Raw genomic sequence first — 53,261 nt, 5'->3', positions numbered from 1 at the left:
GAGCGACGAGCGCGATCAGATCACCGCCTACAGCGAGACGATCAGCCAGCCGGGCGTCGACACGCGACTTCCCGCGTGGTGTGAGACAACCCTGTCGCCGGTGGCGGTTGCCAAGGCCGCGGCGGCTGATTTAGCGGCAGCGACTGCTGAATCGAACACGATGTCGCCGGAGTCGGCCGAGACGGTCGACGATCTCCACTGAGTATCCATCCACACGCCGATAGACCGATACGTTCGGCCGTCCCAGACTGTCGTATATGTCGACCACACACGACGAGGTGGCGGGCGTCGTCGACCTCTTTGGCGCGCTTACTCGCTCAGAACTGACACGGGCTTTGGACGAACTTGCTTTTAAACAGGGCGAGGCGGTCAACGAAGCGGCTCTGGAGTCGGCAATCGAGACAGCAACCGACGCCTACGCGCTCGTGGAGTATGAGCCGGCGACCACTGGTGAGGATTCGACCACCGAGACGCTACTGACAGTCGGCCCAACGGCGTTTCCCACACTCCCGTCGAACGCGGAAGATCTACCGCACATACTCGACTACGAGCGGCGGTCGGTCGACCGACAGCGGCTTGCTACCCAAGTTAGGGAGCGACTAACTGCCGAAGCTGAGGCCGCAGTCGACGCTGATGACACTGATCGAGCCGGCGAGCTGATGGATGTGAGCTACGATATCGAGGTGTGGGCGACCGTCGAGGCAGGAGAAGTTCGGTCGACGCTGGAACCGCTTCTCCCGCAAGATTAAGAGGATACCGCCCAAGGGAGACGTATGGACCTGACGGGCGTTCGTCGGTATACGCCAGCGGTGCTGGCCGACCCGGACCGTGAGGCGGCGGTGTTGGCACCCATTATCCAGCAGGACGACCATTGCGAGATCCTCTTTACCAAACGCTCCGAACACCTCGGGGAGCATCCGGGCCAGATGAGTTTCCCCGGCGGTGGCCGCGAACCGGAAGACCGTGATCTGGAAGCCACCGCACTCCGTGAGGCCAACGAGGAGATCGACCTCAACCCCACCGAGACCGAAATCATCGGTGCCATCGACGACATCGAGACCGTCACCCGGTATATCGTCCGCCCGTTCGTCGGTCTCGTCCCCGACCGCGAGTATACGCCCGACGAGTACGAGGTCGCCGAGATCGTCCGGCTTTCGGTCGACGATCTCACCGATCTTGACAACTACGAATCGGAACACCGTGACCACCCCGAGTATGGGCCGATCCGCATCCACTTTTTCCACGTCGACGGCTACACCGTCTGGGGGGCGACCGGCCGCATGCTAGCACAATTGTTGGAACTCACGACCGACTGGGAGATTCCACCCGAGGTCGACCGAGAGGTCGAACCGGACGCCGAACTCCCGATTTAAAATCGACCACCGTGCCGAGCAACGGCGAGATTACGCCGAGTTCGAGTCGTCGTCGTTGCCGTCTGCAATATCGATCTGCGTCGAGTCGTCGTCGTGATCCTCGTCACCGGTTTCCGGCCGCTCGGGCGAGTCGGGCGACTCGACGTCGTTTTCGTCGGTGACGGTGACCGTTTTGGCCGCCTCGGATTTCGGCACGCGGACCTGCAGGGTTCCCGACCGGGTGAGGGTTGCAGTTGGATTGGCATTCTCGGCGGTCACACTGGCGTCCTCGGGGAACCTCGCGGTGCCCGACAACGTTAGCCCGCGACCGGGGAACCGCATCTCGAATCCTTCGTAGAACTCCCGGAAGCGGTCGATCCGGACTTCGAGTTCGTTGTCCATAAACCGGACCTGAATGTCGTCTTTGGTCGCGCCGGGAGCGTCGAAGACGACGAGATACTCCTCGTCGGTCTCCAACAGATCGTAGGCCAGCGGTTTCCGCTCCTGTACCTGTCCGATGCCTCGCCCAACGCGTTCGAGGACCGTGTTGATCGCCTCTCGACCGTAGGTTTTGAGCCTCGTCATAGTTCGATCTCCTCGAGCTGTGTGTGGTCAGTGCAGTAGGGACAGACTAAATCATCTACCTCGTGGTCATCCGGAACGTCGTACGTATAGTGGACTTCGAACATATCGAGTTCGCAGTCCGCGTTCTCACAGATGACTTCCACAGTAGCTGGCATACTCGAAACATGGGTCGCCACCGGCATAAATGGCGTGGAGCGCGGAAATTCAGCCGATACTCGGACCGTATCAGACCGCACAGTTTTAGCGCGTCGACGCCGAAGCCCGTGGTATGACTCATCCGTCGGATCTCTCGGTCACCATCGTCGACGGCTACGTCGACGAGCCGGCGCATTTCGGCGTCCCGCCGTACATTTCGACGTATCCGCGGTTCACTGCTGGCGCACTCGTCGACGCCGGCGTCCCCCAATCCAATATCACCTACCACACGATTGACGAACTCCGCGAGGACAAACAGAAGTGGCAGGCCGTCTCTCAAGCCGATCTCTTCATCTACGTTGGCGGCATGACTGTCCCCGGAAGCTACGTCGGCGGTACCCCCGCGGAACCTGACGAGGTCAAGGAGATGGCCTGGGTTTCCGAAGGAACCTCCGTCCTTGGCGGCCCGGTCCGGTTCGGCGTCGGCGACGAAAACGCCGGGGCGACCGAAACCGAACGCAAGGATCTCGACTACGATTTCGTTGCCAAAGGCGATATCGAGGCCGCCGTCTACGATCTGGTCGACTCCGGGATGGAAGGGTTCACCAACCGAATGCGGGACAACGATGAACTCAGTCGCTGGGCCCCCGGCGGCGCGTTCATCGTCGAACAACACCCCAACCATCCTGACTATCTGATCTGCGAGATGGAGACCTCCCGGGGCTGTGCCTATCGCTGTTCGTTCTGTACTGAACCGCTGTATGGGAATCCGGCGTTCCGCACCGCCGATGCAGTTGTCGACGAAGTCGACGAACTCTCGAACTACGGGGTCAAGCATTTCCGGCTCGGTCGACAAGCAGATATCCTCGCCTTCGGCGGCGATGGCGAGGCCCCCAACCCCGACGCACTGCGTCGACTGTACGGCGGCATTCGGGAGGTCGCACCCGACCTCGAAACGCTCCACTTGGACAATATGAATCCGATCACGATCACCGAGTGGCCCGAAGCCAGCCGGGAGTGTATCCGGATCATCGCCGAACACAATACGCCCGGCGACACCGCCGCCTTCGGGCTCGAATCGGCCGATCCACTCGTTCAGGAAGAGAACAACCTCAATGTCACTGCCGAGGAGTGTTTTGAAGCCGTAAAAATCGTTAACGAGGAGGCTGGCTGGCGACCCGGCGAGGAGCCAGCCGATGCACCCACCCACGGCTCAGACGCGACCAACCGTCTCCCCAAACTGCTACCGGGGATCAACCTCCTCCACGGTTTAAAAGCTGAACGCAGGGAAACATACGATCACAACCGCGAATTCCTCCAGCGCGTCTACGATGAGGGGCTGATGCTCCGGCGAATCAACATCCGGCAGGTGATGGCGTTCGATGGCACGGATATGTCCGAAACCGGTGCCGAAATCGCCCAAGACCACAAGGAGCTGTTCCAGTCCTACAAAAAGGAGATCCGCGAGGAGATCGACCAGCCGATGTTGGAGCGGGTGACGCCAAAGGGAACCGTGCTGCCGGACGTTCATCTCGAATACCACCAAGACGGTCGGACCTTCGGTCGACAGCTTGGAACCTATCCCCTACTCGTCGGGATTCCGGGCGAACACCCCCTTGAGACGACCATCGACGCCGTGGTTGTCGACCACGGCTACCGTTCGGTCACGGCCGTGCCCTACCCACTGGATGTCAACAGTGCAAGCATGACCGAACTCGAAGCCCTCCCCGGCATCGGTCGACAGCGAGCCGGCGACATCATCGTTGACCGGCCCTACGAGACGGCGGCCGACGCAGGCGACACAATCGATCTGACGAAGTACATTACCGCCAAACCGCCACAGCAGGCCGACTAAGCGGACTACCCTCTCCCACCATGACACAGCAACTCACCGCAGCGGTCACCCGAATTTCGGTCCCCACAGAGACAGTCGCCACAACCAACCAAACGAACGTGTATCTCGTCGACGGCGAGGAGTCGCTCCTCCTCGACCCCGCTGGGCGTCACGAGGAGATCAACGCCGCCATCGCCGACTGCCAGCCCGGTCACATTGTAGCCACCCACTGCCACACCGATCACGTCGCTGGACTGACCGCCTACGCCTTTGAGACGAACGCGACCGTCTGGTCACCGGTAGGCCACGAAAACCGATTCGCCCAGTCGACCGGGATCTACCCCGCCCGCACGTTCCGGGATGGCCACCGCGTCGGTCCCGTGAGGGTCATCGAAACGCCCGGCCACGCCACCGACCACACAGCCTTCGAGGTCGACCTCGCGGACGGTCGAACCGCGATTTTCACCGGTGATCTGGTCGTCGCCGAAGGGAGCATCGTCGTTGGCGGGCTGGACGCGGATATGGCCGACTATCTGGACTCCCTCCGACGAGTCAAGAAACGCGAGCCCGACGTGTTGTACCCCGGCCACGGTCCGGTGATCGATGAGCCCGAGAAGGCCATCGACCGACTCATCGCCCACCGCGAGGACCGAGAGAAGGCGATTCTCGACGCGATGGGCGACAATGCCGAGGAGGTCGACGAAATCGTCGACAGAGCCTACGAGAAGGATATTTTGGCGGTGTACGACCTCGCGCGCAAGACGGTGATCGCCCATATTCGGAAACTCGACGACGATGGCGTAGTGCGGTGGGACCCCGAAACCGAACAGGCAACCCTGCTTAGTAACTGAGACACACATGAACTCACTCGAAACCGAACTCGACCGTGCCCGCGACCTCGACGAGACGGCTCTCGCCGATGCCATCGAAACCATCGGCTTCGAGTGTACTCGCTGTGGGGCCTGCTGTAAGGGGTACGATCCCGGCGACGGCACCGACTCGGATAGCGACAGCGAGACGGAGGCAGTCGACCGTGAACCCCACACAGCGACCGTGTTTCCCGACGAAGTCCGGGAGCTACAGGACGCAGGCGACTACGACTGGCGGGATGTCGCCCGGCCGATGCCGTACGGACTCAGCGAGGGTGCGGATGGCCTCACCGGCGAAACCTTCGAATGGGCGCTCCAGACGGACTCTTGTGGCGACTGTACCTTTTATACCGAAAGCGACGACGGCACCGGAAGCTGTGGCGTCCACGAGGACCGGCCCCTGATCTGTCAGACCTATCCGTTCAGTGTCGCCCTCGGCGGGACGAGCCAGCCGATGGGTGAGGCCGTCGACAGCGTTGCGCTGGAAGGACAACGGGAAGCCGGTGAAACCGGCGACGAGGAGGGAATGGTTCGGGCCCACGAGTGCGAAGGGCTCGGCCGCGATATGTCCAGAGCCGAGGCCGAGGAGCTGGCGGGCGCGCTCAAAAAGCGAGCAATTCGAGAGTTGGAGGAGGCAATCGGTGTCAGGGACAACTACGAACCGACAGAGTCGGATGGGATCGTGGTGCACGACTCGGAGGGTGCAAAAACGGTAGATGGTCGACCAGTTGATCAGTAGCCACCGCCTACTGGCCATCCTGTCACTTTATTATGGTCCATGAGAACACTGGCATAGAGGTATATTATGGAAATCTCAGATAAACTCCTCTGTCTGTTCAGCGCCGAAATTACGGAAGAAGACGACCGCTACGTTGTCGAAGTCCCGAAACGGGAGATCGACACCGGCTCTGTCGAGGCGGGTGACACCTATCGCGTCGCGCTTATCTCTCGGAACGCTTCGGAGTCGACCGAAATCGACGAGCCGACGACCACGAGTCGACCCTCTGGCGAGCCACAGCCACCCGTCGAAGCGGGCGAACTGCGCTACGTCGAAATCGAGGACATCGGCAAGCAAGGCGACGGTATCGCTCGTGTCGAGCGCGGCTACGTGATCATCGTTCCCGGTGCGGATGTCGGCGAGCGCGTCAAGATCGAAGTCTCCGAGGTCAAATCCAACTTCGCGGTTGGCGAAATCATCGAAGAAGATCTGTAGGCGTCGACTACCCTGCGATCTCTTTTCTTTTAAATTAGTAGTGGGCCGATAAGGACGCCCATCAGATGGACTCGGCGTGCGTCGAACCGCGGCGGGACGAGGCCAATAACCGTCGACACCCCAAAGACGAGCACCCCAAACCAGCCAGTAAACGCGAACGCGAGCACCCCGAGAAACGCCAGTACGACCAGCGAAACACTCGTATAGTCCATCTGTCCTACTGTCTGTAGATACTGATCACCAACCGCAACCACCAGCAGCGTCCCGCAGGCCGCTCCCACGACGACTGCCGCGAGGAGCACTGGGATGTCGAGCGGGACGTTGGTTTCGTCGACCGCAACCATCACCCCCGTTCGCGGCGTGCCAAGCGCAACCAAGGCAAACAGCGCAAAGACCGTGTTGGCCGTATTTGCACCGCTGGTCGCCACAATGAAGCCACGGTCAGGGTCCCGGTTGGGAACCGCAGGCAACGCCAAAACCGAGGCAATCGCCGCCGAGATGCCGGGGAGGTAGCCAACGATTGCGCCAGCGATTGATCCGGCTCCCGCAGTCAGCCCGAGATCACGTCGACCCATCGTGAGTTTCGCGTCGGCCTGCGGTGGAACACCGCCACCGCCCATCGCATCCAGCAGGATCGGTGCACCGAACAACCCGGTCAACAGGGGTGTGAGCATACTCCCCGCGGCCAGTGGCGCGTTGGGCGTGACATTGAGTGTCACCCAACCCAGTGCAGCGGCGAGGGCGAACGACAGTAGGCCGCCAACCATGGCTTCGGGCGTCGACTCGGTAACGACGAGCAGGCAGACGACTGCGCTGAGTACGATCCAGAGATTGGCTCGTATAACGGGATAGCTGTGGGTCATCGCCCACGTGATCGGGACCGCCAGCGGTAGCGCAATCACGACTGCAAGCCCACTGCCAACCGCCGACAGCCGGAGTGCCTCGCGCCCCCGTCCTTCAAGAACGAGTCGGTGACCAGGGAGTGCGGAGATTGCCATAGCCGCGTCCGGGACCCCGAGTGTCAGCATTGGGACGATATCGAGGAAGGTGTGGACCACCCCAGCAGTGAGCATTGCGACGCCAATCAAGAGTGGGTCTCCCGGAATCGAGGCGGCGGTCGCCGCGAGCAGTAGTGCGAAGTTGTTGGCGTGGAGGCCGGGAATCAGCCCGCTTGCGGTGCCAAGGGTGATGCCACCCCCTGCAAACAGACAAAACGAGAGGACACCGAGATCCATTGGCGGTGCTGGCCACGTCTTCTGATTTAAATATCGGGTGGTGCTGTCGCTCGCCGTGTAGTACGCAAAAAATAACGGATCTGTGTTGGCGCGTTTAGCCGAAGAGGTTACCGAGGCCCTCGCCGTCGGCTTCCTCGTCTTCGTCGTCGTCGGCTGCGTCGGCTTCGTCGTCGGCTGCGTCAGCCTCGTCGTCGGCCTCGTCAGCGTCTGCCTCATCGTCGGCTGCGCCTGCGTCAGCTGCTGCGCCGCCGGCCGAGCCGCCTGCGGGCACGGCTGCGGCCGTCTCGATGGCTTCTTCGATGTCGACGTCCTCGAGTGCGGCGACGAGCGCCTTGACTCGGGATTCCTCGACGTCGACGCCTGCGCCTTCGAGGACTGCGGTGATGTTGTCTTCGTTGAGCTCTGCGCCGGTCTCGTTCAGGATGAGTGCTGCGTAAACGTATTCCATTGTTGTAGGTTCCTTGGGTTGTTAGAAGAGCGTTCCGAGGGCATCGTCGTCCTCGTCGTCGGAGTCTGCCTCGGCCTCTTCGGTGTCGTCTGCTGCTGGCTGTGCGTCGTCTGTGTCCGCGTCTGCGTCTGCCTCGTCGGTTTCGTCGGCCTCGGCTGCTTCGTCAGCCTCGGCTTCCTCGGCCGCTTCGGCTTCGATGTCGCGGAGTTCTTCAGGAAGCGCTTCCGGGTCGTCGATCTGAGCGACAAGCGCCTGGACTTGGCCATCGGCCTTGCCGACGAGTTCGCCCAGCACGTCCGGGCTCTCGACGGCACCGGAGAGGGCCACCGATTTGGCGTTGCCGGTCGCCTTCGCGATGAGCGATGGCGCGGTCTGGGTCGTCGGGTAGGTCGCGTTGACCGAGAGGTTCCGGGCCGCGGATGCGGCGGCCTGAATGTCTGCGCGGTAGTCGTCGACATCGATTGCGAGTTCGTCCGGCGAGAACAGCACGCCTTCGGAATAGACCCGCTTGAGATCGAGGCCGACTTCTTTCGGCTCGATGCCCATCTCGCCGAGCACGCCAGCGAGCTGCTGGTCGACTTCCTCGCCTTCGTCGAGGACGGTGCTGTCGGAGAGCACCTGAATCGAGCCCTCTTGAATCCGGGCGTCGGCTCCAGCCTGCTGGAGTTCGCCAACGAATGGACCGGGGTCGACGCCGGTGTCACCCTCGGGGATGACGATGTCGTTGGGCGCGACCTCGCCCGCACTGATCGGCGCGGGCGTTTTCGAGGCTTCGAGCTGTTTAAAGAGTCCAAAGGGGTTGTCGTTCGTGCCGATCAGGGCGACCTGTCCGGCGACGAAGTCGGTAAGCTGCTCGACGCCCTCGTTTGCCTCTTCGAGTGCGCGAACGACGAGCGTGTTACGGCTCATCCGGACGGCGGCACTGCCGTGGAGATCCCGGCGCATGGCCTGGAGCTGTCGGCTCGGAATGCCTTCGACGCCGACGATGCCGACCGATTGGTAGCTCGTGATGAAGTCGACGAGTTCGTCGACTTCGTCCTGTTTCCACTGTGGGATCGTCTCGGTCTTGCGGACGGATTCGCTCTGGCTCATTAGGCGTTCACCTCGACGGCGGGGCCCATCGTCGTCTTGACGTAGATCGAGTCAAGATTGAGGGGACCCTTTTCGAGGTTCGCTTCGAGTCGCCGGATGATCACGTCGATGTTGGATGCAATGTCCTCTTCGGGCATGTCATCGGCACCAACGCGAGTGTGGAACGTCCGGCGGTCCCGGGAACGAACCTGCACGGTGTTTTTCATCCGGTTGACAGTCTCGACGACGTCGTCGTCGTCGGGCTGTAGTGGTGTCGGCATCTTACCGCGCGGACCGAGAACGGTCCCGAGGTAACGGCCGATGTCCTGCATCAGGTCAGCCTCGGCGACGAAGAAGTCGGTCTCGTCGGCGAGGTCCTTTGCGGCGTCAGAGTCGTCGCCGAGGTCTTCGAGATCGTCTCCCGAAAGTACCTCGTCGGCAACGTCTTCTGCCTGCAGGGCGGTTTCACCTTCGGCAAACACAATAATCTGTGTTTCCTGGCCGGTTCCGGACGGGAGCACGATGCTCTCGTCGACACGTTTCGCTGGGTCGTTTAAGTCTAGATCACGCAGGTTTACCGCGAGGTCGACGGTCTCTCGGAAATTCCGAGGTGGCGACTCGTCGAGCGCGCGAGAAACTGCTTGTACTATCGTATCGTCTGCCATTATTCACCTCCGTAGTACGCAGGATATGCTCCTACGGGTTAGTGACACAGGCTACGCCTGTCTCATCGGAAGGTGGCGAATCAGCGTTAAAAAGCCGTCGAACCCGATTCGACCGCCTGTGGGTGTTTCACACGACCTCACGGCCGTTTGTGACTGTCTGTCTGGTCGGCAGTAGGCCGGCGATTGCCCGTGGGTAGAGCGGTACATACAGTGTTTTAACCCTGCGACAGCAGGATATATGAAATGAGTCTGAAGGTCGACATTCGCAAACTGGAGCTTTTCAATAAAATCTGTCGACAGGGATCGATCCAAGTCGCCGACAGCCTGAGTCAGATGTCGGGGATGGACGCCGAAATCGAGATGGCGAAGATCAACTTCCTCCATATCGACGACGTAAAAAAACACATCGGCAACCGGAACGCTGTCGGGATCAGTATCGAACTGACCGAGTCGCCATACGGCAACGTGCTGTTTCTTCTCGATCCGAGCGACAGCAAGCAGCTCGCGCAGTCGATGATTCCGGGCGATATGGGCGGTGACGACTCCAGTGGGTTCAGCAGTATGGAGAAGTCGGCGATCCAAGAGATCGGTAACATCATGACCTCCAGCTACATCGACGGCTGGGCGAACGTCCTCAACACGACTGTCAACATGACGACGCCGACCTTTACCTATGGGTCGACCGCGGAGATCATCGACAAGATGGGCGGCTGGCCCGACGAGGAGATGGTGTTCGTTCTGGATTCGGAGATCACGACCCACGATACCAACCTCGATCTGACAGTCTACACCTTCCCACAGCTTGACTCGCTGGTCGAACTCGTCCAAGGCATCGACGTCGACACGAAGATATAGACCGCAGTCTCAGAGGGCTTCAGTCGGAGCCACAGGCGAAGCTACAGGGATTCTGTACTGACCGAAAAACGACCGAAAACCGAGTTAGGCCGAGGCGTCGACGAGCACGTCGTCGTAGTCGCCGGCGTCGACACGCTTTTTGAACGTTCGGGCGTCCTCGCCGTCGATGGTGACGCCAAGGGTCATACAGGTGCCGCTGACCTCTTTGGCGGCGTTTTTCACGTCGTACGAGAGCAGGTCGGTCGACTTCTGCTCGGCGACCTTTTTGACCTGTTCGACGGTCATGTCGGCGACGAAGTTCTCGTGGGGTTCACCGCTGCCCGAGGAGAATCCGGCCTCGTCTTTGATCAGTTCCGATGTCGGTGGGACACCGACTTCGATGGTGAACGAACCGTCGTCATCGTATTCGATGGTAACGGGGACCTCCATGCCGTCGAAGGCATCGGTCTCGTCGTTGATCTGCTGTACGACTGCTTGGACGTCGACCGGCGTCGGGCCGAGTTCCGGACCGAGCGGTGGGCCAGGGTTGGCCTGCCCGCCAGGGACGAGTACTTCGATAGTTCCAGCCATATGCAGACAGAACCGTTGTCGGCTTTTAACGGTTGTTCTTTGGCAGTCTCCACGCGAAAGTGTGACACGCGTGGTTAGTGCTGCGTTTTAGAACTCGACTGCAAATGAATCATTCCAACTACTGGATTGCTTCGACTGTTGACCATATTCAAAACACAACGAGACTTCAGCAAGATTAATCAATTTATTAACACGATACAATACTGTAGATACACATATGATATATTTAGGAGCCTTAGTCGTGAGTGGGCTGCTCGTGGCCCCACTTATCTCCGGGATGATTTATTTTGACACTGCTCGACGGAGCCTGTCTGGGTCTATTCGTCTCCTACTGGTAGCTCTCTTCGGCATCAGTAGCTTCTGTGGGTTTCTCGTTCCGTATGTATTTAATAAGCAGATCTCGTATTTCTATCACTATGTTATCCAACCGAGACCAATTGCCGTTACGCCATCTAAATCGATACTCATCAGTATCACAATTGGCGTCCTAACCAGCGTACTTCTCGTCGGTGTCTATCTCGGTAGTATCCGGTTTATGCCATCCGAGACGGAGTAACCCGCTCACAGATGAGGGCCCGTCGACTGATGTAATTGGGTACGACTAGCAAATAAGTCTACGAACGTCGACTCAGAATTCGACCGCAAACGAGTCGACCTCGCCCGCGGCCTCGGCAATCCCTCCAAGTAGTGCTGCCACACCGTCGAGGTCCTCGGTGTCGATCACCTCGACCGGCGTATGCATATACCGGTTCGGAATCCCGATATTGAGCGAGGGAATCCCACCGCGACTCGTGTAGAAGGCATCCGCATCGGTGCCGGTCCGAGTGCCAGTCGCCTGCAGTTGGATGTCGACATCCGCGTCTTTCGCGGCCTGCCGAGCGAGGTCGACCACGCGTGGATGGTTCGCGCTCCCGCGTGAGACAACTGGCCCTGCGCCGAGTTCGACTGGGCCTTTGTGTTTGCCTTTCACGTCTGGGTTGTCGGTCGCGTGGGTGACGTCGACCGCGATGGCAGCGTCGGGATCGAGGTCGAAGCCGACCATCTGTGCGCCCTTGATACCGACTTCCTCTTGGACGGTGCTGACCGCATAGATGGTCGCGTCGACATCATGTTCGACTGCGTGCCGGAGTCCTTGGGCCGCGCTCCAGGTCCCCACGCGGTTGTCCATTCCGCGGGCAGAGAGGCGTGTCCCGTTGAGTTCGAACAGTTCTGTCGAGAACGTGATCGGGTCGCCGACCTCAACGAGTTCTTCGGCTTTCTCCTTATCTGTCGCGCCGATGTCGACGAACTGCTCGGCGATGTCGTTGTACTCCTCCTTGCCGACGTCGCGGAGGTGGATCGCCGTCTGGCCGATGACGCCTTGGACTGGCTCGTCGTCGGTGTGAATCGTGACGTGTTGGCCCTGCGAGACGGTGCGGTCGGAGCCGCCGATGCGGCCGATTCGGAGGAAACCGTTGTCGTCGATATCCCGAACGATGAAGCCGATCTCATCGCCGTGGCCGCCGAAGGCGATCTCGGGACCGTCGCCGGAGCCCTCGTGGACCGCGACCGCGTTGCCGTAGTCGTCGGTCATCACTTCGTCAGCAAACTCCGATACGTAGTCGATCCAAACGCGCTGGCCGCTGGCCTCGTAGCCCGAGGGGCTGGCCGTCGACAGCAGCGATTCGAGAAACTCGCGTTGTCCGTTGTTCATATCTGTGGCAAACGACACCACACCTATCAACCTAGCGTTTCGTGTGAGTGTCGACCGAGTGCAATGGATGAGGCGTGTGACCAGTCGACGCCACAACCGATTTAGGGCGCTTTGGCGTATGGTGTTGTATGGGTAACATTACGCTACTCGAACTCCACGTCCCGGAGGGCGACATCCAGCTCGGTCCCAAATCGCTCCGCAGTTCCAAAAGCGACTCCGAGGAGGAACCGGTATCGGAGCCCACCGACGAATCAGGCAGTGGCCGGTCGCTCCTCTCGCTACTGTTGCTCGTCGTGTTCCTTGCAGCCGTGGGTGTGATGGCAACGAAACTCCTCGGCGAGGACGCCGACGAGGAGATTGCTGGCTTCGACTAGCGCGACGTCACTACCGGTCCGCACAAGGACTTTACTCACGCACAACCACCATAGCGCATGGATCTCTTTCGCAGCGCCCAAGCGGTTGCGGGCTCACAGGGTGACGGGATCGTAGACTGGACCGCCGTCGCTGCGGCCGCCAAAGCCGCAACGCCGAGCGGTGACCTTGATCTCTCTACTGAGGAGCAACAGGGCTACCGAACCGATGTCCGCGAGGCCCGCGACCGGCTCCGGTCGGTCGGCGAAGTCGAGTTTGACCTGCCCGAAACCATCGAAATCCAGAACCGTCACCACTGGATCGACGCCAACATCGCCACCTTCCGCCGTGTCGTCGAACCCTTAGAAGAGCAGTCGACGATGTTCCCCGGCGTTTCCCGTGCGGTGAACACCGGCACGATGGCTGTCACTCTCGGTTTTCTCGGCCGCAACGTCATGGGCCAGTACGACCCGCTGTTGCTCGCCGACACTGACAGCCACTCGCTGTACTTTGTGCGGCCAAACATTCAGCGTGTCGCCGAGCAGTTAGCCGTCGACTACCCGCGATTCCGCCGCTGGATCGCCTTTCATGAGGTTGCCCACGCCGCCGAGTTCGGTGCAGCCCCGTGGCTCCCGGGCTATCTCGAAGACCGCATGCAGGCTGTGGTCACCGACCTCACGGAGGGATCGCTCAACCGTGAGGCCTACAAAGAACTCAACACTGCGATGACCGCCGTCGAGGGGTACGCCGAACTCCTGATGGATCAGGCCTTCGACGAGGAGTACGTCGACCTTCGCGCGAAACTCGATGCCCGACGGAAAGGTGGTGGCCCGTTCGTCCAACTGATGCGTCGACTACTCGGCTTGGGGATGAAACGCCAACAGTACGAACGCGGTGCGGAGTTCTTTGAGGCGGTGGCCGACGCCCGTGACATCGCGGCCGCAAGTGCGGTCTGGGAGAAACCAGAGAACCTCCCGACCGACGAGGAACTCGACAGTCCCGGTCGGTGGCTCCATCGCGTCGAAAAGTAGTCAGCGGAGCGATTCCCGAAACTCGCGGAGATTGTGGAGAACGAACCACAGCAGGACGACACCCACACCAATACCAACGGCGAAAGCGGCTGCGACCTGTGGCAGTGTCGGATCGATACGGAGCGACATGAGAGCGGTCGACCCTGCCACAAGCAGGACGAAGCCGATTTTAAGTCGCCTATTTGCGACAGTCTTTTCGTCTTCAGTGATGCTCGAACCGACCATTAGCCATCCCAACTGAAGAGGTCGTCCTCCGCATGCTGCAGTTCCTCGTTGGGAGTCGAAACGTGGAGACTGACGAACTGCCACTCCTCGCTTTCCTCACGTCGTTTGAGCAGCCCCGTCCACCGCGTCTCGAAGCGATAGTCAGTGTCCATCTGAATATCCGTCCACTCCATCGATACCTGATCACCGAACCACGCGATGTCGTCGTCGACTGTGACTGACAGATCGTGACTCTCGATGCTCCACGAATCGGTGGTCGCAGTCTGTTCGGAGAGCCCGTCGGCGACATCGGCGTAGCCGACCAGCCGTTCGCTGAGCCCGACTTTGATAATATCGGGTGACTCCGTGAAAAACGACGACAGCGTCTCGCCGTTCCTGAGTGCGTCGTAGTAGGCCGTTACCGTTTCGGCTGCGTCCCGTCTCATAGTTGGCCGTCGACCGCAGGGGGCTTCAAATCAATGTTCTTCAATAAACACTCCATACTTCGGCACTACATGATAGTAGGCCGTGACTACTTGGTCACGTTCCAATAGGAGACCGACGCCAGTTTGTCTCCGAGCGGCGTCTTGCCGAGAGCGGTGTCAACCTGCCGGAACGGGCGGGCGACCTGTTGGGGGAGTTGGCGGTAGAAGCCATACGGGAGGACGAAATCGTGGGCTTCCGTCTCGAGTTTGAGCTCCGAATCTGCAAGCAGGCTCTCGACATCCCGCCGGGAGTAGAGCCGCGACCCCATCGGCAGTAGCCAGTTGTAGATCACGCGCGTGCTACCGAGATTGAACGTGTCGAAAAACACCTGTCCTTTCGAGACACGGCGGAGTTCACGCAGGAAGGTGACGGGGCGATCTGCGAGATGGAAAAACCGCATTGCGAACACTGAATCGAAATGGTCGTCGGGAAACGGGAGCCGAGAGGCATCGCCGCGCATGAACTCGACGTGGTCGTCGACACCCACTTGCTTGGCTTTCTCTCGCCCCTGAGCGAGCATCGCAGGCGAAATATCGAGCCCGATGATGTCGGCTCCTTGCTGGGCCATCATCACCGTAAACCGGCCGGTGCCGCAGGCGACTTCGAGAATCCGTTTGTCGTCGACGGGACCCAGCGCAGAGAGGACCGCCTCCTTCTCTCGCCGATCAATGAACGCCCCACCTTCCGAAAACCGCTTGTCGTCATACTCCTCGGCGACATCGTCGGCCTGATACCACTCTTTGCCTTTCACAGTTGGCGAAACTGCACACTCAAGCACTAAAACCGTACTGGATACGGTCGTCCTGCACACACCGGCCCCCAGCCTCACAGAAATAGCTGTCAAGGCCAATAAATTTCCGAAACAGAACTAGTATCCCCTTATACAATCCATATTGATTTGCGAGATATGTAGCCAACCTTTACCATCCGTCCGTTTGTTTCGGGTTATCATGAGCACTAGTCCAGTTGAGGCCAGCAATCATGTGGAACTGTCAGAAACGGAGTTCCGCGACCGACTCCGTGAGCTCCCGCCGAGCGCGAAGCTCGTCGCCAAAGTTCTTGAAACCGACCAGCCACTCTCGCAGGGTCAACTCGCCGACGAATCGTTGCTTCCAGACCGAACGGTGCGGTACGCACTCAACCGACTGGAGGAGTCGGAGCTAGTCGGCTCCCGCTACAGTTTCAAAGATGCACGCAAACAGGTCTACTATCTGAACACCTAACGAAACAGTACCACATATTTCACTGTCTTTTCTGTAGAAATTAGAGAACAGCCATTTTATATATTCTCTCTCGAAACGTGTACTATGCAGCTTTCGGTCGTTGTACCGACTCTCAACGGACGAGATCAGCTATTGTCTTGTCTCGATAGGCTGACAGCCGAGGCTCCCGACGCCGAGATTATCGTCGTCAACGGGCCATCGGCCGACGGGACGACGGGGATGGTACGCGACCGAGACGACGTCGACGTATTAGTCGAAGTCTCTGCCCGAACAGTCAACGTCGCCCGCAACGCGGGCATCGAGGTCGCCACCGGCGATGTGATTGCCTTTATTAGTTACGACCTACGGATCGAAGACAGTTGGCGAGAGGCGTTGGTCGATGGGCTCACGGAGGCCTCTGTTGTGACGGGACCGACCCACCGGACAGTGCCGGGAGGAATGACGACCGAGTCGGCCGAACAGCGAGAAATTGCCCAACGGGATGTGACCTACTTTTCAGGCGGGAACGTGGCCTTTGAGGCCGACGTACTGAGGGATTTGGATGGGTTCGATGAGTATCTCGAAACCGGTGGCTCGCGTGATGCTGCCCACAGACTCGCAGGAATGACTGTCGACGTCGCGTGGCAGCCCGAAATGAGTGTCCGGTGTGAGTACGAGGCCGACGGCGGCCGGACACAGCGCGACTGGGGCTGGAAGTATCGGGCATTATCCTACCGATTAGTCAAAAACTACGGTGTCCGTCCAACGGTGCTGCGGCGGACGATCTCACACGCACTGAGCGATGCCGCCACCACCGCTCGGGATGTGATCGGCGGTGACGCCCAGCCGACTGCGTGGTTCGGGACGGGACGAGACGTTGTTTCGGGTATTACAACCGGGACCTCGGATGGGCTTGTCGCTCGATCCCGGGACCGAGATTCCTCACGCAACCCACACGGAATTTCGAAACGTGCCGATAGGGCAGTTGCACGATACGACTGGCGATAGTTGTCGACTGCGATGTAGTAGTCACCGACTACTGGGGAGCAAAGCCGGGAATCACACGCATTGGATTTTTATTGAACACGCGGTTCATCGCGTCTTCGGAGACATCGAGTGTGAGAATCTCCATAATTGCGACGTTCGGGTGGACTACCGGTGTGCCGCTACCGAACAGAATACGGTCGGGATACTCAAGCAGGCCACGTTCGAGTAGCTCCCGGGAGCGCACTGCCCACGTATCCAGATACAGCCGGTCGTAGGAGTCCAACAGGGCGAGCGAGTCGACCATCCGATTGCGGTCCATTGGGTAGCCGCCGAACCCTGAGAGAATCACCGGGAATCCTTCCCCCAATAGTGCCCGTTCGGCCGCCGATGGGGGGAACTCTTCTCGACAGTCGACAACCACCGGCAGGTCGACTACCGCCAGTTCGGCGACCACTTCCTCGTCGGGGAGTCCATCGAGGGCAGGATCGAGGACGAAGCCGTGAAACCGGTTGTCGTAGGCGTACTGCTCGATATCTCCCGGGCGGGTGTGGTAGTTGGCGCGGGTGGCTCGCATGTTTCGCACTGTCGCGACTGGTCCCCCAGTCGCGTCAAGCGCGCCGTTGAGTCGGGCAAAGGCGAGAAACGGCCGGTCGACGCTGAGCCGAGCAACGGCGTTGTTCGCCCGGAGGTAGCCCTTGGCCTCGGTGTGGGGGCTGGGTGAGATCGCTGCCCGGACGATGCCCGCCTGATGGCACTCCCGCTCCAACTCGTCGGGGCCGGTATCCCGACCGTAGGTCGTCACGGCCATCTCGTTGTGGTCGAGATGCGCATGGCAGTCGACCACACGAAACCCGTGTTCCAACTCCAACATTGTGTAGTCGTGGAACCGCGTCACATATAGTTGTTTCAGCACAGTAGACTGTCACCGTTGCTCGAATATCGACAAAACGGTGTCGACCGGCTTTCCCTCTGGTGGTTTCTGTATTCATGGATGAAAAAGCTTATATAGAACTGCAAACCATCTGATAGTGAGGTATTCATAATGTCATCACGAGGTCAACAACCACTGTTCATCCTCTCGGAAAACAACGAACGGACGAAGGGACAGGCCGCCCAAGACTCGAATATTCGCGCTGGTAAGGCTGTCGCCAACGCGGTACGGACGACACTGGGCCCGAAAGGAATGGACAAGATGCTCGTCGGCTCCTCGGGTGATGTCACGATCACCAACGATGGAGCAACCATCCTCAACACGATGGATATCGAGCATCCAGCCGCACAGATGATCGTCGAAGTCTCCCAGACCCAAGAGGTAGAGGTCGGCGACGGCACGACGACCGCCGCCGTCCTCGCCGGTGAACTCCTCTCGGAGGCCGAGGAACTCCTCGATTCGGATCTCCACCCAACGGTCATCGTCGAAGGCTATCATGAGGCCGCTCGCCTCGCCCAAGAGGCCATCGACGAGGGCGTTCTCGACATTGATCTCGACGACGACATCCTCGAAGCAGTCGCCGAATCCAGCATGACCGGCAAAGGAACCGGCGACGTCAACGCCGACGTGCTTGCTCGCCACGTCGTCGGCGCCGTCCGACAGGTCGCGGGCGACCGGATCGAACGCGAGGATATCCGTATCCACACCCAGACCGGCGCGGCCACCAGCGCCACCGAACTCGTCGACGGCGTCGTCCTCAGCGAGGAGCCGGCCAACGCCAACATGCCCCGAAGCGTCGAGAACGGCTCGGTCGCGATCCTCGAAGCCGAACTCGATGTCCGGACAAGCGAGGCTAACGCCGAGTACAATATTTCGAGCGTCGACCAACTCAACGACGCCGTCGAAGCCGAAGACAGCGAACTCCGGCGCTACGCTGAGACGCTGACCGAGGCTGGCGTCGACGTGCTGTTCTGCACGAAGGATATCGACGACCGCGTTGCCGGTTATCTGGCCGACGCCGGAATCCTGGCCTTCGAGAACGTCTCTTCCGAGAAATCGACGGCACTCGCCAAGGCGACCGGTGCAAAACATCTCGGCACGCTATCCGATCTCGAAGCGTCCGACCTCGGCAGCGTCGACTCGGTGTCTATCGAGAGCTACGGCGACGAGGAGGCGGCGTTCGTCGAGGGTGGCACTGACTCGAACTACGTCACGCTGTTCGTCCGCGGCAGCACCGACCACGTGATCGACGAACTCGAACGCGCGCTCAACGATGCCATCGACGTCGTCATCGCCGCCCTCGACAAGGGTGGCGTCGTTGCCGGCGCAGGCGGCACCGAGGTCGCCATCTCGGCGTACGTCCGGGACCATGCCGCAAGCGTCGAGGGCCGCAAACAGCTCGCCATCGAGGCGTTTGCGACCGCCGTCGACGCCCTGCCGCGCACGCTTGCGGAAAACACCGGGATGGACGCCATCGACGCGCTCGTGGATCTCCGCGGTCGTCACGACTCCGAGGGGATCGCTGGCATCGTCTCGACCGGTCGCAGTGGTGAGATCGGTGACCCGGTCGAGGCCGGTATCATCGACCCCGCTGCAGTCAAACGCGAGGCCGTCAAATCGGCAACCGAGGCCGCGACGATGATCCTCCGCATCGACGACGTGATTACGTTGGAGTAGTCGACGGCTAACTGCAGTCAATCGGCTTTTTCTCGTCGGGAGCCTGTCACGTCGACCGCGTTCTCACGATCTGCAAACGCCATTTAAGTAGTCACTGACTAATCAGCCGACGCTATCGGTCTGTACAGACGCTAACACGCGCCAGTCAAGATAGTAGATACTTAGTACGTCGACGCCGACGAATGATTGAAGACAGTAAGCGTTACCGAGGGAAACACTACATATGCCGAAAGAATACGACTTAGTCATCGTCGGCGGGGGAATAAGCGGTGCATCGTTGCTCTATACGGTCGCCACGTTCACGGATATCGAACGGGTCGCCCTAATCGAGAAGGAAGACGAAATTGCGGCGGTCAACTCCCATCACACGAATAACTCTCAGACGCTCCATTTCGGGGATATTGAGACCAACTACACGCTCGATAAAGCCGAGAAGGTCAAAGAGGGCGCGGAGATGGTTGCGGGCTATCTCGAAGCCAAAGATCCAGACCGCGAGATGCACTCAAAGCGGAGCAAGATGGTGCTGGCGGTCGGTGACGAGGAGGTCGACAAGCTCGAATCCCGGCAGTACGACGAAGGGTTCGGCGAGCTGTTCCCCAAACTCGAAGCCATCGGCCGCGATGAGATCGAAGCAATCGAGCCGAAGGTCGTCGAGGGCCGCGATCCGAGCAAGGATCTCATGGCGCTCCAGACACCCGACGGCTACGTCGTCGACTACGGCGAACTCGCCAAAGCGTTCGTCGATCAGGTCCGCGAACACGCGAACGTCGACGTCTACACCGGTACCAAGGTCAAGCGCGTCAACGAAACCGACGATGAGTACCTCATCGAGACCGACGACGAAGGCTGGTTTGGGGCCGACACGACAGTTGTCGCCGCTGGCTCTCACAGCCTCCAGATCGCCAAGAAAATGGGCTACGGCGAGGACCTCTCGCTGTTGCCGGTCGCGGGGAGCTTCTTTATTGCCAACGAAGGTCTGTTGAACGGCAAGGTCTACACCCTCCAGATGAAGAAGTTGCCGTTCGCGGCAGTCCACGGCGACGCCGAGGTCCACGACAAGAACGTGACACGGTTCGGCCCAACGGCGAAAGTCGTCCCAGCACTCGAACGCGGCGAGCTGTCGACGGTTGCGGACTTCTTCGATGTGTTCCAGCTCAATCTCGATTCGCTGTTGAGCTACGGCAACATCATGGCCGACCGAATTCTGCTGCCGTTCGTCCTCGAAAACCTGGTCTACGATCTGCCGGTCGTCGGCCGAAAGTCATTCCTACCACACGTCCAGAAGGTCGTCCCGACCGTCGAGGAGGGCGACATCTCGCGGGCCAAAGGGTTCGGCGGCGTCCGGCCACAGATCGTCAACACGTCGACCAAATCCCTCGACATGGGTGAGGCCAAGATCACCGGCGAGGACATCATTTTCAACATCACGCCCTCGCCCGGTGCCTCTACCTGTCTGAAAAACGCGATGCGAGACACAAAACAGGTCATCGAGTTCCTCGACGAAGAACACGAGTTCGACGAGGACGGCTTCCGCCGGGCAACCATCGACAATTTCCCACGCGAGGTCGACCGAGAGAAAGCCGCAGCCGACGACTAAGCGTACACCAGCCCAATCTGGGCGATGATAAACACACCGAGACCTATGAGTCCGATGCCGAGAAGTATTTTGCTGAGATTTGGGCCGCGTTGGACCTCCGGTTCGAGAAACGAGTGGTCGGGGTTCGCCGGATCGTAGTAAACTATCGCCGACCCACCGGGTTCGTACTCCTGAATGACGGTTTCGGCGGCCGATTCGCTATGGAAGAGCTTCGTAACCTGACTCTCACCGGGGTAGACAGTGGTGCCACGGAGCCGCTGGGTTGGCGTCTGGTACTCGTAGTCGACGGTTGGGACGTAGGTGGTCGAACTGCCGCCATCGAGCACCGGTTCCACACTGACCGACTCAATCGTACCGCTGGCCTGCTCCGAGCGCCTGATCGCCCTACTCTGGTGCCAGTAGGTTCGCACCCCGTTGGCGAGGACAAAGAGTCCCAACAGGGCGAGAATCCCACCCGTTGCGATGGGGACAGCGGTGGGAATCGTCTGGAGCATCTGTACACTCGTTGAGGCCGAAGCCTCAAATATGAATCCCACTTGATGGATTGGGGCTGAGTTACGTGTCGACGGCGTCGAGCCGCTCGGAGAGGCTCGCCCGAATTGCGCCGGTATCGCCGCCGATCCGAACGATCTGGTACCCCTCGTCGACGGCTTCGCGTGCAGCAGCGGGATCGTTCTGAATCCGGCCAATGGGAACCTCCGCGTCCAGACAGGCCTCACGGGTACGGTCGATGGCGGCCTGCAGTTTGTCGGGGTTTTTGTCGAGTGGCTCGCCGCCGGACATCGACATCGAGAGATCCGCCGGGCCGACAAAGGCAAAGCCGAGTTCAGGCACCGAGAGAATTTCCTCGATGTTGTCGACGGCCCGCTCGTTTTCGATCATCGTGCCGACAAGCACCTCGCTGTCCTCGCCACCGATGTGGCTGTCGACGTAGCCTTCCCACTCGCTGGTGCGGCCGACGCCGACCCCGCGGTCGCCGACATCGCCATCATAGCCGAAGAAGGCAGCCTCGACTGCCGGGCGGAGGTCGTCGGCCGTCTCGATTCGCGGGATGAGGATCGTCCTGACACCGGCATCGAGGACCTTTCTGACGAGCGCCGGTTCGGGCTTCGGAATCCGAACGAGGAGTTCGATGTCGCCGGCCTCCGCCGCGCGGGTAAGCTCCTCGAAGACGGTGCTATCGTAGGGACTGGGGCCACCGTGTTCGAAATCCAGCCAGACGAAATCCAGCCCGATGTTGCCGAGTGTCTCGATGACTGTCGGCGAGAAGGTCGCACAGGCCGCCCCGAAGACGGTTTCGTCGTTTTCGATGGCTCGGCGGAAGCTGTTTTGGGTCCTCATTGGCTTTGCTCCCGACCGAGGGCCTCGCGGTTGACTGTCGACTCCGGCAGATCACCCTCGTAGACGGTTCGAACGTTGGTCGACGCGCTGCGACTCATGCGTTCCAGCGAGTCGTAGGTGACTCCGGCGATGTGTGGAGTCATCAACACCTCGTCGTGGTCGTAGATCGGATGGTTGGCGCCGGGTGGCTCCTCTTCGAAGTTGTCGACTCCGGCACCGGCGATCACGTCGTTGTTGAGTGCCTCAAGCAGAGCGTCTTTGTCGACGACCCCGCCGCGTGAGGTGTTGATGAGGATGCCGTCTTCGCCAAGGGCCTCGAACTGGTCGGTCGAGACGGCGTGGTAGGTACCGTCGACCAGCGGGACGTGCAGACTCACGGCGTCGGACTCCGCGAAGAGAGTGGTGAGGTCGTCGACGCGGCCGATCCCCTCCGGAAGCTGATCTGCTGGGTGGCCCGGATCGTAAATAATGACGTTGAGGCCGATTCCCTGTGCAATTGTTGCTGTTTCGTGGGCAATCGAGCCAAAGCCCATCAGTCCGAGCGTGCTGTCTTGGAGTTCATAACCGACGAACGCCGAGCGGTCCCAGCCGCCGTCCCGGACGTGCCGGTCGGCAGCCCCGAGGTTGCGCCGGACGCCGAACTGGAGGGCGATTGCGTGTTCGGCCACCGACCGTGAGTTGACGCCCGGTGTGTTGCAGACCACGACACCGTTCTCAGAGGCAGCCTCCATGTCGACGTTGTCCAGCCCGCTGCCGTGTTTGGCGATCACCTTCAGGTTCTCGCCGCGCTCGATCACTTCGCGGTCGAGTTTGGCGACACTGACGATGACAGCGTCGTATTTGGCGATATCGTCGAGGGCGTCGTCGACGCTGTCGTACTCGTCCATCCCGGTACAGGTTGCGAAGTCACTGATCGACTCTGGTCCTGCTGGATCGATCTGCGGGGGGAGCAGTATTTGCCACTGGTCGGACATAGAACTCTATTTGCGATGCCCCTCCAAAAGTATGTAACCCCAAATCGACTGTTCGGCACCCTGTTTAGTATCCGAAAGAGCCGTGAACTCGACCGAACCAATGAGTCGACTGTTCGATAATACGTACTATTGTAGCTGAAGAACAGATTTTTTATAATTAGTGAGAATATAAAACACTGGTCCAAAATATATCTATACTACTGAAATAAAATGTAGTTTAGATTGGTATAATTAGTCATTATTTATATGCTGTATAAATCCTTTAGTGCCCTGTGACTAGTTACCAAAACATCCAATGTCGACAGACCATTCTACAGTGACAGAAGGGACCGAACGCGGTATCGAAGACGGGCTGATAGCCAACGCACAGGGAGCCGTCGGCGTGGTTCACGCCACCTCGGAGTCGGTCGACGAGCGGCTCTCGTTGATCCGTGAGGCGGCAAGCACGCAGGTCGAAGATATGGAGACCGTCGCCGACGATGTTTCGGAGTTGAGTGCGACGATTCAGGAAGTTGCGGCCAGTGCCGACGAGGTAAGCGAGACGACAGATCGGGCGGCGACGGCCGCAACTGACGGCCGGGAGGCGACCAGCGAGGCAACCGAGGCGATGACCACGGCCTCGACGGCGACCCAGCAGGTCGCCGAGCAGGTCGACACCTTAGAGGAACATATCGACCGGATCGACGAAATCGTCGACGTGATCGACGAAATCGCGGACAAAACGAACCTCTTGGCGCTCAATGCGTCTATCGAGGCTGCTCGCGCCGGCGAGGAGGGGGCGGGCTTTGCAGTGGTCGCCGACGAGGTGAAATCGCTGGCCGAAGAGTCACAGGCACGCACCGAGGAGATAGAGGGCTCAGTCAGCGAGATCCAGGCAGTGACCGAGGAGGTGACCGGTGCGCTCGACTCCGCGGTCGAGGCGGTCGAAACCGGGGCCGAGGAGGTCGAAACCGCCGAGGCGCAGTTGGATATCGTCGACGAGGAGATGGCGTCGGCAGCCGCTGGCGTCGACGAGGTAAGCGAGGCTGTCTCGGAGGGGGCAGAAGCGAGCACTCGCGTGGCGAACGTGACGCGGAACACCTCGGAGGCCGCAGGCGAGATCGAACGCTCGGTGGGTGAGATTCACGAGGAACGCGCCCAGACGACCGACCTGCTCGGTGAGATCGACGAGGCGCTGTCGACCGCAAGACAGCACCGAGACCAGCGCCTTGAGACGGCCGAAACGGTCCCAACGGGCATCGATGCGTTCGATACCGACGGGGGCCTCCCGGCTGGCTCCCGAGACGTGCTCCTGACTGAGCCGGACTCACAGCGAGCCCAAACCACCGTCGACGAGGCCGTCGCGGGGTTCTGCGCGGCAGCTATCGACGCCGGGTGGGCGGTCTCGCTGTCGCCGACAGCCACTCTTGACCGGTCGACGCTCCAAACAGTTCTCCAGCGGGAGGCGGGGATCACACTCACCGACGCGCTCGCGGGCAATCGGCTGTTCGTATTGGATCTGTACGGCTCGTGGCGACCCGAAGAGAACGTGATCGACGTCACGACAACGGGGCTCTCACGGGCCAACGGACAGGTCGACGCCAAGCGCGACCGCCCCTGTGTGGTGATCGGCAACATCGCGGGCGAACTCGATCTGATGGGCGAACAGGCCGTTCGCGAAAACACCTACGACAACGACGGCGAGACGCTGAGCGACGACGATCTCGTGGTGAACGTCGTCGACGAAACGGCCGTCCCACACCAACTCCAGTCGTTCTACGTCGGTGCGGCTGACAACAGCTGTCGACTGAGTTCACGATAGAGACGGGCCCGACAGCCGATTGGAGACGCTCGTCGACTGCGTTCCCAACTGCTGAGAGTCGACGACGTATATAAACGATCACTCACCAAACCACGATATATGACGATACTCGTTCCGTTTGACGGCTCAGAGCTCGCTCGAACCGCGCTGAAACGCGCCGAGACGTTCGCTGACAGCCGCGACGAGGAGCTCGTCGTGCTGACCGTGGTTCCGGACGACAAATCGTTCGCTGTCGAGCGCGGATGGATCGAATCGGGAGCAACCTACGATATCGACAGGGTGTGTCAACAGTTCGAACGGACAGTCACGTCGATTGTGGAAGATGCGACGTTTCGATGTGAAATACCCACAGACTCCGATGTGTTGACCGCAACGGCGACAGACGACATCACACGAACGATTCGACAGGTCGCTGGGGAACTCGATGTCTCGGTGATCTTCATCGGCACCGAGAACGCGGGTCGGATTTCGACGCCCGTCACGAGCGTTGGAAGTCCGCTTTCGAAGGACCCACAGTACGATGTTCATATCGTTCGACACACAGAGCCGTAGCTCGACGGCGGAGATATCCGACTAATAAGACGTTGGGTGGCCGTTCACTCAAGTCGCATCGCCGCATCCCGATCCACGAGTGGGTCGGCATTGGCGGTCGGCAGGGTAACGACATCCTCCGACCGGAGGGTGTACTCCCGGCCGTCGACGCCGAAGATCTCGCCCACATCTTTCGTGATACGAAGCGTCGTTCGGTCGCTGTCGTCGCCCGCACTACCCATCGCGTCGGTGGTGTCAGCCCCCGATTCGGTCGCTTCCGCAGTCGTTCCGGCGACCGCTTTCGGCGCTTCGGCTGCCGCCTCGCTGGCTGTCGATGTCGCTGACTGGTTGGCCGTGTCGGTGGCAGTCCCGCCATCGGTCGACGTTCCGAGCACGACATCCGTCTCCGACTCTGCCTCGGGTGCCGGAACCTCATCGGCCGACGTCTCAGTCGACTCTATTGGCGGAGCGTGATCCGCCGCAGGTTCCGACTCGGCTGGTGGTTCCGGCTGAGCCGTCGATTCGATTGGTGGCTCGGCGTCAGTCGACGGTTCGGTGTCTTCGGTCGACCCCATCGCGTCGGCGAGCATGCTGTCGGACGGCTCGGTGGCCCCCGGTTCAGTCGCCTCCGACTCGGCGGCCCGCTCCGTTGGCGGAGTCGGCGCTGTCGGCTGCGAGTCGGTTGGCGTGTTGGTCTGGCTGGTCTCAGCCGACTCGCCGTTGCCGGACAGTACGTCGAGCACGGTCTGTTTGTTCTGGCTGATGCGGGCGACCAGATCATCGAACAGCTCCCGTTCCTCGGTGGTCATCCCCTCGTCGTCGACCGGCATGTCCGCCGCCGCAAAACTGGCGAGTTTGACGACCTTGCCGACCCGACGTTCGTAGACCGCCTCTGCGACCTCCTTGGCGGTGTCGAGTTCGTCCGAGAGCTGGCGGACCTCGTTGTCCGAAAAGGGATCGTCGACCTGTTCGGCGCGTCGGTCCCGGCTTGCTTTCAAATCTTGAATGTAGGCCGCGACGTCTCCGTAGAAGGAATCCCGCAGCTGCTGGAGGCTGTCCTTGCGGCGTTCCTTCGATTGGACCGTGCGAAGCTCGTCGAGTTTCATGTGGATACCTTTTCGGCCTCGCCGCGCGCCATGAGAAAGACGCCGACGTACTCAGTTACTGTGTGTGTACCCGGCTCCAACTTAGTTATATCGCCCGCGAGATCAACCCGCCGTGGCTCGTCGGTCTCGATTGTGATCTCTTGGCCACCGAACGCCTCGGGCACCGCGTCGACCAGTGGATCGAACTCATCCAGATCCTCGCGGTCGATGGGCTGGACGACGAGGCCGCTGCCGCCGTGGAGCGTTTTCGGCAGCCGGATTAGTCGGTGTGTGTCGGTCGTCACCGGCTCGTCGATGGGTGCGGTCTGGTTCTCGACGACGCGCTCGACGAGTGTATCTTTCAGCAGTCGAATACCGGGACCGCCTGCCTCCATATTGCCTTCGGCAATCGCATCGGGATTGGCTTTCAACGCTCCCAAAATCGTCTCTGCTCGTCCGTCACCGATTCCGTCTATCTCGGTGAGTCGGTCGACTGCGTCGTCGTCGTCCATCTCCCGGAGTTCCTCGGCGATGTCGACCATCTCGCGGTGGACTCTGCGTCCCCACCCACCCTCGGTCTGTAACATGCGCTGGTTTGTGGCCCCCGGAGAGACGATTCGGATGAGGCCGTCAGTGTCCAGCTCGTTGGCTCGAATGTAGTCGACAATCTCTCGGCGGGCGTCGCTATCGAGATCCTGAATCTCCGGATCGCGGACGTGAACGTGGTAGCCGCGGCCGCCGGAGAAGACGACGCTCACGTCGTCGAAGCCGAAATCGTCCTCGACGAACGTCAGGAGCCGATAGAGGGCGTCCTTGCAGGCCGACAGCATCTCGGCGTAGGTCGACTCGTCGGGATCAATACTTGGGAGGTGATCGGCATCCAGATCGAAAACGAGATCCGCGCCCTGCCATCCTTTTTTCGACATCGTGCCCGCACTGGGGTCGGTGTAGCGGGCGGCCGAAAAGTAAGCGTGGCGGGGGGATTCGCGGGCGAGAAAGTCGTCGACGTCGCCGAGATCGAGCTGCGACTGGTGGCGAACCATCGTGGTCCCTGTGCCGGGCGTCCACGGGATGTGGCCCCACTCGCGCTCGTTGGCGGCCGGTGGCAGTTCGACGCTCGACTGTCGGTAGTAGTCGCCGAACCGGCCGCGAAGATACTCTCGGGTACGTTCGTCCATTACGGTCGACTGTCGGTTTTGCCGGAGCGACTAAAGTCGTTATCGTTCGGGTGTCCGAAGAGTCCAGATGTCGACACCAGCGTTTGAGGTCGCAGATGCTACCGACTGGCAACCAACTGCCGGTAGCCGAAAACCGCCCGTGGGAAAGCCGAATGAACACTTAGGGAGTCGGTTGTGGACGGTCGACTGTGGTACCATGACCGTCACAACCCTCCACGACAAATTCGTCTACGAACTGCAGCAGGCGTACTACATCGAGACCGAACTGGTCGACGCACTCGGAAAAATGGTCGAGTCCACGAGCGACGAGGAGATCAGCGAGGGGTTCGAGACACACCAGCGTGAGACCGGGGATCACGCCCGGCGGCTCAAAACCGTGTTCAACGCCATCGGCGAGGAGCCGGAGATCCGGCAGTGCCACATGCTGGACGGACTGATCGAAGACCGCGAGGAGTTCCTCGACAACGCAGCCGACGACGCGGATCTGGTCGACCTCTACAACGTCGGCGCAGGGATGAAGGTCGAACGGTTGGAGGTCACTACCTACGAGGGGCTCCTGACCCACGCCGACAGACTCGATCTCGGCAACGATGTTACCGATCCACTCGACGACACGCTCGACGAGGAGAAGGCCACGCTCCGGGAACTCAAAGGCGTTGCCGAGGGATCGAAGATTCAGCAGCTTGCCGGTCGACTGATGGGCTAAGACGGGCCGATAGCCCGCGGTCACGCGGCGGGAGCCACTCAACTCGGGGACCCACTGCCATCGATCAACTTGTTTTCCGTTTATTATGATGTACGCATCCTTTTACTCACTCGCCCGGAAGGGACGGATATCTAGACGATGGAATATCAATGGCTCATAGATCGTGTCGACGATCTCATCGTCAACCACTCGAAGACGGTCGTTGTCGTCTTCCTGCTCGTGACTGTCGTGTTTGTTGGCGGCCTCGGCAGCATCTCCTCCGAGAGCGGCCAACAGCAGTTCATCGAGGATCTCCCCTCGTTTCAGGCTATCGAGGACATCAACGAGAACTTCGGCGACAGTTTCTCCGAGGAGACCACGAGTACAACGCTGATCCAAGAGTCGACCAACGTGTTGTCGAGGGGCGCGCTGATCGACATGTTGGAGACGCGCAATCGGATCGTCGAGACGGGGTCGTTGCGCGTCAGCGATACGTCGACGACTGCCGAGACTATCGCCACGACACTCGACGCCAATGCGACGACGCCCGACGAGCAGTTGCGGGCGGTCGAACGAGCGACGCCGAGCGAGATCGACGCCGCGGTGCGTGAGGCCGACGAGACGAATCCCGGCTTCAGCTCGCAATTGAGCGATGATTTCAATCGCCAGTCGGCCTCGGCCACCGCAACGCAGGGCAGCGTGAGTCATCGAGCCGGACCCGGCGAGGGAGCCGCAACTGGTCCGGGCGGTGCCTCGGAGTTCCCACCGAACAAAGAAGACCGAATCGAGCGACTCGTTCAAGACGATAGCTCGTCGATCTGGGTCCAAGGGACGCCGCCGAACACCACCGGTATTACGACCAGCGTGGTGCTGCCGTCGGCACTCGTGTTGATTATGCTGTTTTTGACCGTTGCCTACCGGGATGTCGTCGACGTCCTGATCGGGCTGTTTGCAATCGTACTGATGTTGGTGTGGACGTTCGGTTTCATCGGGCTCGTTGGCATTCCGTTTGCGGTGCTTTTGATCGCGGTGCCGCCGATACTGATCGCTATCGGGATCGATTTCGGGATTCACTCGATCAATCGCTACCGCGAAGAGCGGGTCAAAGGGACGGGTATCTCCGAATCGATGACCATTACCACCGATCAAGTGACTGTCGCCTTCTTCATTGTCGTCGGCACCTCGGCGATTGGCTTTCTCTCAAACGTCGCCAGTTCGTTCCCCCCAACTCGTGATTTCGGAATCACTGCCGCGGCTGGCATCGTCTTTACGTTCCTCATCTTCGGGATCTTCGTGCCGGCGCTGAAGGTGACCGTCGACCGCGCCCGCGAAAAGTACCCAATTCCGACGTTTTCGGAGGCCCCACTCGGCTCGGACGACTCGGTGCTGGGTCGACTACTGTCGGTCGGCGTCACCGTCTCGAAACGCGGGCCACTAGTTTTCCTCCTGCTCGTGTTGGTTATTACGGCTGGAAGCGGCGTGTATGCGACTGGCGTCGACACCGGGTTCAGTCCCGACGACTTCAACCCGGATGCCGAGACACCGGAGTATCTCCAGTATCTCCCCGAATCGATCCGGCCTCCGGCAGAGTTCGAGTACGTCCGACTCAACGACTATCTCGACGAGAACTTCGAGCAGGACGGCCAGGTCCAGATGTATATCGAGGGGAACATGGAGCGGGATACGGCCCTCGAAGAGCTACACCGGGGAGCCGCTGACCCACCGTCGACATTCCGGTCGGATCGACGCCAAGCCGACTCCCAGAGCATCGTGACGCTCATCGAGTCCCGGGCCGAACGGGACCCCGAGTTCCGGGCGCTCGTCGACCGCAACGACAGAGACGACAACGGGATTCCCGACAGCAATCTCCCCCGAATCTACGATGAACTCGGTGAGAATGCTGACGGGTTCCTCACTGAGGGACGTGGGAGTACTCGCGTGCTGTACACTGTCGACGGGGATGCCGAAGACGAGGTCGTCACTCAGGACGCCTACAGTCTCTCCGGAGAGTTCCGGGACAGCGCCCAGCCGACCGGGAGCGTGATCATCTTCGACGAGGCGATCTCGCTCGTGTTCCAGTCGGTGATCGTGAGTCTCGTCTTGACGCTCATCGGAGCGGCGCTGTTCCTCGTGGCGGCCTACTGGGTCATCGAAGGCTCGCCCTCGCTGGGGATCGTCAACATGATTCCAATCGTGGTGACGGTGGTCGCACTGGTCGCCTCCATGCGAGTGGTCGGACTCAAGTTCAACGCGATCAACGGCACGATCTTGGCGATTGCGGTCGGCATTGGGATCGACTACTCGGTCCACGTCGTCCACCGGTTTGCCGACGAGTACCACAACACGGAGCTGTATCCCGCACTCCGGAAGACCGTTGTCGGAACCGGTGGCGCGCTAACAGGCAGTATGCTGACGACCGTCTTCGGCATCGGCGTGCTCGTGTTGGCGCTCAACCCGGCTCTCGGCGCGTTCGGGGCCCTGATCTCGCTGAGCGTGCTGTACGCCTATCTCGCCTCACTCGTGGTGTTGCCGAGCGTGATCGTCGTCTGGGCGCGTCTCCGCGGCGACACCGACGCGGATATTCCGATTATCGGGACCATCGAGACGGCGATTCGCAACCGAGGGTCGACAGTCCCGTCCCGAGGCAACGAGTAACACCCAGAGCGTAAGACTAACCATCCACCGTTGGTATCACTCTGTATGGATTGGCCACACGATCCCGATGGCGAACAGGGGAGCGAGGGCAGACGCCAGTACGGCCATGCGATCATCGCAAAGAAGGTCGACGAAGAGGGCGACTTCCCGCTCGACCGCGATTCGTTCGTCGCGGAGTACGGCGACGACCCGATCCGGATCGATTCCGAAACGGTCGTCCCGCTCGAAGAGATCTTCGATCACGTCGAAGAGTCCTCCTTCGAGACCATCGTCGACATGCACCAAGCGGTCGGCAAAGGGATGCGCCGTGGTGGCCTGTGGTTCTACGAGGGTGCTGACAAGTTCAGCCGGACGCGCTGAGTGCTGTTCTAACCGTGGGTATACGACAGACCGGAACTTAACCGTTCTGCAGGTGGCTTTTAGCTGACTGAGGCAAACAGAGATGTATGCGCAATGGTATCACCGTTCGTGACGTGATGAATCGGGAGTTCGTTGGCGTCAGTGAGTCGGATCGACTCGACGAGGCCGCCGAACTGATGACGGCCGAGACAGCCGAGGCTGTTGTCGTGCTTCGCGGCCCAGAGCCGATTGGGAGTGTCTCGACGGCGACGGCGTTGGCGGCAATGTTGGAGGGCGACCCCCACGAGCAGTCGGTCGGAGAGGTCATGGAGCCACCGGTGTCGACGGTCGCTCCCGACACCGCGCTGTCGGATGCTACCCAACAGTTGGTCAGCCGGTCGACGACACACCTCTTGGTGGTTGATGATGACGAGGTGGTTGGGCTGCTGACCGAACATGACGTGTTGGCTGCCACCGAGACTGTCGAAGCCTCGGCTGTCGCTACGTCCACGACCGCAGGCGACACCGGCGAGGCTACAGAGACCATCGAGTCGGAGGCCGCCACTGAGCAGTCGGTTCAGGGGATCTGTGAGGGTTGTGGCTCGCTGACGCCGGAGCTCGCAACGATGAACGGACAGCTGGTCTGTCCAGCCTGCCGGGCCTACTGATGGAGGTCGTTCGGCCAACGATCTCAGACGTCGAGACTCTCGTCGACTGCTGGGTGGAGCTGGCGGCCGACCAACGGCAGCACGGCTCGCGGCTCCTGACCGAACCCAACCGCGAGGCAGTGACCGATGTTGTCGCCCGCCACGTCGTCACCGAGGGGGTGTTGATTGCTCGTGAGGAAAACGAGAACGCGGAGACCGACGCGGAAAAAGGGATTCTAGGGTTCGTGATGTACCACGTCGAAGACGGCCACTACCAGCAGGATCAGTCGACCGGCGTCATCGTCAACCTCTATGTCCGCCCCGCGGCGAGAGGCAACAGTATCGGGACCGATCTGCTTGATGCCGCGGAGACGGAACTCGCCGAAGCGGGCGCTGATACGGTCTCCTTGGAGGTATTGGCAGCCAACAGTGACGCCCGGCGATTCTACAGTCGACACGGCTACGAGAGCCATCGCATCGAACTCGCAAAGCGGATCGAAAACGATACACACTCAAAGGGGGACCCATAATCGACAGATGCGCTAGGAGAGCATGGGGGGTTCATGCACTCGACTTGTAATCGAGACTTCCGGGGTTCAAATCCCTGTCCTAGCTTCCGAGACTATCTTTCCGATTTCTAACGGCCCTGAGAGACACCACTGTGTCTGCAAACGTGATACGGACACTGTTTTCAGTATAACACTCTTGTTAGCGTTTAAATATGTATTATTAGAACTGATATTCAGAAGATAAGTTTTAATTAAAATGATTGTTTCAGGAGGAACAACGTTTGCAGGAGTGTATCCTGCAGGCAGTACTCACACAATGTTTGAACATAGTGACAGAGGTCAGGTCGGTATTGGAACACTCATCGTCTTCATTGCGATGGTGCTTGTGGCAGCGATTGCAGCAGGCGTACTGATTAACACAGCCGGACTGCTCCAGACGCAGGCGGAGGCAACCGGTGAAGAGTCCTCACAGCAAGTGAGCGACCGCATTCAGATCCAGAGTGCAACAGGTGCCGTAGTCTACAATGCAGACGGCAAGGAGAACTACAACCTCACAGAGATCAATCTCACAGTGACGAAGGCGCCGGGTGCTGACGATATCCAACTCGAAAACGTGACCTACGAGTTCGTCACCAGTGATAGCGTTATCACCGGTGTGTTGGAAGAGGGCAAAATTTCCAACATTACGGCCCAGACGAACGATAACGTGATTACTGATCGGAGTGATCGGTACAAACTCACGTTCGATGCCAGTAGTGATCTCAATGGGAACCTCCAAGGTGGCGAGCAGGTTACGGTAACGCTGACGACTGCTCCGGGAGCCTCAACGGTGACGGAACTTCGCGTTCCTGACTCACTTATTGGAAAGTCGGCTGTCAAACTGTAGACGACGAATCCGCGACAACCCTTTTTTGCCTGTCGACGACTCGATAGCCGATAGTTTGTCCCGAGCGCCACCAGTGACCCGAACAGCGAGCTACGTCGAGTCCGGCGTCGACTGCGTCGCTTGGACGTGTCGACGGCGAATCACGCCGACATTGTTCGCGACGTTTTCGGTGAGTTCCTGAAACGCCTCGGCAGTGTCGCCCTCGTCGAGGACGACCGGTTCGCCACCGTCGCCGCCGGCTCGAACCGCGGGATCGAGTGGGATCGAGCCGAGGAACGGGAGGTTCTCCTCGTCGGCGAGTGACTGGCCGCCACCGCTGCCGAAGATGTCGTGTCGACCGCCGCAGTCGGGACACCGGAACTCCGACATGTTCTCGGCAATGCCGAGGACTGGCGTCTCGTGTTGGCCAAACATCCGCAAGCCTTTGATCGCATCGTCGAGGGCGACCTGCTGTGGCGTCGTGACGATCACTGCACCGGTCAGGGGGAGCGTCTGGAGGATGGTAAGCTGTGTGTCGCCGGTGCCCGGCGGCAGGTCAAGGACGAGATAGTCGAGTTCGCCCCACTCGACGTCGTCGACGAGTTGGGTGAGGATCTTGTGGACCATCGGACCGCGCCAGATGACGGGGTCGTCCTCACCAACCAGAAAGTCCATGCTCATCAGTTTCATACCGTAGCGCTCCGGCGGAATGAGTTGCTTATCCTCGGTGGCCTCGGGTCCCTCGTCGCTTTTGACCATCCGGGGAACGTTCGGGCCATAGATATCGGCGTCGAACAGGCCGACGCGAGCGCCGAGTTGTGAGAGGCCAGCCGCGAGATTGACTGCGACCGTCGACTTGCCGACGCCACCCTTGCCGGAGGCGACCGCGATGATGTTTTTGACGTTGGGCATGACCTCGTCGTCGGAGCCGAGGGAAGCGGGGAGTCCGGCACTGATCGAGAGGTCGACATCCGGAGCCTCCGCGGCGAAGACCTCGCGGACGTCGTTGGCGATCTGGGATTCGTGTGGTGCGTAGGGGGCCCCGAGAGCGAGTGAGACTTTGACGTGGTCGTCAGCTGTGTCGACCGCGTTGACGAGGCCGAGCGAGACGATATCGTCACCCAGATCCGGATCCTCGACCGTCGACAGCAGTTCGAAAACGGCATCCTCGTTCATACCTGTCACTCGGCGCGAGCGCTGAATAAGGATTTGGTCCGCGCACGCTGACAGCTTACTGGCCGTCGATCAGTGTCCCTGGATTCTCTCCCTGAAGAAACGCCACGACAGCGTTGGGACCGAAGATCTGGGCAGGCGCACCGAGGTCGAGCAGTTCCCGAACTTTCGCCGCCATCCCGCCGCTGACGTCGGTCGACTCGCTGCCACCGAGCACCGACTCGACATCGCTGAAGCTGCTGATCGTCTCGATAACCGTGTCGTCCGCATCGAGCACACCCGGCACCGTCGAACAGAGGCCAACACGACTCGCGCCGAGCGACTCGGCGAGACTGGTGACGATTTCGTCGCCGCTGAGTACCGTCACGCCCTCGCCTGCATGGGCGATCACGTCGCCATGGAGCACCGGCACGAATCCCTCGTCCAGTAGGCCCTCGGTGGCCGTCGCTGGTAGTGAGAGTGTCCCGCCCTCGTCGCGGGCCGCAACCGAAAGGGGATGGACCGGCAGTGCAGCCACCTCGCGCTGTTGGAGCCGGTCGACCACCACCCCGTTGAGTCGCTTCATCGCACTGTGAATCGCGTTCGCTGCGGCCGCATCCGCAGTTCCCTCGGTCGTCGACACGCCATGCTCGGCGGCGTGAACGTGACCGAAGCTGCCGCCACCGTGGACGACGACGAGGCGAGCGCCGTCGTTCCTAAATGCCGCCGCGACTGCGTCGAGAACGCTATTTAAAGCCTCGTCGTCGACCGTCTCGGGGCTGTCTTTATTAGTGATGACGCTGCCGCCGAGTTTGAGCACGACCAGTTCATCGGGTTCGGTCGGTTCGTCGACCATCTATTCGTCCTCGACGCGGACGCCTTCGGTTGCGAGTTCGGCCCGGAAGCTGTCCTCACAGCCCGGCGTGTACCGGAGGCTGGTCTGTGTTTCGGCGGTGCGGTCGAGGGCGACGATACAGCCACCACCGCCCGCGCCGGTGAGTTTTGCTCCTTCGGCTCCTGCCTCTCTGGCGGCCCACACCATCGTATCCAGCGACCGCGAGGAGACCCCAAGCGCCGACAGCAGGCCGTGGTTGATGTTGATCAAATCCCCGAGTTCGGAAATGAGTTCGTCGCTCGGCTCGCTGTTAGGGTCGGCTTCGGCAAGCAACGATTCGCCGGTCGACACGATATCGCCGATTGCTTCGACCGTGTCGGCGGCGAATTCGTAGGTATCCCGCAGTTCGCGCACGCTGGCCACCAGTTTCCCGGTGTCGCCAGCACCGCCGTCGAAGCCGACCACAAAGGGGAGCGTGGGCGTCGACAGTTTGGTACAGTCGTCGCCAGCGACTCGGACCGCACCGCCCATTGTCGAACAGAAGGTGTCTGCGCGTGAGGCCTGACCATCCTGAACCTCGTACTCCGCGTTATAAGCGCGGTCGGCGAGTTCCCGGAGGTCGAGCGGCTCGCCGAGGACCCGTGTTGCGGCGTCGATCCCGGCGACGACGACTGCCGCCGAGGAGCCCAGCCCAGCGCCCAGTGGAATCTCGCTTTCGACCGTAATATCGAATCCCGCATCGGGTGCGTCGGCAGCCTCGCGGGCCTGCTGGACGGCGGCATCGATATATCCCATCGCGGCATCGAGCAGTGGTTGGGGGACGTCGACGTCCGGCCGGTGGTCGGTGGTTCCGGCGTACTCGACGACGAACCCATTCAGCGAGAGATCCGCCGCCTCCACCCGAACGTGGTCGTCTTCACGGAGTTCGGCGGTGACTGTCGCCCGTTTCTCGATGGCACACGGCACCGCTGGCTCGCCGTAGACGACCGCGTGTTCGCCGAACAGGTAGACCTTCCCCGGCGCACTGACGGTCGTCATACCGCAGCCCCCGCCGCGATTCGGTTGTGTTGTGGGAACGACTGCATGATGTATAAATACGTTACTATAGCGAGGGTTTTTATATGTCTCTATAGTTAGCCATAGATGCAAGAGACCACTCTCGTGTGGAGTGGTTGCTGCGATTGAGGTGCGGCATTCGTCCTCCTCAAAGGGAATTGGGAATGGACGTTCGATCCGCCATTGGTGCGGGTCGTTGTTTTTATACGGGGATCACTCGGTGAGCCGCTGGACTGTCTGTGAGATGTCCTCGATGGTCGCGGCCTGCTGTTCGTTGGCGGAGGCGATCTCCTCGGCCTCGTCGGCGACGGTGTCGGCTCGGTCGACGAGTTCATCGAGCATACTGGCGACCTCCTCGGAGCTGGCGGCCTGTTGGTCGGTGGCATCCGACACCTCTCTGATCCCGTGGGCGGTCTCCTCGACCGCGTTGGTGATATCGTCCAGCAGCTCCATCGCCTCGTCGACGCGCTCGACGCCGCGTTCGATCTGTTCGGTTGTTGCATCGAGACTGTCGACGGTTTGTTCGGTGTCGCTCTCGATGGCCGCAACGAGATCCTCGATCTCTTGGGCGCGTTCTTGGGAATCGCTGGCCAGCGATTTCACCTCGTCGGCAACAACAGCGAACCCCGAGCCAGCTTCGCCCGCGCGAGCGGCCTCGATGGAGGCATTCAGTGCGAGAATGTTGGTTTGCTCGGCGATATCGTTGATTACCTCGACGACGGAGTTGATCTCACCCACGCGATCTTGGAGTTCGTCGACGTCGGTCGAGACGTCGTCGACAGCATCGCCGACGTCGTCCATGACGTCCATCGCGTCGTGGGCGGCGGCTTGGCCGTCTTCGGCCAGCGTCTGGGCGCGCTGGCTGTTGTTTTCGACTTCGGTGGCACTGGAGGCGATCTCCTCGACGGTCGCGCTCATGTTCGAGACCTCGCTGGCAATCGATTCGACCCGCCCGGACTGCTCGTCGGCGAGCGTCGAGATCTCTTGAGAGGAGTCGGCAACACCATCCGAAGAGCGCTGAAGCTCCGTCATCGGGGCTTCAAGATCGTCTTCGACCTCGGCGGCCAACTGCTCGCGTTGTTCGACCTCGGCGGCCAGCTTCTGGCTGTAGGAGTGGATGTAGGTGTCGGCGACGACCTGCATATCGAGATTGATGATCCGAAGTACGGCGGTGATATCCTTCCGAAGTTCGCTGAGTTCGTCTTCGACAATCGTGTCGACCGAATCGGCGAGTGTATCGCTCTGGGCGTCGCTGTCGGTCAGCTTCGACTGCAGTCGGTCGGTGAGGTGGTCGCTGGCACGCTCGGTCAGAAGCGGCAAAATCAGGTCGTAGTAGACGCCGTACTGGCCGATGTACTGCTTCATCGGCATTTCGAGGATGTCGTGAAGTTTGCCGATCCGCGCGCGGTCTGCGAAGTACTCGGGGCCGTACTCGCCCTCGGCAAGTGTCGCAAAGTAGGCTTCTTGGGTCTGTTTCAGCGCGTCGACGGCCTTCGGCGAACGACTGATCACCTCGACAGTCTGGTCGTACTGGGTAAGGTTCTCGTAGAACAGCTCGCCGATTTCCTCGGCATTTTGCTCAAACAGCGGTCGGAGGCTGTTGAGTCGATCGACATCATGCTGGTCGAAGTTGATGAACTCCTTTCGCCACTCGATTTCCTCCCGGTCGAGCTCGTTCTCTCTCATCAGTGAGTCGACGTCGACCTGATCGTTGAGCCCTCCACGCCCTAACATTGCCGCGTACTCAGTCATACGTCCACAGAGCCGGAGTCCGTATTTATACCTGTTGCAGAGATCCTCAGTTTTGATAGCGTGAGACGAACATATTCGGTCTTTTTATATAGTCACAGGGGTCGTTGCTCGACGCCGCCGTCCGGCTGCCGGATAAGCGCCGAAATCGCCTCCGGTGTTTCGACGAACACCGTTTCGCCGCCCCGGGAGTCGAGAGTCTCTCGAATCACGTTCTGACAGTGTACCGCTCCGTTCGTCCGTGGTTCGTCGTGGCGAGTGTGGCCGACGACCTGCGGGGGTGCATCGGTCGACAGATGCTCGAAGTCGACCCAGATCAGTCCCGCGTCGGGCCCTTTGAGGTGGGTCGCCCCGACACCGAGTACCTCCGGATACGCCTCGATGATTCGCCCCTGCACCGCCAGATCATCGTCAGTGCCGATGGCGGCCAGCAGTTCCTCGGCGGCCGACACTAGCGACTCGTTGACTGCCGAGACGTCGTAGGACTCGTCCGAGCCAGCATGCGCGTAGGTGACGTTGTGGCCCCGGTAGGCTGCCACGACGTGGCCAGCGATGATCGCCTCACAGAGTCGACGCCGGGCTTCGTCGTCGACCTGTCCCGAAAACCAGTTGTCGAAGCTAAACTGGTCCCGCGACAGCATGAGTGCCTCGTGGTTGCCAAGTGTAACCCGGACGCGGCCGGGTGGGGCCTCTTCGATGAGTCGGGCGACGAGGGCGAGGACCTCGTCGTTGGCCGGGCCGCGGTCGACGAGGTCGCCGTTGAACACGAGGACGTAGTTCTCGTCGGCCCAGTGGAGCCGCCCATCCTCGTCAGCGACGACAACTGGCTCGGTCTCTGGGTGATCTGTGAGTGTCAACAGCGCACTACGAGCGGCATCGAGATAGCCGTGGATATCACTGATGGAGATGATTGCAGGCGGTGTTTCGTCGGCTGGCAGAGCGTCGACCTCGTCTCGGAGCGAAGGGTCCAGTTCGGTATCTGGAACGTGGAGTGGCATGTAACTACCACTGAGGCGCACAATACATAATGGGCTGCGATACCTCGGACAATCCATACAGCACGGCTTCCCGATGAAATTTCACCCATCTACTCCGCACGTCGACGACGCCCCCGCCGAGCTACTGGACTCGGGTCACCTCTGGATTCTTGAGCACGTGGCGGGCGCGCCGTTTCGATTTCGGCTCAGAGACTCCGGCATGATCCAGTTCGGTGACGCCGACCACGTCTACGACAGCCCCGATGGGCTTCCAGCTCAGTATCAGCATGCGGTTCGACACGTCCAGACGCACCTCGACCGCGAGGCGCTCCGCGCGGCGGTCGACGACGTCGAGGCAATCGTCTTTTTCGGGATTGCAACGCAGTATCAGGGCATCGACTACGAGTGGGACCGGCTGCCGTCGTTTTTAGGGTACGATATCTGGTCGGCCGAGGCCGAAGCGTTCCGGCCGCCGGATGCCGTCGACGGTATCTTCGGTCGACTCGGCTTGCAGGCAGTCAACGCCATCGAACAGGAGGTTCGTGCCCGGGATTTCAACCCCGAGGCGTATACGATGCCGCAGTCAGCGTGGTATGACGGCCCGGCCGCAGGCGTCGTCATCCGAGACAAACAGGGCCACCGTGGAAGGCTCACCAGTCCCGATACCCACGCGACCGAGTCGACGGAAGCGAACGAACCAACCGAGACGACCGCCGAAGACCTCGTCGCAACGTACGGGACAGACCAGCGGTTTCGGCGGCTCAGCAAGCGGTTGGCCGAGCAGGGTCGGCCAGTGACCGTTGAGGCCCTCGTCGAGCGCGCCGTAGAGGAGATCACTCGTGGACTCCCCGCGCGGACGTTCGGAGATCGGGGCGTCGACATGGGCACGTTTCGGTCAGCACTCGCCGCCCGGATACAAGCGTATATAAATAATAAATAATAAATAATGCAGAATACGGCGAGCAAGACTTCTGACCCCCTCAGTTGGTCGGTTTACCCCAAGAGACTTTTTATGCCCCATACCCTATAGAGCTATACTTGAATGACGGGACACGAATCTCGACCTCCCGGTGTGGACCATGAAGCCGACGTGGAGTGGTGCCACGAGACCGTTCAGGGGGTTTCTCGGACGTTTGCGCTGACTATCGACGTGTTGGACGACCCGATGTCGACACACATCTGTCTGGGCTATCTGCTTTGCCGGGTCGCCGACACCATCGAGGATGCGGGCCACATCCCGCCGGAACCACAGGCAGAGCTGCTCCGTCTGTACGACGAGGCGCTCGATCCAACGGTCGACACGGATATCGAGGCGTTCAGAGCTGCGGCTGATCAGTGGCTTCCCCCGGTCGACGAGCGGTCGGCCGATTGGACAGTCGTCGCCGAAGCCCCACGAGTGGTGTCGACGTTCGAGGAACTGCCGGACGATGTCCAAGCCGCAATCGTTCCACCAGTCCGTGAACTCGTCGACGGGATGGCGATGTTTGTCGACCGCCACGCCAGCGACGGCGGCCTCCGCATCGACAGCCGCGACGAACTCGAAGAGTACTGCTACTACGCCGCCGGCACCGTCGGCAACCTCATCACGAACCTCCTGACGCGGGGCGATATCGCGGCCGACCGTCGACAACAGCTGTACGATACGGCCGTCGAGTTCGGCCTGCTGCTGCAGTTGGTCAACATCTCGAAAGATGTCTACGACGACTACACCGAGGAGAACAACGTCTATCTTCCTGCTGAATGGCTCGACGAAGCCGGGATCGAACAGGAGAACGTTGTCGACCCCGAGAACCGCGAGGCGGCCGCCGAAGTCGTCAGTCGGACCGCAAGCCACGCCCAGTCGTTCTTGGGCGATGCCGAGGGGTATCTGAAGGCGATGCCGCTTCGGCACGGTAACACGCTGGCCGCGTGGGGCGTCCCGTTCCTGCTGGCGGTCGGCACGCTCCGGGAACTCACTGCAAACCCAGAGGATGCGCTCACCGAACGCGGCGTGAAAATCTCTCGACAGGAGGTCTTTGCGGTGATGAGTGCAATGCGAAGTGGCGGTTCAGAGTCGCTGAGCGAACTCCGGAAGACGATTTCGAAGCGACCCTACCATCTCGTCGCGAAAAACGCCGACTAGCTATCGACGACAGAAGCCCGTCGACGTGTGTCCCGTCAGATGGTTTGTTGTAGGAGAGGGTGTCATAGAAAGCGTCACACACGAAGACGCAGGATGTTGGAACTGTGTCTACGAGCGCCAGCATCCTGCAAGAGGAGACTTCTATCGACGAGTTCTTCAATGTAATGGCGACCGAGACGCTCGCGTTGTTCGAGCATCTTGAGTTCGACTTTCTCGAAGAATTCGATGTGTTCGCCCCCGCTCGCCGGGGGCGAACACGAGATCATCACCCACCAGCACTCTTCCGAGCGTTCCTGCACTGCTACTACAAGAACGTCTACGGCATCCGTCCAGTCACGCGAGAACTCCAGAACACGGTCGTCTGGCTCAGCTGTGGCTTCGATCGACCGCCGTCGAGAGACGCGGTCGATCGCTTCCTCACCGACCTCGAACACGTCGTCGACGAGGTCTTCGACCGCCTCGTCGAGCAGGCCGCCTGCCGCGGCCTGCTCGACTTGACCTACTCCATCGATTCCACCGACGTGAGGACGATGCCCGCCGACCAAGACGCGTCGAAAGGCTACGATCCAACCGCCGAAGAGTACTACCACGGCTACGGCTGTACGATCGTCTCGACCGGGCAAAAGATCCCGATTGCCGCGGAGTTCACCGAGAGCAAGCAAGCGCCAGAGGAGACGGCGATGCGCGTCACGTGTGACGCGCTCGCCGTCGAGAAACCGATCTGGATGCTTGGAGACAGCGCCTACGACACGCTCGGCTGGCACGACCACCTGCTGGCCGCAGGGGTCGTGCCAGTCGCTCCGTACAACGCACGAAACACCGACGATCCGAAAGACATCGAGTACAGGGTCGAAGCCCGCATCGACGAACACAGCGAGGACGTTCAGCTGAAGCAATCGACGCTAGACGAGACGTACAACCGCCGGAGTGGAGTCGAACGAACCAACGACGCCGTCAAGGACTGCGGCCTCGGGCACGTTCGCGCCCGAGGCCGCGTCCACGCACGAGCACAAGTGTTCCTCGCGCTGTGCCTTCGTCTCGTTATTGCGATCACCAACGACGAACGCGGAGACAATCCAGGAAGCACCGTCATCACGCTATGAGAACTATTCTATGACACCCTCGTAGGAAGTTACCGCTCGACCGCCGCCGGTGGGTAGTCGAGACGGGAACCGTCTACAACAGACCGTATCAGGCGTCGACAGGGCGACAAATCCACGCGCTTTTATCTGTGGTTCCGGAATGAGTAGCCATGAGCTTCGAGAAAGACGATCAGGCCGTGCTGCATGACAAACACAGCGATTACGACGGTGAGACGGGGACGATCACGCAGGTCATCGAGAACATGTTCGGCGATGCGACCTACACGATCAGTTTCGATGAGGGCCAAGAGACCGGTGTGCCGGATGACGATCTCGAAGCCGTCGACGGCGACGCTGACGAAGACGAAGAGTAACGCTCCCGGCGGCAAGCCGAGTGCTTTTTCCCTCCAGTCACCAAGAAGCGACCAATGCCGAGAGTGCCGTTTCATTACATCGATCTCCGGACCTTCTGTTATGCAACTGAGGACGAAAAGCGGGTCGAGGAGGCGATTCGCGCCTTCCTGCCCGAGGAGTTCGAACTCGACCGCATGGAGAACGCCGGCCACCACGGCGACCGGATCGTGGTGCTCTCGGCCCGCGTCGAGAACGCCGACGACATGCGACTGATCCTTGATCGGCTGGCCGAACTCGACGAAATCGACCGGATCATGGACGAACTCGACGAGCGCGTCGACGACAACTGCTCGTTTTTCCTCCGACTCGACAAACAGGCCGCCTTCCAAGACGAGGTCGAACTCGGCAAAGGGATCACTCTCCGGGCGAAAGTCGAAGCCTACCCTGCCAAACACGAGGCGGCGGTCGAAAACGCGCGTGAAGCCTTAGAACAGTCGCGGTCGTAGGCGAGCAGTACGCATCTCGTTACTCGTCGACCCACTTGATCGAACAGCCACGCGACGGCAGGTCGTCGTGGTCGACCGATTCACCGGCCAGCACGGACTCGATTGCCTCCCGAGCGTAGAACTCGGTTGGCTCGTCGTCTGGATTCAGTGCGTTGTCGAGTCGACCGTGGTACGCAAGCGTCCACTCGCCGTCTTCGTGGGCGAAGAGGAATGGGTCGGGTGTACAGACCGCGCCGTACTCGTGGGCGACGGTCTGGGTTTCGTCGTAGAGGTAGGCGTCGTAGTCGACGGTACCCTCGTCGACGAGGTCGACCATGCTTTCGAAGTCATCGTCGGGGTACTCGGGGTTGGCGTTGGAGTTGATACCGACGACCGCGGCGTCGTCGAACTCGTCGGCCAACTCGTTGAGATGGTCGAACTTGGCTTTGGCGTACGGACAGTGGTTGCAAGTAAAGATCAACAGCAGGGCCTCGTTGTCGACGAACGAATCGAGACTGTAGGTGTCGCCATCGGTTCCGTCGAGTTCGAACGCGGGGGCCGCGTCGCCACGGCTGAGTTCGGAGTCTGACTCTTTGAGTACCATACCGACTGTTGGCGGTCGCTGTGCAAATGGATTTGGACTGCGGAGATCGGTTTTTAGTACTGGTTCTCGTAGCGGCTCTCGTCGACCAGCGCGTCGCCACAGTGTCGACAGTAGCGGTCAGCAGTAGCGACCGGTTCGCCGCAGTGCGGACACCCTGTGTCAGTCGTGGTCGACAGCGTGCGGAGCCGGGTCGCCTGCCACGGGATCAACACGAACCCGACCAGCACCGCGATGACCGTGATCCAGCGTCCAAACGCGGTGACTGGGATGATATCACCAAAGCCAACCGTCGAGACGGCAATAACCGTGTAGTAGAACGCATCACCGAAGTTCGAGATTTCGGAGTTCGCCACCGATTCGGCGGCGTAGACGAAGCCGGTCGTAATGAAGAAAATGAGAAAAATCGTCATCGACAGCTCCAGCCTGCGGATCGTCTGGATGCGGATCGATTTCCCGAACAGTTGCTGTTCGTTGACAACCAGCCGCAAAAATCGGAAAATACGGAGCGTCGAGAACCCTCGGAGAAACTCCGCACCGAGTCCCGGAAACACGAACAGCGGGAGGACGGCGACCAGATCGATGATCGTGTAGGGGTTGGTGACTTCGGCCCATCTGTCGTCGGCGGATTCGACCCGGACGGCGTACTCCCCGAGGAAGACGACACCGAGTCCGAGTTCAAGCGCTCGGATCATCACAAGCGTGGGCGCAGGGAAGTCGTAGGTCGACAGAATATACAGGAGAATGAACGCCGTGTTGAGCACGTACAGCACCGCGTTCGTCGCGCGGCCGGCTCGCGTCTGCCGGTCACGGAGTAAGAAGCCGACTCGATTGAAGATACCGCGAACCATATTGAGATGACTGCTAGTGGGAATGCTTGCAGATACCAAGTGATGAGGATACCGATACAACAGGGATGGGTGGATCACTGTCTGCATCGTGCCTTATACTGCGCTCCGGTGGTCGGATGCAGCCATCGCATCGTCTATCTCCTGACTGGGTGTGAGCGATATTCCGGTGATCTCGAACCGCGCGCCGCCCCCGCCCTCGGCCAGCCGGATCGACCAATCGTGGGCGTCGACGATTTTTGCGACGATTGCCAATCCGAACCCGGTGCCGCCCTTCGTGGTCGTATAGCCGGAAGTGAAGATATCGGGTCGAATGGCTGCCGGGATGCCCGGGCCATCGTCTTGGATATAGATCCCCTCCGTCCCGACGAGTCCAGTACGAACCGAAACACTGGGTCCACCATGTTCAACGCTATTGCGGAAGATGTTCTCAAAGACGTGTTTGACTCGGTCTCGATCTCCCGGCTCTGTTGAAATCCTTGAAGATTTACATGTTTGTCGTGTAATTCCATGAGATGAAGACCCTCCCGAAGTCGCAGATTCTCCGTTTTACTGAGAAGGCGATCCACCTAGCACGCCGAGCAGTCTCTCGATACTCCTCGAAGTTTTCTAAACACCGCTATACACTCCCGCAGCACGTTGTTCTACTGTGTCTCAAAGTTCGGAAGAACACGACCTATCGTGGTCTGCTTGACGAACTGATCGAGATGCCACGCATTCGTCAAGCTCTTGGATTAACTGAACTACCTACGCCATCAACGCTCTGTAAGGCGTTCAATCGGCTTGATATGGCTGTATGGCGTGTTGTATTGACTCTCTCAGCGACGCTACTTCCGACGAGTGGAATCGTTGGAGTTGATGCGTCAGGGTTCGACCGCAGTCACGCCTCAAAACATTACACGAAACGGGCTGAACTCACGATTCAGCAGCTCAAAGTGACGCTGTTGGTAGATACGAAAGTGAACGCAATTCTCGATCTGCACGTGACGACGACACGAAAACACGATAGTCAGATCGCTCCATCGTTGATCAAACGCAACCCCGAGACCATCGACATTCTGCTCGGTGACAAAGGCTACGACGACCAGAAGATCAGACGACTTGCCCGTCACCACGAGGTTCGGCCACTGATTAAGCATCGTGAGTTCACATCTCTCCACAAGGCATGGAACGCACGCTTAGACGCTGATCTCTACGGACAGAGAAGTCAATCAGAGACGGTCAACTCAACGCTCAAACGAAAGTACGGTGCCTTCGTTCGCTCCCGACAATGGTGGAAACAGTTCCGTGAACTCGTTCTTAGATGTCTTGTCCACAATATCGACCGAGCCCTCTAAGATCAGTACAGAGCAAAGGTCCCACAATCGTTATCTCATCAGGCATTAACCCATTATGTATGTCAAAAGTAATTTGGACACTTGCTGTAGCATATGGTCTCGTTGGACTCGGTCTATTCTACAGTTTAGCAGTAGATTCTAGTGAGCTATTTTTAGCCATGACTACCGTCATCTATGTTCTAATGCTTCCATTAGCATATCTAGTCTATAAAAAACGGGTTGTAAGTGAGTAATCGCTCAAGAAACAGCCAATTCCCACATCTACGTAGCAGCTGTGTCACTGCTAAAAGTGTTAGTTCAATAGGATTTCAACAAAGCCGATCTCCCCACAACAGGGCGTCATCGACAACGGTCAGCTCGGCGGTCGACGAGCCGGCGATTGCCCAGCACTCGGTGGCGATATCTGCCAGCGAGAACGGTTCGGTCTCGACGACCGCCTCCCCGTGGTGGGCCAGCGCCAGCGTGTTCTCGATGATCTCACCCATCCGGTCGAGCGCGCCGGTTGCCTTCGGCAAGTACTGGCTACTGTGTTCCGTTTCGGCCAACATAATCCAGCCACTTGTCGCCGACAGCGGACTCCGAAGGTCGTGGGAGATAATGCCGATGACGTTCTCCAGTCGACGGTTCTGGTGGTCGAGTTCCCGTTTGCGATCATCCAGTTCCCGGTTGCGAGCATCGAGTTCTCGGTTGCGCTCTTGGAGCTGTTGGGTCCGGGTGATCGCTCGCGTTCGCTGGATGCCGATCAGCAGCCCACCGACTGAGCCGATCGTAAAGGCGATTGCCTGTGTGCCAATCGTCCAGTCGGCGTCGACTGCCGGATGGAGCTCACGGAGGACGAGAAAGCCGAACATCACACCGATGCCGCCGAGAAACCAGGCGACAATATGCGGATAGTGTTGCGGTTCGATATCGGATGCAGGCAGCTTGAGTCCAACGTAAAGGAACACGAGCCCGGTAAAAACGAGCAAGACGGTATCGAACACCACATCGGGACCCAGTGTGAGTGACGTGGCCGTGTCGTAAACCCGAGCCACGGCAAAAAGGACGAACAGACCGCCCAACGCGACGATGAGCCGCGGAAATCGGGACATGATTTGAGAGACGAGGTCATGGTATAGAAGACTCGTGGTGCGGCGTGTCGTGAAAAATCGGCGACTGGTAACTACGACTCGGTAGCCGATGCCTGTCGGGACTGTTTCCGAGTAGCCCACGTATCGTATAGTCGACGATACTGCTGGCGTACAGCAATTAAACCGCATACTTGTTTAAATACGTATGTATTCTATGATGTACAGATTGGTGTATGAACGAGACATCCACACAGGAGCGAGGCGGGCCGAGCCAGACGGATACGCTTATAGAAGCGATCATGACTACCAACCGACGACGACTGCTGTTTCATCTGCGGCAGAACGGCTCTGCGACGGTCGACGAACTGGTCGAGGCCGTCGAACGCGGGACCGAGGTGGAGTCGACCGATGAGGTCGACAGCCTGACGTTCCCGACACTGTATCATCTCGACATCCCGAAGTTGGAGTGTCTGGGCCTGCTGACGTTCAATCCGGTCGACGAGACCGTCGAACTCACTGCCGATCCCACGGTGTTGGGCGAGTGGCTCGACCTCGCGGTTGGAACGGATCTCGGAGTCCAACTCGATCCACCGACGGATGCCTCGGAAGCCGCGGAGAGACGGGTTCTCATCGTCGACGACGATCCGGATATTACGGATCTCATCGAAACCTACCTGCAGTCAGTACACGACGGATTGTCGGTGATGACTGCCGGGAGTGTCGATGAGGCGATCAGTGTCCTTAGCGACCAGCGCTTCGACTGTATCGTCAGCGATCTGCAGATGCCAGCCGCCAGCGGCCTGGATCTGCTTAAAACCGTTCGGAAGGCCGATTCGAAGATCCCGTTTTTATTGTTTACGGGCCATGGGAGCGAAGACGTAGCCAGCGAGGCAGTCGAACACAACGTCACCGGCTACGTGCGGAAAACCCATGATTCGACTCAGTTCGACGACCTTGCCCGACAGATCCAGTTGGCTGTCGACTCTCGGTGAAGATTCAGTTAGTCGTCGACTCTCAGTGAGTGTCGACATCAGGTGAGACTGTTCGCGTGCCGTGCTCTCTATCTTATGAAACGAGTCGAATTTATGAAACGAGTCGAATCAGCACGAACAACGAGCCGACTGAGACCAGCGTCGTCGCGAAGACGTTGAGCGAGGCGAACTCGCTGTCGCCGCCGAGTTCGTTCGCAAACACGTAGGTCGAGACCGCCGTCGGCGTCCCGAGCATGACGACCGCCGCGGTGAACGTCGATGTCCCCACACCGAGTGCGGAAAACGCGAGCCACGCGAGGGCCGGCATCACGACGAGTTTCAGGCCGACGACCGAGCCGGTCGCGCCGAGGTCGACCGAGGGGCCGTCGACATCCAGCGTGGCACCGACACAGAGCAACGCCAGCGGCAGGGCCAGCGCTGCCAGCCCATCGAGAGCCACCGTCACCGGCTGGGCTACCGGGAGGCCCAGTGAGCCGACCGCGATTCCGGCCAGCAGCGCGAGCAACACCGGGTTCGTCGCCAACTGAGCAAGCCGGTCGACCAGCCGGGTGTCGGCCCCGTTGATCGTCACGAGGATGAGAACGGTGATCGGCACCTGTACCAGTGAGCCGATCCCGAGGACGACACTGGCGATAGCAGTCACCTCCGCGTCGAACGTCGCGGCCACGAGTGGGAGGCCGAGATACCCCAAATTGGAGTGGTAGGACTGAATCATCGCCACGCTCTGTCGAGCCGGGACGTCCCGTCGACGGTTGAGCAGCCACGCAATCGCGGCCGTCACCAGAAGCACGCCGACCACGCCACCGACGAGCCTTGGAGTGATGATCGCGGCGATATCCTGATCGTAGGTCGCCGTGAAGACGAGTGCCGGCAGTGCGATGTAGTAGGTGGCCGCGTTGAGCCGCTCGGTCCGGCTCGCATTTAAGATCCCGCCGCGTCGGAGCCCGGTGCCAACGAGAAGCACCACGAGGAGTCCACAGAGGCGAATGAGAACGTCCATACTGGCGAGCAGCGCGAGGAGTTCAGAGAGGCTGGGGAGAACAACCATACTGGATTTGGGGTTGTCGACGGTTTGATTCCCTCGATAGGATGCTGCAACGAGAGACACTCACACCCAACAGAGTGTCGATTGAGACGAACACACGACACTGAGACGAATGCACGACACTGAGACGAACGCGCGACACCGAGTCGCAGTCACTCGATGGTGACGAGATACACCGCAAACACCGCAAAGCCGATGCCGGCAATTTTCCGTGCCGTCACTGGCTCGTCGAGAAGCGCCATCCCGAAAATCGAACTTGTCACGAGAAACATGCCGAAGACGGGCGTCACGACGCTCACTGGGCCGAGCGAAAGCGCCCGGTAGTAGGCCAAAATCCCAATCGCCAGACAGATGCCCGCAGCGAGCGCGTACGGAATTTTCGAGCTGCTGAGATGCGGCGTAACACGCTGATCGGTCCCGACAATCACCGCCAGCGCGCCAACGACCAGAACCGAGTTCGAAATAACCGTCGCAACGTCGCTCGGGATGGCATCTGCACCGGTCGTCGCCACCCGCATCAACAGCGGCACTAACGTGTAGGCAGCCAGCGCACCGAGGGCCCACGGGAGATAGCTCATACACACACTCTGCGGTGCGTGAAGTTATCGGTTCTGCACCAGTCGACAGCACTCCTGTGTGAGGTTGTCTCCCACGAAAGTGTCGCAAACCATATGGAGTCGGAACTGACAGAAGTGGTATGGACGCCAAACGCGAACTACTCGCAGTGTTGTCGACCGATGCCCGGGAGTCGACCGAGGATATTGCCCGACAGCTCGGGGTGGACAGCGAGACCGTCGAGGAGTTGCTCGACGAACTCGAAGCCGAGGGGACAGTCAAGGGGTATCAGGCCGTCATCGACTGGGACAACACCGACGAGCAACGCGTCTCGGCGTTCGTGGAACTCAACGTCGAACTCGACCGCGAAACGGGGTACGAAGAGATCGCCGACCGCATTGCGCGCTTCTCGGAAGTCCAGTCGCTCCGACTGGTCTCGGGCGACTACGATTTCGCCATTGAGGTCACGGGTGATTCGATGCAGGACGTCTCGAAGTTCATCTCCAACCAGATCGCGCCGATTCCGGAGATCACCCAGACGGTGACCCACTTCATCATGGAGACCTACAAGGAGGCCGGTATCGACTTCGGCGACCGTGACGGTGACGACCGACTCTCCGTGTCGCCATGACGCTCCAGCCCAACGACCGTGTCGCGAGCGTGCCCGAGTCCGGGATCCGCAAGTTCTTCGAGCTGGCCGAGGAGCGCGACGACGTGATTTCACTCGGTGTCGGTGAGCCGGATTTCTCGACACCGTGGGCCGCCCGGAGTGCGGCGATCCACTCGCTCGAAGAGGGCCGGACCTCCTACACCTCCAACCGTGGTATGGCCGACCTACGGCGGTTAATCAGTGACTACTCCCGTCGCTGGGACCACGACTACGACCCCGATACGGAGGTTCTCGTCACCACCGGCGCAAGCGAGGCCGTCGACCTTGCGCTCCGAGCGTTCATTTCGCCGGGCGACACGGTCGCTATCCACCAACCGAACTACATCTCCTACCGGCCGGGAATCCAGTTCGCTGGCGGCGAGCCACTCGGTGTGCCGACACACGCAGCAGACGACTTCGCCCTGACTCCGGAGGCGCTGGCGGCCGCCGGCGCGGATGAGGCCGATCTGCTCGTCCTCTGTTATCCCAACAATCCGACGGGAGCTGTGATGGACGACGAGGAGATCGCGGCCGTCGCAGAGTTCTGTGTCGACAACGACATCGCTGTCATTGCCGACGAGATCTATGCCGCGCTGACCTACGACGGCGACCACACTTCGATTGCGTCGATGCCGGGCATGCGGGAGCGAACGGTCGTCATCAACGGCTTCTCGAAAGCCTACGCGATGACGGGGCTGCGGTTGGGCTACATGCTGGCTCCAGCTGACGCAATCGAGTCGCTGAACCGCGTCCACCAGTATACGATGCTGTCGGCTCCGACGACCGCCCAGTACGCCGCCATTGAGGCATTGCGAAGCTGTGAGGACGCCGTCACCGAGATGGCCACCGAGTACAACCGCCGTCGACGGTTCGTCCTCTCGCGGTTCGAGGAGATGGGCCTCGACTGCTTTACCTCCCGTGGGGCGTTCTACGCCTTCCCGAAGTGTGGCGGCGACGACGAGGCCTTCGCCGAGCAACTCCTCAAAGAAGAGGGTGTGGCCGTCGTCCCCGGGAGCGTCTTCGGCGACGGTGGCGAGGGCCACCTTCGTGTCTCGTATGCGACGAGCATGCGAGAACTCAAAACGGCGATGAACCGACTCGAAACCTTCCTACAAAATCGATAGCAGCCACCGGTGACAGCTCAGATCACGGTCGTAGTCAGTGGTTACTAGTCGTAGTTAGTAGTTACTAGCCGTAGTTGGTGGTTACTGCCGGTCAGGGTACTGTTTTATTACAAAGAACATCATCAGAGGTCCAGCGAGACATTCGGTGTCGTTCGTCGACAGATTTCGGTACCGATCTGTCGCACCTCGTGGCTCGCAGGGAGTCGCCTGGAGGTTCTGATCTCCCGCTCGATCCAACTGCTCAGTGCATGCATCGCCTCCGAACCGGCCTGCTGATTGACGTCGATCAGCGCCTGTTCGTAGATGCTTCGGCGGGACTGGGCTGTCTGTCGGTCGGATTCTCGGTTGGGCTGATCAAACGCATCCCCGATGGCGCACTCGATCTCCCATAACGCATCACGTACGCCCATGATCCGATTACACAGAGTTGGTGAAAAAACGTTGTCACCAGATGTCGACCAACTCGTGTCCGTAATACGACTGGGTACAGTACAGAACAGCCGTCAGAATCGATGATTTCCAGCCAAAACAGCGTGGTCGACCGTGTTCAGAACTCGAAGCTGTCGGTGTCGTCATCGTCAGTTTCGAACTCACTATCGTCGGCATCGAAATCGAAGTCTTGGTCTTCGTCGGGTGAATCGAATGCCTCGTAGAATCCGACGAAGTCGTCGTGATCCTCGAAGGAACCCATTGTATCGTCGAGTTCTTCACGCAACTCTTTGAGTCGCTCGGAGAGCTCTTGGTACTCTTCGTTGTCTTCGAGCGAAGAACGTCCCTTTTCTGACTCCAACAGCGCCTTTTTCGATGCCAGCGAGTAGAGTTCCTGCACTCCCTCGTCGTAGGAGCTTCGGGAGAGGAGATCCTCGACAGTCTCGATGAGCGTATCCCGAGTCACTGGCTTGACGAGATAGGTGTCGAACCCCATCTCGATGATATCGAAGTCAGGCTCGACAGCCGTTACCATCGATACCGGACAGTCGATACCCTGCTCACGGGCGGCATCCAGCACTTCGTCGCCCGACAGTCCCGGCATACGCCGGTCTAGAAGCATCACCGAAATCTCGTCGTCGAGTTTTTCGAGGGCCTCCTCGCCGCCGTAGGCCGTCCGAACGCGGTAGTCAGCTTTCAGCCACGTTGCATACAAGTCTGCTAGATCGGCTTCGTCCTCGACGACGAGAACGAGTGGGCGGTCGTCGTTCATGGCTCCCTAAATCCCTCAGCGGTCACACTTATCCCGTCGTAGGCGAGGATATATGAAAATACCCCTTTGGTTCGCTGCCCTGTCGACTTGAAGAACTGCTGATGTGGAGTATACATAGAGTGTGAGATACTGTAGTATCTAATAGGAATCAATTATCGGATATAAATATTCTGGTTAGGATGGTGATAAAACCAGTAGGAACTGACTACTCGAGCGTTACTCCGGGCTGTAGTTCGGGGCCTCGTCGGTGATCATCACGTCGTGTGGGTGGCCTTCGGTCTGACCGGCCGAGGAGACGCGAACGAACTCGGCGCGCTGTTTGAAGCCGGGAAGCGTTTCGGCTCCCACGTAGCCCATCCCGGACTGCATCCCGCCGACGAGCTGGTGGAGTTCCGATGCGAGGGTTCCTTTATAAGGGGTTGCAGC

Annotated in this window: 62 protein-coding genes and 1 tRNA gene (2 of these 63 cut by a window edge); 32 read left to right on the top strand and 31 right to left on the bottom strand. The window is 60.0% G+C overall.

Annotated features, from left to right (window positions below):
* The 3 genes in view from HALTADL_RS00600 to HALTADL_RS00590 are tightly spaced (at most 55 nt apart) and all read left to right on the top strand, a layout consistent with a single transcriptional unit that may run on beyond the window.
* Positions 1 to 202: the final stretch of a glycosyltransferase family protein gene (locus HALTADL_RS00600; protein ID WP_245708382.1), read on the top strand. It extends 944 nt beyond the left edge of the window; only the last 202 of its 1,146 coding nucleotides appear in the window; its start codon lies off the left edge, out of view; it ends in the stop codon at positions 200 to 202.
* Positions 203 to 257: 55 nt separating this feature from the next.
* On the top strand, positions 258 to 749 hold the full coding sequence (locus HALTADL_RS00595) for a DUF7109 family protein (protein ID WP_089671506.1): 492 nt from the start codon (positions 258 to 260) through the stop codon (positions 747 to 749).
* Positions 750 to 773: 24 nt separating this feature from the next.
* Complete coding sequence (locus HALTADL_RS00590; RefSeq protein WP_089671505.1) at positions 774 to 1,373, top strand: NUDIX hydrolase; 600 nt, start codon at positions 774 to 776, stop codon at positions 1,371 to 1,373.
* A gap of 30 nt (positions 1,374 to 1,403) precedes the next feature.
* Here HALTADL_RS00590 and HALTADL_RS00585 read toward each other — a convergent pair whose 3' ends face one another.
* Together HALTADL_RS00585 and HALTADL_RS17510 are read right to left on the bottom strand one after the other, a co-directional pair.
* Positions 1,404 to 1,937, bottom strand: coding sequence for an Hsp20/alpha crystallin family protein (locus tag HALTADL_RS00585; protein ID WP_089671504.1), 534 nt, complete (start codon positions 1,935 to 1,937; stop codon positions 1,404 to 1,406).
* A complete protein-coding gene (locus HALTADL_RS17510) occupies positions 1,934 to 2,092 on the bottom strand; it encodes a DUF7559 family protein (protein WP_177171908.1) in 159 nt (52 codons plus the stop codon). Before HALTADL_RS17510 ends, HALTADL_RS00585 begins: the two co-directional genes overlap by 4 nt.
* Before the next feature lie 113 nt (positions 2,093 to 2,205).
* Between HALTADL_RS17510 and HALTADL_RS00575 the strand changes: the two genes are divergently transcribed.
* From HALTADL_RS00575 to HALTADL_RS00560, 4 genes are all read left to right on the top strand, one after another.
* Positions 2,206 to 3,927, top strand: coding sequence for a radical SAM protein (locus HALTADL_RS00575; RefSeq protein ID WP_089671502.1), 1,722 nt, complete (start codon positions 2,206 to 2,208; stop codon positions 3,925 to 3,927).
* A gap of 20 nt (positions 3,928 to 3,947) precedes the next feature.
* Positions 3,948 to 4,757, top strand: a complete 810-nt coding sequence (locus HALTADL_RS00570) for an MBL fold metallo-hydrolase (protein ID WP_089671501.1) — start codon at positions 3,948 to 3,950, stop codon at positions 4,755 to 4,757.
* Between the two features lie 7 nt (positions 4,758 to 4,764).
* Complete coding sequence (locus HALTADL_RS00565) at positions 4,765 to 5,514, top strand: YkgJ family cysteine cluster protein (protein WP_089671500.1); 750 nt, start codon at positions 4,765 to 4,767, stop codon at positions 5,512 to 5,514.
* Positions 5,515 to 5,580: 66 nt separating this feature from the next.
* Entirely contained in the window at positions 5,581 to 5,988 is a 408-nt protein-coding gene (locus HALTADL_RS00560; protein ID WP_089671499.1) for a TRAM domain-containing protein, read from the top strand.
* 29 nt (positions 5,989 to 6,017) lie between these two features.
* On the opposite strand, the gene HALTADL_RS00555 is transcribed toward HALTADL_RS00560, so the two are convergent.
* The 4 genes from HALTADL_RS00555 to HALTADL_RS00540 all read right to left on the bottom strand — a co-directional run bounded on the left by HALTADL_RS00555 (position 6,018) and on the right by HALTADL_RS00540 (position 9,407).
* Positions 6,018 to 7,223 carry a tripartite tricarboxylate transporter permease gene (locus tag HALTADL_RS00555; protein WP_089671498.1) on the bottom strand — a complete coding sequence of 402 codons (1,206 nt, stop codon included), beginning with the start codon at positions 7,221 to 7,223 and terminating at the stop codon, positions 6,018 to 6,020.
* Positions 7,224 to 7,317: 94 nt separating this feature from the next.
* Complete coding sequence (gene rpl12p / locus HALTADL_RS00550) at positions 7,318 to 7,671, bottom strand: 50S ribosomal protein P1 (protein WP_089671497.1); 354 nt, start codon at positions 7,669 to 7,671, stop codon at positions 7,318 to 7,320.
* 21 nt (positions 7,672 to 7,692) lie between these two features.
* The gene (locus HALTADL_RS00545) at positions 7,693 to 8,763 is read right to left on the bottom strand and encodes a 50S ribosomal protein L10 (protein ID WP_089671496.1); all 1,071 of its coding nucleotides are present in this window, start codon (positions 8,761 to 8,763) and stop codon (positions 7,693 to 7,695) included.
* Positions 8,763 to 9,407 (bottom strand): 50S ribosomal protein L1, encoded by a 645-nt coding sequence (locus HALTADL_RS00540; protein WP_089671495.1) that lies wholly within the window; start codon positions 9,405 to 9,407, stop codon positions 8,763 to 8,765. The genes HALTADL_RS00545 and HALTADL_RS00540 overlap by 1 nt, the downstream gene beginning before the upstream one ends.
* Positions 9,408 to 9,650: 243 nt before the next feature.
* Between HALTADL_RS00540 and HALTADL_RS00535 the strand changes: the two genes are divergently transcribed.
* Positions 9,651 to 10,262, top strand: coding sequence for a chemotaxis protein CheC (locus tag HALTADL_RS00535; RefSeq protein WP_089671494.1), 612 nt, complete (start codon positions 9,651 to 9,653; stop codon positions 10,260 to 10,262).
* Between the two features lie 84 nt (positions 10,263 to 10,346).
* Here HALTADL_RS00535 and HALTADL_RS00530 read toward each other — a convergent pair whose 3' ends face one another.
* Positions 10,347 to 10,832 carry a 50S ribosomal protein L11 gene (locus HALTADL_RS00530; RefSeq protein WP_089671493.1) on the bottom strand — a complete coding sequence of 162 codons (486 nt, stop codon included), beginning with the start codon at positions 10,830 to 10,832 and terminating at the stop codon, positions 10,347 to 10,349.
* A 628-nt stretch (positions 10,833 to 11,460) separates the two neighbouring features.
* Positions 11,461 to 12,525, bottom strand: coding sequence for a M42 family metallopeptidase (locus tag HALTADL_RS00520; protein WP_089671491.1), 1,065 nt, complete (start codon positions 12,523 to 12,525; stop codon positions 11,461 to 11,463).
* A 128-nt stretch (positions 12,526 to 12,653) separates the two neighbouring features.
* Between HALTADL_RS00520 and HALTADL_RS00515 the strand changes: the two genes are divergently transcribed.
* Entirely contained in the window at positions 12,654 to 12,899 is a 246-nt protein-coding gene (locus tag HALTADL_RS00515; RefSeq protein ID WP_089671490.1) for a hypothetical protein, read from the top strand.
* 57 nt (positions 12,900 to 12,956) lie between these two features.
* Positions 12,957 to 13,907, top strand: a complete 951-nt coding sequence (locus tag HALTADL_RS00510) for a zinc-dependent metalloprotease (protein WP_089671489.1) — start codon at positions 12,957 to 12,959, stop codon at positions 13,905 to 13,907.
* Here HALTADL_RS00510 and HALTADL_RS00505 read toward each other — a convergent pair whose 3' ends face one another.
* The 3 genes from HALTADL_RS00505 to HALTADL_RS00495 all read right to left on the bottom strand — a co-directional run bounded on the left by HALTADL_RS00505 (position 13,908) and on the right by HALTADL_RS00495 (position 15,348).
* Positions 13,908 to 14,132 (bottom strand): hypothetical protein, encoded by a 225-nt coding sequence (locus HALTADL_RS00505; protein WP_089671488.1) that lies wholly within the window; start codon positions 14,130 to 14,132, stop codon positions 13,908 to 13,910. It abuts the gene before it with no gap.
* Positions 14,132 to 14,557: a nuclear transport factor 2 family protein gene (locus HALTADL_RS00500; RefSeq protein WP_089671487.1), complete on the bottom strand. Its 426-nt coding sequence runs from the start codon at positions 14,555 to 14,557 to the stop codon at positions 14,132 to 14,134. The genes HALTADL_RS00505 and HALTADL_RS00500 overlap by 1 nt, the downstream gene beginning before the upstream one ends.
* Before the next feature lie 86 nt (positions 14,558 to 14,643).
* A complete protein-coding gene (locus HALTADL_RS00495; RefSeq protein ID WP_089671486.1) occupies positions 14,644 to 15,348 on the bottom strand; it encodes a class I SAM-dependent methyltransferase in 705 nt (234 codons plus the stop codon).
* A 199-nt stretch (positions 15,349 to 15,547) separates the two neighbouring features.
* Between HALTADL_RS00495 and HALTADL_RS00490 the strand changes: the two genes are divergently transcribed.
* Together HALTADL_RS00490 and HALTADL_RS00485 are read left to right on the top strand one after the other, a co-directional pair.
* Positions 15,548 to 15,820 (top strand): MarR family transcriptional regulator, encoded by a 273-nt coding sequence (locus HALTADL_RS00490; RefSeq protein ID WP_089671485.1) that lies wholly within the window; start codon positions 15,548 to 15,550, stop codon positions 15,818 to 15,820.
* A gap of 84 nt (positions 15,821 to 15,904) precedes the next feature.
* Complete coding sequence (locus HALTADL_RS00485) at positions 15,905 to 16,807, top strand: glycosyltransferase family 2 protein (RefSeq protein WP_089671484.1); 903 nt, start codon at positions 15,905 to 15,907, stop codon at positions 16,805 to 16,807.
* A 28-nt stretch (positions 16,808 to 16,835) separates the two neighbouring features.
* Here HALTADL_RS00485 and HALTADL_RS00480 read toward each other — a convergent pair whose 3' ends face one another.
* Positions 16,836 to 17,657, bottom strand: coding sequence for an amidohydrolase family protein (locus tag HALTADL_RS00480; protein ID WP_089671595.1), 822 nt, complete (start codon positions 17,655 to 17,657; stop codon positions 16,836 to 16,838).
* Between the two features lie 171 nt (positions 17,658 to 17,828).
* Here HALTADL_RS00480 and thsA point away from each other — a divergent pair, with 171 nt between their 5' ends.
* Complete coding sequence (thsA, locus tag HALTADL_RS00475) at positions 17,829 to 19,394, top strand: thermosome subunit alpha (protein WP_089671483.1); 1,566 nt, start codon at positions 17,829 to 17,831, stop codon at positions 19,392 to 19,394.
* 223 nt (positions 19,395 to 19,617) lie between these two features.
* The gene (locus HALTADL_RS00470) at positions 19,618 to 20,991 is read left to right on the top strand and encodes an FAD-dependent oxidoreductase (protein WP_089671482.1); all 1,374 of its coding nucleotides are present in this window, start codon (positions 19,618 to 19,620) and stop codon (positions 20,989 to 20,991) included.
* Here HALTADL_RS00470 and HALTADL_RS00465 read toward each other — a convergent pair.
* From HALTADL_RS00465 to HALTADL_RS00455, 3 genes are all read right to left on the bottom strand, one after another.
* Complete coding sequence (locus HALTADL_RS00465) at positions 20,988 to 21,485, bottom strand: DUF3592 domain-containing protein (RefSeq protein WP_089671481.1); 498 nt, start codon at positions 21,483 to 21,485, stop codon at positions 20,988 to 20,990. The genes HALTADL_RS00470 and HALTADL_RS00465 overlap by 4 nt on opposite strands.
* A 61-nt stretch (positions 21,486 to 21,546) precedes the next feature.
* Positions 21,547 to 22,332, bottom strand: coding sequence for an HpcH/HpaI aldolase family protein (locus HALTADL_RS00460; RefSeq protein WP_089671480.1), 786 nt, complete (start codon positions 22,330 to 22,332; stop codon positions 21,547 to 21,549).
* On the bottom strand, positions 22,329 to 23,306 hold the full coding sequence (locus HALTADL_RS00455) for a hydroxyacid dehydrogenase (RefSeq protein WP_089671479.1): 978 nt from the start codon (positions 23,304 to 23,306) through the stop codon (positions 22,329 to 22,331). Before HALTADL_RS00455 ends, HALTADL_RS00460 begins: the two co-directional genes overlap by 4 nt.
* A 295-nt stretch (positions 23,307 to 23,601) precedes the next feature.
* Here HALTADL_RS00455 and HALTADL_RS00450 point away from each other — a divergent pair, with 295 nt between their 5' ends.
* Positions 23,602 to 25,107: a methyl-accepting chemotaxis protein gene (locus tag HALTADL_RS00450; RefSeq protein ID WP_089671478.1), complete on the top strand. Its 1,506-nt coding sequence runs from the start codon at positions 23,602 to 23,604 to the stop codon at positions 25,105 to 25,107.
* A 99-nt stretch (positions 25,108 to 25,206) separates the two neighbouring features.
* Positions 25,207 to 25,659 (top strand): universal stress protein, encoded by a 453-nt coding sequence (locus HALTADL_RS00445; RefSeq protein WP_089671477.1) that lies wholly within the window; start codon positions 25,207 to 25,209, stop codon positions 25,657 to 25,659.
* 44 nt (positions 25,660 to 25,703) lie between these two features.
* Here the strand turns inward: HALTADL_RS00445 and HALTADL_RS00440 are convergent, their stop codons facing one another.
* Positions 25,704 to 26,744, bottom strand: coding sequence for a DNA replication complex subunit Gins51 (locus HALTADL_RS00440; RefSeq protein ID WP_089671476.1), 1,041 nt, complete (start codon positions 26,742 to 26,744; stop codon positions 25,704 to 25,706).
* The gene (priS, locus tag HALTADL_RS00435) at positions 26,741 to 27,901 is read right to left on the bottom strand and encodes a DNA primase small subunit PriS (protein ID WP_089671475.1); all 1,161 of its coding nucleotides are present in this window, start codon (positions 27,899 to 27,901) and stop codon (positions 26,741 to 26,743) included. The genes HALTADL_RS00440 and priS overlap by 4 nt, the downstream gene beginning before the upstream one ends.
* 196 nt (positions 27,902 to 28,097) lie before the next feature.
* Between priS and HALTADL_RS00430 the strand changes: the two genes are divergently transcribed.
* The 7 genes from HALTADL_RS00430 (at position 28,098) to HALTADL_RS00400 (ending at position 33,622) form a co-directional block, all read left to right on the top strand.
* Entirely contained in the window at positions 28,098 to 28,607 is a 510-nt protein-coding gene (locus HALTADL_RS00430; RefSeq protein WP_162551640.1) for a YciE/YciF ferroxidase family protein, read from the top strand.
* A gap of 138 nt (positions 28,608 to 28,745) precedes the next feature.
* Positions 28,746 to 31,241 (top strand): efflux RND transporter permease subunit, encoded by a 2,496-nt coding sequence (locus tag HALTADL_RS00425; protein ID WP_089671473.1) that lies wholly within the window; start codon positions 28,746 to 28,748, stop codon positions 31,239 to 31,241.
* Between the two features lie 45 nt (positions 31,242 to 31,286).
* Complete coding sequence (locus HALTADL_RS00420) at positions 31,287 to 31,601, top strand: DUF5785 family protein (RefSeq protein WP_089671472.1); 315 nt, start codon at positions 31,287 to 31,289, stop codon at positions 31,599 to 31,601.
* Positions 31,602 to 31,687: 86 nt separating this feature from the next.
* Positions 31,688 to 32,248 (top strand): CBS domain-containing protein, encoded by a 561-nt coding sequence (locus tag HALTADL_RS00415; protein ID WP_089671471.1) that lies wholly within the window; start codon positions 31,688 to 31,690, stop codon positions 32,246 to 32,248.
* Entirely contained in the window at positions 32,248 to 32,757 is a 510-nt protein-coding gene (locus HALTADL_RS00410; protein WP_089671470.1) for a GNAT family N-acetyltransferase, read from the top strand. The genes HALTADL_RS00415 and HALTADL_RS00410 overlap by 1 nt, the downstream gene beginning before the upstream one ends.
* A gap of 11 nt (positions 32,758 to 32,768) precedes the next feature.
* Positions 32,769 to 32,842, top strand: a tRNA-Thr gene (locus tag HALTADL_RS00405).
* Positions 32,843 to 33,052: 210 nt separating this feature from the next.
* Positions 33,053 to 33,622 carry an archaellin/type IV pilin N-terminal domain-containing protein gene (locus tag HALTADL_RS00400; protein ID WP_089671469.1) on the top strand — a complete coding sequence of 190 codons (570 nt, stop codon included), beginning with the start codon at positions 33,053 to 33,055 and terminating at the stop codon, positions 33,620 to 33,622.
* Positions 33,623 to 33,712: 90 nt separating this feature from the next.
* On the opposite strand, the gene HALTADL_RS00395 is transcribed toward HALTADL_RS00400, so the two are convergent.
* The 5 genes from HALTADL_RS00395 to HALTADL_RS00375 all read right to left on the bottom strand — a co-directional run bounded on the left by HALTADL_RS00395 (position 33,713) and on the right by HALTADL_RS00375 (position 39,391).
* Positions 33,713 to 34,777 carry an Mrp/NBP35 family ATP-binding protein gene (locus HALTADL_RS00395; protein ID WP_089671468.1) on the bottom strand — a complete coding sequence of 355 codons (1,065 nt, stop codon included), beginning with the start codon at positions 34,775 to 34,777 and terminating at the stop codon, positions 33,713 to 33,715.
* A gap of 55 nt (positions 34,778 to 34,832) precedes the next feature.
* Complete coding sequence (locus tag HALTADL_RS00390; protein WP_089671467.1) at positions 34,833 to 35,609, bottom strand: isopentenyl phosphate kinase; 777 nt, start codon at positions 35,607 to 35,609, stop codon at positions 34,833 to 34,835.
* Positions 35,610 to 36,626 (bottom strand): mevalonate kinase, encoded by a 1,017-nt coding sequence (mvk, locus tag HALTADL_RS00385; RefSeq protein ID WP_089671466.1) that lies wholly within the window; start codon positions 36,624 to 36,626, stop codon positions 35,610 to 35,612.
* A gap of 231 nt (positions 36,627 to 36,857) precedes the next feature.
* Positions 36,858 to 38,396, bottom strand: coding sequence for a globin-coupled sensor protein (locus HALTADL_RS00380; protein ID WP_089671465.1), 1,539 nt, complete (start codon positions 38,394 to 38,396; stop codon positions 36,858 to 36,860).
* Positions 38,397 to 38,488: 92 nt separating this feature from the next.
* Positions 38,489 to 39,391: a metallophosphoesterase gene (locus HALTADL_RS00375; RefSeq protein WP_162551639.1), complete on the bottom strand. Its 903-nt coding sequence runs from the start codon at positions 39,389 to 39,391 to the stop codon at positions 38,489 to 38,491.
* A gap of 73 nt (positions 39,392 to 39,464) precedes the next feature.
* On the opposite strand from HALTADL_RS00375, the gene HALTADL_RS00370 reads away from it, so the two are divergent.
* From HALTADL_RS00370 to HALTADL_RS00350, 5 genes are all read left to right on the top strand, one after another.
* Positions 39,465 to 40,310, top strand: coding sequence for an RNA ligase family protein (locus tag HALTADL_RS00370; RefSeq protein ID WP_089671463.1), 846 nt, complete (start codon positions 39,465 to 39,467; stop codon positions 40,308 to 40,310).
* Positions 40,311 to 40,412: 102 nt separating this feature from the next.
* Positions 40,413 to 41,492, top strand: coding sequence for a phytoene/squalene synthase family protein (locus HALTADL_RS00365; RefSeq protein ID WP_089671462.1), 1,080 nt, complete (start codon positions 40,413 to 40,415; stop codon positions 41,490 to 41,492).
* 164 nt (positions 41,493 to 41,656) lie between these two features.
* Positions 41,657 to 42,595 carry a transposase gene (locus HALTADL_RS00360; RefSeq protein WP_015911568.1) on the top strand — a complete coding sequence of 313 codons (939 nt, stop codon included), beginning with the start codon at positions 41,657 to 41,659 and terminating at the stop codon, positions 42,593 to 42,595.
* A gap of 149 nt (positions 42,596 to 42,744) precedes the next feature.
* Entirely contained in the window at positions 42,745 to 42,948 is a 204-nt protein-coding gene (locus HALTADL_RS00355; RefSeq protein WP_089674004.1) for a DUF1918 domain-containing protein, read from the top strand.
* A gap of 54 nt (positions 42,949 to 43,002) precedes the next feature.
* Complete coding sequence (locus tag HALTADL_RS00350) at positions 43,003 to 43,434, top strand: RNA-binding protein (protein ID WP_089674005.1); 432 nt, start codon at positions 43,003 to 43,005, stop codon at positions 43,432 to 43,434.
* Positions 43,435 to 43,453: 19 nt separating this feature from the next.
* On the opposite strand, the gene HALTADL_RS00345 is transcribed toward HALTADL_RS00350, so the two are convergent.
* The 3 genes from HALTADL_RS00345 to HALTADL_RS00335 all read right to left on the bottom strand — a co-directional run bounded on the left by HALTADL_RS00345 (position 43,454) and on the right by HALTADL_RS00335 (position 45,339).
* Complete coding sequence (locus HALTADL_RS00345; protein ID WP_089674006.1) at positions 43,454 to 44,017, bottom strand: thioredoxin family protein; 564 nt, start codon at positions 44,015 to 44,017, stop codon at positions 43,454 to 43,456.
* Positions 44,018 to 44,070: 53 nt separating this feature from the next.
* Entirely contained in the window at positions 44,071 to 44,865 is a 795-nt protein-coding gene (locus HALTADL_RS00340; RefSeq protein ID WP_245708551.1) for an ion channel, read from the bottom strand.
* A gap of 93 nt (positions 44,866 to 44,958) precedes the next feature.
* Positions 44,959 to 45,339, bottom strand: a complete 381-nt coding sequence (locus tag HALTADL_RS00335; protein WP_265472952.1) for a sensor histidine kinase — start codon at positions 45,337 to 45,339, stop codon at positions 44,959 to 44,961.
* A 38-nt stretch (positions 45,340 to 45,377) separates the two neighbouring features.
* On the opposite strand from HALTADL_RS00335, the gene HALTADL_RS00330 reads away from it, so the two are divergent.
* Complete coding sequence (locus tag HALTADL_RS00330; protein WP_012660244.1) at positions 45,378 to 46,199, top strand: IS5-like element ISHla2 family transposase; 822 nt, start codon at positions 45,378 to 45,380, stop codon at positions 46,197 to 46,199.
* Between the two features lie 308 nt (positions 46,200 to 46,507).
* On the opposite strand, the gene HALTADL_RS00325 is transcribed toward HALTADL_RS00330, so the two are convergent.
* Positions 46,508 to 47,290 (bottom strand): histidine kinase dimerization/phospho-acceptor domain-containing protein, encoded by a 783-nt coding sequence (locus tag HALTADL_RS00325; protein ID WP_162551638.1) that lies wholly within the window; start codon positions 47,288 to 47,290, stop codon positions 46,508 to 46,510.
* A 212-nt stretch (positions 47,291 to 47,502) separates the two neighbouring features.
* Here HALTADL_RS00325 and HALTADL_RS00320 point away from each other — a divergent pair, with 212 nt between their 5' ends.
* Positions 47,503 to 48,261, top strand: coding sequence for a response regulator (locus tag HALTADL_RS00320; RefSeq protein WP_089673740.1), 759 nt, complete (start codon positions 47,503 to 47,505; stop codon positions 48,259 to 48,261).
* 91 nt (positions 48,262 to 48,352) lie between these two features.
* Here the strand turns inward: HALTADL_RS00320 and HALTADL_RS00315 are convergent, their stop codons facing one another.
* A complete protein-coding gene (locus tag HALTADL_RS00315) occupies positions 48,353 to 49,261 on the bottom strand; it encodes an AEC family transporter (RefSeq protein WP_089673743.1) in 909 nt (302 codons plus the stop codon).
* Positions 49,262 to 49,458: 197 nt separating this feature from the next.
* Positions 49,459 to 49,884 carry an EamA family transporter gene (locus HALTADL_RS00310; protein WP_089673739.1) on the bottom strand — a complete coding sequence of 142 codons (426 nt, stop codon included), beginning with the start codon at positions 49,882 to 49,884 and terminating at the stop codon, positions 49,459 to 49,461.
* 119 nt (positions 49,885 to 50,003) lie between these two features.
* Here HALTADL_RS00310 and HALTADL_RS00305 point away from each other — a divergent pair, with 119 nt between their 5' ends.
* Complete coding sequence (locus tag HALTADL_RS00305) at positions 50,004 to 50,492, top strand: Lrp/AsnC family transcriptional regulator (RefSeq protein ID WP_089673738.1); 489 nt, start codon at positions 50,004 to 50,006, stop codon at positions 50,490 to 50,492.
* The gene (locus HALTADL_RS00300) at positions 50,489 to 51,634 is read left to right on the top strand and encodes a pyridoxal phosphate-dependent aminotransferase (protein ID WP_089673737.1); all 1,146 of its coding nucleotides are present in this window, start codon (positions 50,489 to 50,491) and stop codon (positions 51,632 to 51,634) included. The genes HALTADL_RS00305 and HALTADL_RS00300 overlap by 4 nt, the downstream gene beginning before the upstream one ends.
* A 122-nt stretch (positions 51,635 to 51,756) precedes the next feature.
* On the opposite strand, the gene HALTADL_RS00295 is transcribed toward HALTADL_RS00300, so the two are convergent.
* The 3 genes from HALTADL_RS00295 to guaB form a co-directional block, all read right to left on the bottom strand.
* Positions 51,757 to 52,044 carry a hypothetical protein gene (locus HALTADL_RS00295; protein ID WP_089673736.1) on the bottom strand — a complete coding sequence of 96 codons (288 nt, stop codon included), beginning with the start codon at positions 52,042 to 52,044 and terminating at the stop codon, positions 51,757 to 51,759.
* Between the two features lie 137 nt (positions 52,045 to 52,181).
* Positions 52,182 to 52,835 carry a HalX domain-containing protein gene (locus HALTADL_RS00290; protein WP_089673735.1) on the bottom strand — a complete coding sequence of 218 codons (654 nt, stop codon included), beginning with the start codon at positions 52,833 to 52,835 and terminating at the stop codon, positions 52,182 to 52,184.
* A 216-nt stretch (positions 52,836 to 53,051) separates the two neighbouring features.
* Positions 53,052 to 53,261: the final stretch of an IMP dehydrogenase gene (gene guaB, locus HALTADL_RS00285; RefSeq protein WP_089673734.1), read on the bottom strand. Its footprint extends 1,281 nt past the window's final position; 210 of the gene's 1,491 nt are visible here — the last part of the coding sequence; the start codon falls outside the window, past its right edge; it ends in the stop codon at positions 53,052 to 53,054.

This window comes from Halohasta litchfieldiae (assembly GCF_002788215.1).
Taxonomy (GTDB): Archaea; Halobacteriota; Halobacteria; order Halobacteriales; family Haloferacaceae; genus Halohasta; species Halohasta litchfieldiae.
The sequence above is the reverse complement of the archived record's forward strand: the minus strand, read 5'-3'. Positions and strand labels throughout refer to the sequence as shown.

What these genes read in the sequence shown, in the direction of transcription:
- HALTADL_RS00595 (WP_089671506.1), top strand. Translation starts at nt 258, where the DNA reads ATGTCGACCACACACGACGAGGTGGCGGGCGTCGTCGACCTCTTTGGC.
- HALTADL_RS00590 (WP_089671505.1), top strand. Translation starts at nt 774, where the DNA reads ATGGACCTGACGGGCGTTCGTCGGTATACGCCAGCGGTGCTGGCCGAC.
- HALTADL_RS00585 (WP_089671504.1), bottom strand. Translation starts at nt 1,937, where the DNA reads ATGACGAGGCTCAAAACCTACGGTCGAGAGGCGATCAACACGGTCCTC.
- HALTADL_RS17510 (WP_177171908.1), bottom strand. Translation starts at nt 2,092, where the DNA reads ATGCCAGCTACTGTGGAAGTCATCTGTGAGAACGCGGACTGCGAACTC.
- HALTADL_RS00575 (WP_089671502.1), top strand. Translation starts at nt 2,206, where the DNA reads ATGACTCATCCGTCGGATCTCTCGGTCACCATCGTCGACGGCTACGTC.
- HALTADL_RS00570 (WP_089671501.1), top strand. Translation starts at nt 3,948, where the DNA reads ATGACACAGCAACTCACCGCAGCGGTCACCCGAATTTCGGTCCCCACA.
- HALTADL_RS00565 (WP_089671500.1), top strand. Translation starts at nt 4,765, where the DNA reads ATGAACTCACTCGAAACCGAACTCGACCGTGCCCGCGACCTCGACGAG.
- HALTADL_RS00560 (WP_089671499.1), top strand. Translation starts at nt 5,581, where the DNA reads ATGGAAATCTCAGATAAACTCCTCTGTCTGTTCAGCGCCGAAATTACG.
- HALTADL_RS00555 (WP_089671498.1), bottom strand. Translation starts at nt 7,223, where the DNA reads ATGGATCTCGGTGTCCTCTCGTTTTGTCTGTTTGCAGGGGGTGGCATC.
- rpl12p (WP_089671497.1), bottom strand. Translation starts at nt 7,671, where the DNA reads ATGGAATACGTTTACGCAGCACTCATCCTGAACGAGACCGGCGCAGAG.
- HALTADL_RS00545 (WP_089671496.1), bottom strand. Translation starts at nt 8,763, where the DNA reads ATGAGCCAGAGCGAATCCGTCCGCAAGACCGAGACGATCCCACAGTGG.
- HALTADL_RS00540 (WP_089671495.1), bottom strand. Translation starts at nt 9,407, where the DNA reads ATGGCAGACGATACGATAGTACAAGCAGTTTCTCGCGCGCTCGACGAG.
- HALTADL_RS00535 (WP_089671494.1), top strand. Translation starts at nt 9,651, where the DNA reads ATGAGTCTGAAGGTCGACATTCGCAAACTGGAGCTTTTCAATAAAATC.
- HALTADL_RS00530 (WP_089671493.1), bottom strand. Translation starts at nt 10,832, where the DNA reads ATGGCTGGAACTATCGAAGTACTCGTCCCTGGCGGGCAGGCCAACCCT.
- HALTADL_RS00520 (WP_089671491.1), bottom strand. Translation starts at nt 12,525, where the DNA reads ATGAACAACGGACAACGCGAGTTTCTCGAATCGCTGCTGTCGACGGCC.
- HALTADL_RS00515 (WP_089671490.1), top strand. Translation starts at nt 12,654, where the DNA reads ATGGGTAACATTACGCTACTCGAACTCCACGTCCCGGAGGGCGACATC.
- HALTADL_RS00510 (WP_089671489.1), top strand. Translation starts at nt 12,957, where the DNA reads ATGGATCTCTTTCGCAGCGCCCAAGCGGTTGCGGGCTCACAGGGTGAC.
- HALTADL_RS00505 (WP_089671488.1), bottom strand. Translation starts at nt 14,132, where the DNA reads ATGGTCGGTTCGAGCATCACTGAAGACGAAAAGACTGTCGCAAATAGG.
- HALTADL_RS00500 (WP_089671487.1), bottom strand. Translation starts at nt 14,557, where the DNA reads ATGAGACGGGACGCAGCCGAAACGGTAACGGCCTACTACGACGCACTC.
- HALTADL_RS00490 (WP_089671485.1), top strand. Translation starts at nt 15,548, where the DNA reads ATGAGCACTAGTCCAGTTGAGGCCAGCAATCATGTGGAACTGTCAGAA.
- HALTADL_RS00485 (WP_089671484.1), top strand. Translation starts at nt 15,905, where the DNA reads ATGCAGCTTTCGGTCGTTGTACCGACTCTCAACGGACGAGATCAGCTA.
- HALTADL_RS00480 (WP_089671595.1), bottom strand. Translation starts at nt 17,657, where the DNA reads ATGTTGGAGTTGGAACACGGGTTTCGTGTGGTCGACTGCCATGCGCAT.
- thsA (WP_089671483.1), top strand. Translation starts at nt 17,829, where the DNA reads ATGTCATCACGAGGTCAACAACCACTGTTCATCCTCTCGGAAAACAAC.
- HALTADL_RS00470 (WP_089671482.1), top strand. Translation starts at nt 19,618, where the DNA reads ATGCCGAAAGAATACGACTTAGTCATCGTCGGCGGGGGAATAAGCGGT.
- HALTADL_RS00465 (WP_089671481.1), bottom strand. Translation starts at nt 21,485, where the DNA reads ATGCTCCAGACGATTCCCACCGCTGTCCCCATCGCAACGGGTGGGATT.
- HALTADL_RS00460 (WP_089671480.1), bottom strand. Translation starts at nt 22,332, where the DNA reads ATGAGGACCCAAAACAGCTTCCGCCGAGCCATCGAAAACGACGAAACC.
- HALTADL_RS00455 (WP_089671479.1), bottom strand. Translation starts at nt 23,306, where the DNA reads ATGTCCGACCAGTGGCAAATACTGCTCCCCCCGCAGATCGATCCAGCA.
- HALTADL_RS00450 (WP_089671478.1), top strand. Translation starts at nt 23,602, where the DNA reads ATGTCGACAGACCATTCTACAGTGACAGAAGGGACCGAACGCGGTATC.
- HALTADL_RS00445 (WP_089671477.1), top strand. Translation starts at nt 25,207, where the DNA reads ATGACGATACTCGTTCCGTTTGACGGCTCAGAGCTCGCTCGAACCGCG.
- HALTADL_RS00440 (WP_089671476.1), bottom strand. Translation starts at nt 26,744, where the DNA reads ATGAAACTCGACGAGCTTCGCACGGTCCAATCGAAGGAACGCCGCAAG.
- priS (WP_089671475.1), bottom strand. Translation starts at nt 27,901, where the DNA reads ATGGACGAACGTACCCGAGAGTATCTTCGCGGCCGGTTCGGCGACTAC.
- HALTADL_RS00430 (WP_162551640.1), top strand. Translation starts at nt 28,098, where the DNA reads ATGACCGTCACAACCCTCCACGACAAATTCGTCTACGAACTGCAGCAG.
- HALTADL_RS00425 (WP_089671473.1), top strand. Translation starts at nt 28,746, where the DNA reads ATGGAATATCAATGGCTCATAGATCGTGTCGACGATCTCATCGTCAAC.
- HALTADL_RS00420 (WP_089671472.1), top strand. Translation starts at nt 31,287, where the DNA reads ATGGATTGGCCACACGATCCCGATGGCGAACAGGGGAGCGAGGGCAGA.
- HALTADL_RS00415 (WP_089671471.1), top strand. Translation starts at nt 31,688, where the DNA reads ATGCGCAATGGTATCACCGTTCGTGACGTGATGAATCGGGAGTTCGTT.
- HALTADL_RS00410 (WP_089671470.1), top strand. Translation starts at nt 32,248, where the DNA reads ATGGAGGTCGTTCGGCCAACGATCTCAGACGTCGAGACTCTCGTCGAC.
- HALTADL_RS00400 (WP_089671469.1), top strand. Translation starts at nt 33,053, where the DNA reads ATGTTTGAACATAGTGACAGAGGTCAGGTCGGTATTGGAACACTCATC.
- HALTADL_RS00395 (WP_089671468.1), bottom strand. Translation starts at nt 34,777, where the DNA reads ATGAACGAGGATGCCGTTTTCGAACTGCTGTCGACGGTCGAGGATCCG.
- HALTADL_RS00390 (WP_089671467.1), bottom strand. Translation starts at nt 35,609, where the DNA reads ATGGTCGACGAACCGACCGAACCCGATGAACTGGTCGTGCTCAAACTC.
- mvk (WP_089671466.1), bottom strand. Translation starts at nt 36,626, where the DNA reads ATGACGACCGTCAGTGCGCCGGGGAAGGTCTACCTGTTCGGCGAACAC.
- HALTADL_RS00380 (WP_089671465.1), bottom strand. Translation starts at nt 38,396, where the DNA reads ATGACTGAGTACGCGGCAATGTTAGGGCGTGGAGGGCTCAACGATCAG.
- HALTADL_RS00375 (WP_162551639.1), bottom strand. Translation starts at nt 39,391, where the DNA reads ATGCCACTCCACGTTCCAGATACCGAACTGGACCCTTCGCTCCGAGAC.
- HALTADL_RS00370 (WP_089671463.1), top strand. Translation starts at nt 39,465, where the DNA reads ATGAAATTTCACCCATCTACTCCGCACGTCGACGACGCCCCCGCCGAG.
- HALTADL_RS00365 (WP_089671462.1), top strand. Translation starts at nt 40,413, where the DNA reads ATGACGGGACACGAATCTCGACCTCCCGGTGTGGACCATGAAGCCGAC.
- HALTADL_RS00360 (WP_015911568.1), top strand. Translation starts at nt 41,657, where the DNA reads ATGGCGACCGAGACGCTCGCGTTGTTCGAGCATCTTGAGTTCGACTTT.
- HALTADL_RS00355 (WP_089674004.1), top strand. Translation starts at nt 42,745, where the DNA reads ATGAGCTTCGAGAAAGACGATCAGGCCGTGCTGCATGACAAACACAGC.
- HALTADL_RS00350 (WP_089674005.1), top strand. Translation starts at nt 43,003, where the DNA reads ATGCCGAGAGTGCCGTTTCATTACATCGATCTCCGGACCTTCTGTTAT.
- HALTADL_RS00345 (WP_089674006.1), bottom strand. Translation starts at nt 44,017, where the DNA reads ATGGTACTCAAAGAGTCAGACTCCGAACTCAGCCGTGGCGACGCGGCC.
- HALTADL_RS00340 (WP_245708551.1), bottom strand. Translation starts at nt 44,865, where the DNA reads ATGGTTCGCGGTATCTTCAATCGAGTCGGCTTCTTACTCCGTGACCGG.
- HALTADL_RS00330 (WP_012660244.1), top strand. Translation starts at nt 45,378, where the DNA reads ATGAAGACCCTCCCGAAGTCGCAGATTCTCCGTTTTACTGAGAAGGCG.
- HALTADL_RS00325 (WP_162551638.1), bottom strand. Translation starts at nt 47,290, where the DNA reads ATGTCCCGATTTCCGCGGCTCATCGTCGCGTTGGGCGGTCTGTTCGTC.
- HALTADL_RS00320 (WP_089673740.1), top strand. Translation starts at nt 47,503, where the DNA reads ATGAACGAGACATCCACACAGGAGCGAGGCGGGCCGAGCCAGACGGAT.
- HALTADL_RS00315 (WP_089673743.1), bottom strand. Translation starts at nt 49,261, where the DNA reads ATGGACGTTCTCATTCGCCTCTGTGGACTCCTCGTGGTGCTTCTCGTT.
- HALTADL_RS00310 (WP_089673739.1), bottom strand. Translation starts at nt 49,884, where the DNA reads ATGAGCTATCTCCCGTGGGCCCTCGGTGCGCTGGCTGCCTACACGTTA.
- HALTADL_RS00305 (WP_089673738.1), top strand. Translation starts at nt 50,004, where the DNA reads ATGGACGCCAAACGCGAACTACTCGCAGTGTTGTCGACCGATGCCCGG.
- HALTADL_RS00300 (WP_089673737.1), top strand. Translation starts at nt 50,489, where the DNA reads ATGACGCTCCAGCCCAACGACCGTGTCGCGAGCGTGCCCGAGTCCGGG.
- HALTADL_RS00295 (WP_089673736.1), bottom strand. Translation starts at nt 52,044, where the DNA reads ATGGGCGTACGTGATGCGTTATGGGAGATCGAGTGCGCCATCGGGGAT.
- HALTADL_RS00290 (WP_089673735.1), bottom strand. Translation starts at nt 52,835, where the DNA reads ATGAACGACGACCGCCCACTCGTTCTCGTCGTCGAGGACGAAGCCGAT.